Annotated in this window: 33 protein-coding genes and 1 pseudogene; 15 read left to right on the forward strand and 19 right to left on the reverse strand. The window is 45.1% G+C overall.

Annotation, left to right across the window (positions count from 1 at the left end):
* Window positions 1-265: 265 nt before the first annotated feature.
* From FYJ73_RS12600 to FYJ73_RS12630, 8 genes are all read right to left on the reverse strand, one after another.
* Window positions 266-697 carry a biotin/lipoyl-containing protein gene (locus tag FYJ73_RS12600; RefSeq protein WP_154535080.1) on the reverse strand — a complete coding sequence of 144 codons (432 nt, stop codon included), beginning with the start codon at window positions 695-697 and terminating at the stop codon, window positions 266-268.
* 9 nt (window positions 698-706) lie between these two features.
* Window positions 707-856 carry a hypothetical protein gene (locus tag FYJ73_RS15750; RefSeq protein WP_206081775.1) on the reverse strand — a complete coding sequence of 50 codons (150 nt, stop codon included), beginning with the start codon at window positions 854-856 and terminating at the stop codon, window positions 707-709.
* A gap of 23 nt (window positions 857-879) precedes the next feature.
* Window positions 880-2,445, reverse strand: coding sequence for an acyl-CoA carboxylase subunit beta (locus FYJ73_RS12605; protein ID WP_154535081.1), 1,566 nt, complete (start codon window positions 2,443-2,445; stop codon window positions 880-882).
* Window positions 2,446-2,574: 129 nt separating this feature from the next.
* Window positions 2,575-3,450 (reverse strand): carbon-nitrogen hydrolase, encoded by an 876-nt coding sequence (locus FYJ73_RS12610; protein ID WP_154535082.1) that lies wholly within the window; start codon window positions 3,448-3,450, stop codon window positions 2,575-2,577.
* A gap of 63 nt (window positions 3,451-3,513) precedes the next feature.
* On the reverse strand, window positions 3,514-4,560 hold the full coding sequence (locus FYJ73_RS12615) for an agmatine deiminase family protein (protein WP_154535083.1): 1,047 nt from the start codon (window positions 4,558-4,560) through the stop codon (window positions 3,514-3,516).
* Between the two features lie 34 nt (window positions 4,561-4,594).
* Window positions 4,595-6,097: a DUF5687 family protein gene (locus FYJ73_RS12620; RefSeq protein ID WP_154535084.1), complete on the reverse strand. Its 1,503-nt coding sequence runs from the start codon at window positions 6,095-6,097 to the stop codon at window positions 4,595-4,597.
* Window positions 6,098-6,160: 63 nt separating this feature from the next.
* Window positions 6,161-6,769 (reverse strand): outer membrane lipoprotein periplasmic chaperone LolA1, encoded by a 609-nt coding sequence (gene lolA1, locus FYJ73_RS12625; RefSeq protein ID WP_154535085.1) that lies wholly within the window; start codon window positions 6,767-6,769, stop codon window positions 6,161-6,163.
* A gap of 100 nt (window positions 6,770-6,869) precedes the next feature.
* Window positions 6,870-9,362 (reverse strand): FtsK/SpoIIIE family DNA translocase, encoded by a 2,493-nt coding sequence (locus FYJ73_RS12630; RefSeq protein ID WP_154535086.1) that lies wholly within the window; start codon window positions 9,360-9,362, stop codon window positions 6,870-6,872.
* A 174-nt stretch (window positions 9,363-9,536) separates the two neighbouring features.
* On the opposite strand from FYJ73_RS12630, the pseudogene FYJ73_RS12635 reads away from it, so the two are divergent.
* The 5 genes and pseudogenes from FYJ73_RS12635 to pyk form a co-directional block, all read left to right on the forward strand.
* Window positions 9,537-10,157: pseudogene (locus FYJ73_RS12635) on the forward strand (3'-5' exonuclease); the annotation flags it as partial.
* A 193-nt stretch (window positions 10,158-10,350) separates the two neighbouring features.
* Window positions 10,351-11,532, forward strand: a complete 1,182-nt coding sequence (locus FYJ73_RS12640) for a class I SAM-dependent rRNA methyltransferase (RefSeq protein WP_154535088.1) — start codon at window positions 10,351-10,353, stop codon at window positions 11,530-11,532.
* A gap of 12 nt (window positions 11,533-11,544) precedes the next feature.
* Window positions 11,545-12,888, forward strand: a complete 1,344-nt coding sequence (tilS, locus tag FYJ73_RS12645) for a tRNA lysidine(34) synthetase TilS (RefSeq protein WP_154535089.1) — start codon at window positions 11,545-11,547, stop codon at window positions 12,886-12,888.
* A gap of 126 nt (window positions 12,889-13,014) precedes the next feature.
* Window positions 13,015-14,538, forward strand: coding sequence for a DUF4301 family protein (locus FYJ73_RS12650; RefSeq protein WP_154535090.1), 1,524 nt, complete (start codon window positions 13,015-13,017; stop codon window positions 14,536-14,538).
* A gap of 203 nt (window positions 14,539-14,741) precedes the next feature.
* On the forward strand, window positions 14,742-16,193 hold the full coding sequence (gene pyk, locus FYJ73_RS12655) for a pyruvate kinase (protein ID WP_154535091.1): 1,452 nt from the start codon (window positions 14,742-14,744) through the stop codon (window positions 16,191-16,193).
* On the opposite strand, the gene FYJ73_RS12660 is transcribed toward pyk, so the two are convergent.
* The 3 genes from FYJ73_RS12660 to feoB all read right to left on the reverse strand — a co-directional run bounded on the left by FYJ73_RS12660 (window position 16,194) and on the right by feoB (window position 21,679).
* On the reverse strand, window positions 16,194-17,474 hold the full coding sequence (locus tag FYJ73_RS12660; protein WP_154535092.1) for a type IX secretion system plug protein: 1,281 nt from the start codon (window positions 17,472-17,474) through the stop codon (window positions 16,194-16,196).
* 59 nt (window positions 17,475-17,533) lie between these two features.
* The gene (locus FYJ73_RS12665; protein WP_154535093.1) at window positions 17,534-18,784 is read right to left on the reverse strand and encodes a phosphoglycerate kinase; all 1,251 of its coding nucleotides are present in this window, start codon (window positions 18,782-18,784) and stop codon (window positions 17,534-17,536) included.
* 363 nt (window positions 18,785-19,147) lie between these two features.
* Window positions 19,148-21,679 carry a ferrous iron transport protein B gene (gene feoB, locus FYJ73_RS12670; RefSeq protein ID WP_154535094.1) on the reverse strand — a complete coding sequence of 844 codons (2,532 nt, stop codon included), beginning with the start codon at window positions 21,677-21,679 and terminating at the stop codon, window positions 19,148-19,150.
* Between the two features lie 234 nt (window positions 21,680-21,913).
* Here feoB and rlmD point away from each other — a divergent pair, with 234 nt between their 5' ends.
* The 5 genes from rlmD to FYJ73_RS12695 all read left to right on the forward strand — a co-directional run bounded on the left by rlmD (window position 21,914) and on the right by FYJ73_RS12695 (window position 26,335).
* Complete coding sequence (gene rlmD / locus FYJ73_RS12675; protein ID WP_154535095.1) at window positions 21,914-23,365, forward strand: 23S rRNA (uracil(1939)-C(5))-methyltransferase RlmD; 1,452 nt, start codon at window positions 21,914-21,916, stop codon at window positions 23,363-23,365.
* Window positions 23,366-23,439: 74 nt separating this feature from the next.
* Window positions 23,440-23,961 (forward strand): helix-turn-helix domain-containing protein, encoded by a 522-nt coding sequence (locus tag FYJ73_RS12680; protein ID WP_419471155.1) that lies wholly within the window; start codon window positions 23,440-23,442, stop codon window positions 23,959-23,961.
* 10 nt (window positions 23,962-23,971) lie between these two features.
* Window positions 23,972-24,871 (forward strand): DMT family transporter, encoded by a 900-nt coding sequence (locus FYJ73_RS12685; RefSeq protein ID WP_154535097.1) that lies wholly within the window; start codon window positions 23,972-23,974, stop codon window positions 24,869-24,871.
* A 39-nt stretch (window positions 24,872-24,910) separates the two neighbouring features.
* Window positions 24,911-25,558, forward strand: coding sequence for an ATP-binding cassette domain-containing protein (locus tag FYJ73_RS12690; RefSeq protein ID WP_154535098.1), 648 nt, complete (start codon window positions 24,911-24,913; stop codon window positions 25,556-25,558).
* A 3-nt stretch (window positions 25,559-25,561) separates the two neighbouring features.
* The gene (locus FYJ73_RS12695) at window positions 25,562-26,335 is read left to right on the forward strand and encodes an ABC transporter permease (protein ID WP_154535099.1); all 774 of its coding nucleotides are present in this window, start codon (window positions 25,562-25,564) and stop codon (window positions 26,333-26,335) included.
* On the opposite strand, the gene FYJ73_RS12700 is transcribed toward FYJ73_RS12695, so the two are convergent.
* Window positions 26,264-27,220: an esterase-like activity of phytase family protein gene (locus FYJ73_RS12700; protein WP_154535100.1), complete on the reverse strand. Its 957-nt coding sequence runs from the start codon at window positions 27,218-27,220 to the stop codon at window positions 26,264-26,266. The genes FYJ73_RS12695 and FYJ73_RS12700 overlap by 72 nt on opposite strands.
* Window positions 27,221-27,612: 392 nt before the next feature.
* On the opposite strand from FYJ73_RS12700, the gene FYJ73_RS12705 reads away from it, so the two are divergent.
* A complete protein-coding gene (locus FYJ73_RS12705) occupies window positions 27,613-28,215 on the forward strand; it encodes a riboflavin synthase (RefSeq protein WP_154535101.1) in 603 nt (200 codons plus the stop codon).
* 117 nt (window positions 28,216-28,332) lie between these two features.
* On the opposite strand, the gene proS is transcribed toward FYJ73_RS12705, so the two are convergent.
* Window positions 28,333-29,814, reverse strand: a complete 1,482-nt coding sequence (gene proS, locus FYJ73_RS12710; protein WP_154535102.1) for a proline--tRNA ligase — start codon at window positions 29,812-29,814, stop codon at window positions 28,333-28,335.
* A 195-nt stretch (window positions 29,815-30,009) separates the two neighbouring features.
* On the opposite strand from proS, the gene FYJ73_RS12715 reads away from it, so the two are divergent.
* The 3 genes from FYJ73_RS12715 (at window position 30,010) to FYJ73_RS12725 (ending at window position 34,068) form a co-directional block, all read left to right on the forward strand.
* Window positions 30,010-30,678 (forward strand): OmpA family protein, encoded by a 669-nt coding sequence (locus FYJ73_RS12715; RefSeq protein ID WP_154535103.1) that lies wholly within the window; start codon window positions 30,010-30,012, stop codon window positions 30,676-30,678.
* Window positions 30,679-30,773: 95 nt separating this feature from the next.
* Window positions 30,774-31,493: a monofunctional biosynthetic peptidoglycan transglycosylase gene (gene mtgA / locus FYJ73_RS12720; protein WP_154535104.1), complete on the forward strand. Its 720-nt coding sequence runs from the start codon at window positions 30,774-30,776 to the stop codon at window positions 31,491-31,493.
* A gap of 25 nt (window positions 31,494-31,518) precedes the next feature.
* Entirely contained in the window at window positions 31,519-34,068 is a 2,550-nt protein-coding gene (locus FYJ73_RS12725) for an ATP-dependent helicase (RefSeq protein ID WP_154535105.1), read from the forward strand.
* Between the two features lie 89 nt (window positions 34,069-34,157).
* Here the strand turns inward: FYJ73_RS12725 and FYJ73_RS12730 are convergent, their stop codons facing one another.
* The 6 genes from FYJ73_RS12730 to FYJ73_RS12750 all read right to left on the reverse strand — a co-directional run bounded on the left by FYJ73_RS12730 (window position 34,158) and on the right by FYJ73_RS12750 (window position 38,767).
* The gene (locus FYJ73_RS12730; RefSeq protein ID WP_154535106.1) at window positions 34,158-34,976 is read right to left on the reverse strand and encodes a hypothetical protein; all 819 of its coding nucleotides are present in this window, start codon (window positions 34,974-34,976) and stop codon (window positions 34,158-34,160) included.
* Between the two features lie 69 nt (window positions 34,977-35,045).
* Window positions 35,046-35,339, reverse strand: a complete 294-nt coding sequence (locus FYJ73_RS15975) for a hypothetical protein (RefSeq protein ID WP_235899367.1) — start codon at window positions 35,337-35,339, stop codon at window positions 35,046-35,048.
* A 9-nt stretch (window positions 35,340-35,348) separates the two neighbouring features.
* Window positions 35,349-36,464 carry a glycosyltransferase family protein gene (locus FYJ73_RS12735; RefSeq protein ID WP_154535107.1) on the reverse strand — a complete coding sequence of 372 codons (1,116 nt, stop codon included), beginning with the start codon at window positions 36,462-36,464 and terminating at the stop codon, window positions 35,349-35,351.
* 1 nt (window position 36,465) lies between these two features.
* Window positions 36,466-37,413, reverse strand: a complete 948-nt coding sequence (locus tag FYJ73_RS12740; protein ID WP_154535108.1) for a glycosyltransferase family 2 protein — start codon at window positions 37,411-37,413, stop codon at window positions 36,466-36,468.
* Window positions 37,383-38,324 carry a glycosyltransferase family 2 protein gene (locus tag FYJ73_RS12745; protein WP_154535109.1) on the reverse strand — a complete coding sequence of 314 codons (942 nt, stop codon included), beginning with the start codon at window positions 38,322-38,324 and terminating at the stop codon, window positions 37,383-37,385. The genes FYJ73_RS12740 and FYJ73_RS12745 overlap by 31 nt, the downstream gene beginning before the upstream one ends.
* Window positions 38,321-38,767 (reverse strand): hypothetical protein, encoded by a 447-nt coding sequence (locus FYJ73_RS12750; RefSeq protein ID WP_336509612.1) that lies wholly within the window; start codon window positions 38,765-38,767, stop codon window positions 38,321-38,323. The genes FYJ73_RS12745 and FYJ73_RS12750 overlap by 4 nt, the downstream gene beginning before the upstream one ends.
* 284 nt (window positions 38,768-39,051) lie before the next feature.
* On the opposite strand from FYJ73_RS12750, the gene galE reads away from it, so the two are divergent.
* Entirely contained in the window at window positions 39,052-40,089 is a 1,038-nt protein-coding gene (gene galE / locus FYJ73_RS12755; RefSeq protein ID WP_154535111.1) for a UDP-glucose 4-epimerase GalE, read from the forward strand.
* Window positions 40,090-40,602 lie beyond the last annotated feature (513 nt).

Genomic DNA, 40,602 nt, shown 5'->3' on the forward strand with positions numbered 1-40,602 from the left:
GTCTTATATAGGAAGAGCAGCTGTTCAAAATCTGATGTTCTCTCCATAAATTGTATGAATTTAAGTCGAGGACAAAAGTAACAGATTTTAAGGCTTTAAGCAATACGTCATTTTTGGACGCTTACTGATGTTTTTTGTATGTAAGTGAAACAGAAAAAAAGAGAAAAAGAGAGCCGCTCTTCAGCAACTCTCTTTGATGACTGATGGGATGATGGTGATGATAGTTTTACCGATAATCACTTCACCTTCTCAACGACTATATCAATTACTCGACGACAACGAGGGGATCGTCTTCCATGACACTCTGACCTACTTTTACGCAGATAGCCTTCACCGTGCCGCTCTTTTCTGCCTCGATGTTGTTAGCCATCTTCATAGCTTCGAGCACGAGCAGAGCATCGCCAGCGTTCACCTTGTCACCAACTTTAACATTGATGGCTGTGATCGTACCCGGCAGTGGAGCTTTGATTGCGTTGGCTGTGTTGCCAACAGGAGCTGCAGAGGGTTCATCGGCAGCGTCGGCAGCTACGGGCTTGCCCAATTCCACCTTTTTCTTCTCAGGCTCAGCGGGCTTCTCCATGCCAACTTCGAAAGCCTCGCCGTTGACCTTGACTTGTGCCACGCTCTTTTCCTCGTCGACGTTGTCGATCTCTACTTTATAGACCTTACCGTCTATGGTATATTTAAATTCTTTCATGTCTTTGAATTATGGTTTAGCTGTGAACGACAAGAACTTAGCATTCCATAGGGTATGCTTGGGGCGAATGGTGATCACACCGGATTCCTTGTCATGAACATTGTTGCCCTGATACTCATAAAGAGCCATGGCAATGGCAGCATATATATTCTTATCCATCTTCGCTGTATTGAAAAGTTTGATTACATCGGCATGCAGCCATGCTTCTTGGCGGGAAGATTCTGGCGCTTGTGAGCCAACTGAGCCAAGCCACGGCAAATGCGGAAACGGGTGTTGCGTGGCTCGATGACATCATCGATATAGCCAAACTGAGCTGCCTGATAAGGATTGGCAAAGGCTTCTGTGTACTCGTCTTCCTTCTCTGCCAGGAATGCCTTGACATCGCCACCCTCTTCCTTGATCTTCTTGGCTTCCTTGCCACAGAGCACGGCGACGGCACCACTGGCACCCATCACAGCGATCTCGGCAGTAGGCCACGCAAAGTTAAGGTCAGCACGGAGCTGTTTGCATCCCATCACGATGTGTGAACCACCATAGCTCTTGCGCAAGTTGATGGTGATCTTTGGCACTGTAGCCTCGCCATAGGCGAAGAGCAGTTGAGCTCCGTGTAGGATGACGGCATTATATTCCTGACCTGTTCCCGGAAGGAAGCCCGGAACATCCACCAGGCTGACAATAGGAATGTTGAAAGCATCGCAGAAGCGCACGAAGCGGGCACCCTTGCGGCTGGCATTGACATCGAGAACACCGGCGTAGGCTGCGGGCTGATTGGCTACAATACCCACGCTTTGACCATTGAAGCGAGCAAATCCCGTGATGATGTTCTTGGCAAACTTAGGTTGCACCTCAAAGAAATCACCATTATCGGTGATGGCCTTGATGACCTTATACATGTCATAGGCCTTGTTGGGATCGTCGGGCAGAATGTCGTTGAGCAGATCCTCTTTGCGGTCGATAGGATCGGTGCACTCCACACGAGGAGCCTCTTCTGTGTTGTTGGAGGGAATATAGCTCAGCAGGGTACGAATCTGCTGCATTGCATCTTCCTCTGTCTTGGCTGTGAAACTGGTTACACCGCTTTTTCCGGCATGTACGCTCGCACCACCTAAATGCTCAGCGTCGATGTCCTCACCGGTGACTGTCTTCACCACTTTCGGGCCTGTGAGGAACATGTAGCTCGTTCCCTCGGTCATCACGATGAAGTCGGTCAAAGCAGGAGAATAAACGGCACCACCGGCGCAGGGACCCATGATCGCACTGATCTGCGGGATAACACCGGAAGCCAATATGTTGCGTTCGAAGATCTCACCATATCCGGCCAAGGCGGAAATACCCTCCTGAATACGTGCGCCGCCAGAGTCGTTCATGCAGATGACGGGAGCGCCATTGGTCATGGCCATATCCATCACCTTGCAAATCTTCTGAGCCATGGTCTCGGACAAAGAGCCACCGTTGACGGTGAAGTCCTGAGCATAGACATAAACCAAACGGCCATCAATCGTGGCAGAACCAGCGACGACGCCATCGCCGAGGAACTGCTTCTTTTCCATGCCGAAGTTGTGGCAACGATGGAGTTTGAACATATCATACTCCTCAAAGCTGCCTTTGTCTACCAACATGTCGATGCGCTCACGGGCTGTGTATTTGCCACGTGCATGCTGCTTGTCAATTGCCTTCTGGCCACCTCCCAAGCAAGCCTGCTCGCGCTTTTCGACGAGCTCCTTAATTTTCTCTGTTTGTTTGCTCATAGTTATCTTTATTGGATTTTGTGCAAATATGTATTTCTTTTTATCTCAGACTGCAAAGTTACTAAAATAAACCGATATAGCTACCAATGCTATGTAAAATGTTGTGAAACGGTTATGATTACATGTCGATTAGATACCGAAGCGCTTGGTGATATCGTCATAAGCGTCGATGCGCCGGTCTCGGAAAAAAGGCCACCATCGACGCACTTGTTCGCTGTGGTGGAGGTCTACGTCGACGATCTGGTTCTCTTCTTCCTGATTAGAGGCACGATAGAGCAACTCGCCCTGTGGTCCGGCAACGAAGCTCGATCCCCAAAACTGTATGCCATGAGTAAGTCCTGATGGATCAGGCTCATAGCCCACGCGGTTGACAGCCACGACAGGGAGCCCGTTAGCAACGGCATGTCCCCGCTGCACGATAGTCCATGCCTCTCTCTGGCGCTCTTGCTCCTCTTTGGTATCAGAGGATTCGTAACCAATGGCGGTGGGATAGATGAGCAAGTCGGCACCCTGCATGGCCATTAGTCGTGCGGCTTCGGGATACCACTGATCCCAACAAACCAAGACACCCAAGAGACCAACAGAGGTCTGAATAGGGCGGAAGCCAAGGTCACCGGGAGTAAAATAGAATTTCTCGTAGTAAGCGGGATCGTCGGGGATGTGCATCTTGCGATAGGTGCCGGCGATAGTGCCGTCGGCCTCCATCACCACAGCTGTATTGTGGTAGAGTCCCGGTGCACGACGCTCAAAAAGTGAGATGACGATCACCACGCCATTGTCCTTTGCCAATTGACCGAAAAACGCTGTCGATGGTCCGGGAATGGGCTCCGCCAAATCGAAGTTATCGACTTTTTCCTCTTGGCAGAAGTAAAGCGTATTGTGAAGTTCCTGGAGCACTATGAGCTTGGCACCCTTTTGAGCTAAGTCGCTGACTTTCTCTGCGAGTCGCTTCATGTTGTCGCTCTTGTCAGCAGTATTGTGCTGTTGTATGATTCCTATTTTCATCTTCGTATGAATTAGTTCTATGATTTTCAACTCTTCTAAAGCCTCAGCATGTGAGCCTGTTTCTTATTTCAAACTTCCCTTGGGCAACTGCATCGTCAGACAGTGTAATGATCCATGCTGGCGAATAACAGTGCAAGCATCAATGCCAATGACATCATAACCGGGGAATGCTTGACCAATAGCAGACAGGGCTGCTGCGTCACGATCAGGCTGCTGATAAGTGGGAACGATGACAGCCCCGTTGATGATCACGAAGTTGGCGTAAGTAGCCGGGAGTCGGTCTCCGTCGTCATAAATTGGGCACGGAGATGGCAGCGGCATCAGTTGATATGGTTTTCCATCAGCATCTCTCAAAGTCTTCAACTGATTTTCGAGTGCCTTTAAATCTGCGTATTGCTCGTCTTGTGGATCATCACATGCTATATATAATAAGGTGTGGTCAGGAGCCATACGCACAATTGTGTCAATATGTCCGTCAGTATCGTCCCCCTTCAGATTGCCATGATCTACCCACAGGATGCGATCTGCGCACAATCGTTTTTTCAGTTGCGTCTCAATATCTTCCTTTGTGAGTGGCTGATTGCGGTGAGGAGCCAACAAGCACTGGCTGCTGGTGAGGATCGTGCCTTTGCCGTCACTCTCTATAGAGCCGCCCTCCAAGACAAAGTCGGTATTGTCGTCCCAATCACAGTCAAAAACGCCCTGAGCATAGAGCTGACGAGTGATCGTGTTGTCGTCCTCCCAGCGGAATTTCTCACCCCAACCATTGAACTTGAAGTCCAGGATTTTGTTTCTTTTTGCTGCGTCGGAAGCGATTAAGGTAATCGGTCCGTGATCTCGTGCCCATGTATCATTGATTCTGCACTGATAGACACTCACACGTGCTAATGCCGGTTGGCTCAGATGACTTTGAAGCACTGTCCGAGTCCCCACGGCATCAGTGGCAGCGACGACAACGCGCTCGTATTTTGTAATGACCTTGACGAGCTCTATATATGTCGAAACAATATCCTTGAGATAGGGTTCCCAATCGGTGGCAGCATTAGGCCATGTAAGTTGAATGGCATCTTGAGGCTCCCACTCAGCGGGTAATCTGTATTGTGTTTCCATATTTACTTCTTGATTTCTTATTAGTCAAAGGGTATTACGCGTCTGCTACTTCCGTGAGACTGTATTTGTTCTTCATGATTCGGTTATAAATGTTTTTGATCCATAGATGATGAGTGGCGATAAAGCCACAGCCTATGGTCATCATCACGCACCACGAAACTTGCTCTGTCAAGACGCTTTGAAGGATGTTGATGAGAAACATAGGAATAACAAATGCCAAAATCATCAGGAGCATGATCACGTAATTGGTATTGCCGTTGCCGATGAACTTCTCGTTGAGCGGAAGTCGCTGCTTGTTGTAGACAGCTATTTGCATCAAGAGGAAATACTGCATGCCGGCAGTAAATACGGCATAGGACACGACCATCAACAAAGACCATTTGCCGATAATGATCATGGGCATCATCATCACAAACGGTACTGCTATCATCAGACAAGAGAAATAGTATTTGGCCGTCAGCAGACTGAGCAGGCTCTCTTTATGCACCATCAAACATGAAATATAGTTGCGCTCATAAGACATGGTCCGGGTAAGAAGCATACCACCATACACAATGAAATCGTAGATACACCAAAAGTTGGTCATGAATGCATCGTCATAGACGGTAGACAGAGTAATCAGCAGACTGATGAAGACCACGATTACTGTAGCGGAAAAAAACAACTTCCTTGGTCCTTTATTGCGAAGGAGAGATCTGATTTCCAACTTGAGGTATTCTCCCACCAAACCATATTTGTTGAGTGCTGCCAGTCCTGACAGCGTGTGGAAAGACTGACGCCCCTCTTTTGTCAGCTCTGTCCAGACAGCATGATATTGAACTCTACTATTGATGACAATCAGCAGAAGCAGCAGAGCCAAAGCAGCCAGGTGGGGTACGAGGCTGCCTTCATCAAGCAGACTGCCGATGGAAGCGTAAGACTCCATCATGTGATCGATCTTACCACTTAGCAGCCAAGGAAGGGAAAGCAACAACCCAACCGCAACAGGCAGGAGCCACCATAGCATATTTCCGATGACCAATGTCCTGACAATCGCATACCACTGGCTGTCGACCATGATGAGAATCCACCATAACAAGAGAAAAGACAAGGCTGGCGCAAGACCATAGGGAAAGACAACAGCCATCAGACAGTAGGGCAAGAAAAGAAAAAGCCAAATGACACTGGAGGGTGAGAACAGGGACCGGAGGACAAAGCTGTCTATGAGAACGTGTGTGGGGATGGGCAACAACACGTAAGGTTTTACTAAATGAGAAGGGGTGTTCTGCAAAAAGAAACGGCCAAGAAAATCGGCGATCAACACAAAAACCGATATCCCCATGAAGAATTCCAATGCTGTGTGTCCTCGTTCGTCACGTATTGATAGTGCCATGAGCACAGCAATGAAGACAAGATAAGCTGCCAACAATAGTCCCGAAACAGCCATCGTCCACTTGGCAGCGCGGTTGGAAGCAAATAAGGGAGAACGCCGCTCAGCCAACCAACGATGATGACTGAGCAGACGATAATAAAATAGAAATTGACGGGGTGGAATCATCTCTCTAATGATATTAATGATGTGTGGCCTGCAAACTGCTGTCGCTTCTGACCAATACTTGTGCTATCTAAGGTCTATGACTTCTGCCTTGGGGAAATCCTTAGCACGGAATGTGAACATGCTCGTCGGCAAATTCTTTGCCTTGAAGTTGGAAATGGTGATTGTGGACCATGTGCTCCCTTCACGCATCTTCACAATAGTAGGCTGGTAGGTGCGGGCGTTGACGGTCAGATACATTTCACTGACTGAGCGCTTATGGTTGGTAGCTGTGAGATGAATCACGTAATTGGCACCTTTCTTCGTCATTCCCATCTTAAAGCCTTGCTTATACATGGTGATGAAAGCATAAGGGTTCATGCGCATGCGCTGAGCCTCTGTCGGAGTGGTGACGTTCACCTCGTTGGTCTTTTTCATCAGAGTCCACTGGGTCTTGCCATTATTCCATACAATGGCTTTCGGCGTATGAGCATAGAACATGCTGCCTTTGATGGCGATGGAACCGGAGGTCTTCCCAATCTTAGAACTATAAATAGAGAAGTTTGCCGAAGCTCCACCTTTGCGTCCTACCAAGGCAGCCGTACGGTCGAGTACTTTGCGAGCCTGTGCAGCATTCTGAGCGAAAGCACCGAGGCTCAACACCATCATCAACGTAATGAATAATAATTTCTTCATGCCGTATATATTTTTATAATTCAATATCAAAGACTTATTTCCTCTATCAGATGACGGAAAAGATTATACCTGAAAACGCTGTTACCGAATGTCCCGGCGCCTATCCGTTGTGAATCTGTTGCAACCGCTGCGCGAGGCTGTTCTCATCGGCTATGAGCACTTCACGCGGCTTAGAGCCTTGCGCCTCGCCCACGATACCTGCCTTTTGCAACTGATCCATCAGTCGTCCGGCACGGTTATATCCGATGGAGAATCGACGTTGGATCATGCTTGTAGAACCTTGTTGCGTGAGGACAATAGCTTTTGCGGCCTCATCGAAATAAGGATCCAAAGAGCGCACATCGGTACCTCCTACTCCTGGTTCGCCGGAAGCGGCATTAGGATCGTCTGGCTCCGGCAACTCCATAGGATCAAGCGGCCCGGGCTGATCGGCAATGAAATCGTTCACGGCCTCGATCTCAGGAGTGTCAATGAACGCACACTGTACACGTACAGGATCACCGCCAGACAGGAACAGCATATCGCCTTTACCTACTAGCTGGTCGGCACCAGTGCGGTCAAGGATCGTACGGGAGTCAATCTGAGAGGCTACGCGGAAGGCCATACGGCCAGGGAAGTTTGCTTTGATGTTACCGGTGATGATCTTGGTTGTCGGGCGCTGGGTAGCGATGATCATGTGTATGCCAACCGCACGAGCCAACTGCGCAATACGGGCAATAGGCAACTCGATTTCTTTACCTGCTGTCATGATCAAATCGCCAAACTCGTCGATGATGACCACGATATAAGGCATGTATTCGTGGCCGTCGGTGAGTGAGAGCTGGTGATGGATGAACTTGTCGTTGTATTCCGTAATCTTCTTCACCCCAGCCCGCTTCAGCAGGTCGTAGCGATGATCCATAAGTTTACAGAGAGAGTTGAGTGTGCGGACAACTCTTTGGACATCTGTGATGATAGGCTCATCCTCATTCTCTGGCAGTGAGGCCATGTAATGTGGGGCAATCTTGTTATAGATGCTGAATTCCACTTTTTTAGGATCCACCAAGACAAATTTCAACTCGTTGGGGTGCTTCTTATATAATAGAGAAGTAATGATGGCATTGAGACCAACAGACTTACCCTGTCCTGTGGCACCGGCAACGAGCAGGTGGGGCAATTTTGCCAAGTCTACCATGAACACTTCATTGGTAATCGTCTTGCCAAGAGCCATCGGCAGTGCCATTTTTGTCGTTTGGAACTTCTTGGTATTCAATACACTTTCCATCGAGACGATCTGAGGATTTTTGTTTGGTACCTCGATACCGATCGTTCCTTTGCCAGGGATAGGTGCGATGATACGAATGCCGAGGGCTGCCAGACTCAATGCAATGTCGGCTTCAAGGCCACGGATCTTGCTGATTCTCACGCCTTCGGCCGGCGTAATCTCATAGAGCGTGACAGTAGGGCCAACAGTAGCGTTGATCTTGCTGATTTGAACTCCAAAACTATTGAGCACCTCCACGATGCGGGCATTGTTGGCCTTGATCTCCTCCATATCAATGACAGGTCGACTGGAGTATTTCTTCAGCAAGTCGCAAGACGGGAATTTATAGTGGACGAAAGGTTCCCACGGATTGATTGGTGTGCTAAGGTCGTAATGCTCACCAACCTGACCACTACTTGCCTTCTCTTCCTCACTATTCTTGACAACCACGCTGTCGATCTTTTCTTGACTCACTTGCTCTGCATTGGTGACATGGGGTTCAACCGCTATCGGGGCTTGTGCCGGCTTGGGGGTAAACTGAGACATGTCTGTTAGGTCAACAACATTCCCAGAGTTGGTTGGAGTTACATCATCTATATTATCAGTCTCTTTATTAGTGGCAGCACTCACAGTATCGTCTACTTGATACCCGTCATTGCTTGTGTCTTCTTCCTCATTTCTGTCCACATTTCGGTTCGTGACTGTGAATTTCACTTTCTTAGTCACATATTTCAGCGGATTCATCGCTTTTCTGATCACCGTAATCGTCTCCGAAGTGAGGTAGGTTAAGAAACTGACGGCAACTATCAAAAGAACCGCTGTCAGGCCTGGTGCACCGACAACATTCTCTAAGTGTTCCACAACAAAAGCGCCGTGTTGTCCACCGGGGTTGAAGATGCTGTCACCCATGATAGGCGTAAGGAATTTTGAGAAGGTAACAGACAACCAAACCATCACAATGGTCAGACACAGAAACCACTTCCAGAGGTTCACCTCAATGACGTGCATCAACTTTAAGCCTACCAAAATGATAAAGGCAGGAATCAAAAAAGCAGGTAGGCCAAAGTTTACCGAGATGAGATAATAAGACAGAAGAGCACCGGCAGAACCGCATGTATTGGTGAATACATGCGTATTGTTCAGCCATTCTCCCGGTCTCATATTCTCCAAAGTGCTCTGATCGGCTGGTCCCGTTGAAAAGAACGAAACCATGGCAATGATCATGTATATGGATAATGCCAAAAGGATGAACCCTAAAAAGAAATCAGTCGTCTCACTCTCAAATATATGTCGAAAGCCAACCGCTTCACCAAATGTCTTTGGCTTGCGCTCAGATTTTTTTCTTGCCATTTTATTTCTCTATATGATGATAAATGCAAAATTAGTGTTTTTTGCTGGAACCGCAAAACAAAACTGCTCCAAGTTTTTATTTTTGAACGTTCTTTGAAAAAAATATAGAGTTAATGAATGCCGTCTCGCTTCTTTTTTATAATTTTGTACATTATAAGCATTGCTACGTTCACAATGAAGAAAAAGTTATACAGCAAATTCGACAAGACAGAGATTTCAGAGTTACCGCAAGTGACCTTCCCCGGACGCATTATCACCATCATCTCTCCGGGTGAGGCCGACAAGGCTGTGGATTATCTTCTCTCGATGAATATACTTGGAGTCGATACCGAGACTAAACCTGCTTTTCACCGCGGGGAGCATCATCAAGTAGCTTTGCTTCAAGTTTCCACACATGATACCTGTTTCTTGTTTCGCCTCAACCGCATTGGCATCACACCGTCGATTAAGCGCTTGCTGGAGGACAAAACAGTTAAGAAAATCGGACTTTCGTGGCATGATGACATCCATATGCTTCAAGACAGAGAAACTTTTACTCCGGGGCTCTTCATTGATTTGCAAGACTTAGTTCCGCAACTGGGCATTAAGGATTTAAGCCTTCAAAAGCTCTATGCCAATATTTTCCATGAGAAGATCTCCAAACGACAAAGACTCTCTAATTGGGAATCGCCGCAGCTTGATGATAAGCAAAAGCAGTATGCAGCTATTGATGCTTGGACTTGCATCTTGCTTTATGAGGAAATGGAGAGGCTAATCAAAACCAAGGACTATGATCTCATTGTGGTTCCGGAGCCTGAGCCGGTTGTGAATAGCGAAAGTAAAGATTCAACTAAACAAAGTAAAAATATTGATTCTAAAGAAGTTGTGCAAGATAAGGGCATAGCTGACAGTAAGAATCAGAAAGTTAAAAAATCAACTGACGACAAAAGAATGTCTTCTTCAAAGAGGAGAGTTCGTAAACCAAGAAAAACAATTAATAGCGATAGACATGTATAAGAACATATATTTAAAGAAAGGCAAGGAAAGTTCTTTGGAACGTTTCCATCCGTGGATCTTTTCCGGTGCCATCCACCACATGGACGATGATATTGCGGAAGGTGATTTCGTAAGAGTGATCTCTGCTTCCGGCGATTTCATCGCTGTCGGGCACTATCAGATCGGTAGCATCGCTGTCCGTGTGCTGTCGTTTCACGACATAACGATTGACGATGAATTCTGGGAAAAGAGGTTGGCCTCTGCATTGACGATGCGTCAAAGCATAGGCATCGCAGATAATCCCCACAACAATACTTATCGTTTGGTTCATGGTGAGGGTGATAATCTTCCAGGACTTGTAATAGACTGCTATGGTGAGACAGCCGTGATGCAGGCTCATAGTGTGGGAATGCATGTTTGTCGCAAAGAGATCTGCAAAGCATTGGTGAAGGTGATGCAGCATCGTGTGAAGAACGTTTATTATAAAAGCGAGACAACATTGCCTTTCAAAGCCGAATTAGGACAGGAGAACGGATTCATTTATGGACAGACCGATGACAATATTGCCGTAGAAAACGGACTGAAGTTCCATGTCGATTGGCTTCGTGGTCAAAAGACTGGATTCTTTGTGGATCAACGAGAAAACCGCGCGTTGTTGGAGCATTATGCTAAGGGTAAGAGCGTTCTGAACATGTTTTGCTACACCGGTGGATTTTCTGTGTATGCGATGCGTGGTGGTGCAAAGATGGTTCACTCTGTTGACAGTAGTGCTAAAGCCATTGAGTTGACAAACGAGAATATAGAACTTAATTTCCCAGGCGATACCCGGCATGAAGCATACTGTGATGATGCCTTTAAATACCTTGATGAGCATGATGATCAGTACGATCTTATCATCCTTGATCCTCCTGCTTTCGCTAAGCATCGGAGTGCGCTGCATAATGCGCTTAAGGGATATACACGATTGAATGTAAAAGGACTACAACGCATCAAACATGGCGGCATCCTTTTCACCTTCAGCTGTTCCCAGGCTGTAACGAAAGAAAATTTCCGTAATGCCGTTTTCACGGCGGCTGTCCAGTCGGGTCGCAAAGTGCGTATCTTGCACCAGCTTCATCAGCCCGCTGACCATCCTATCAATATCTATCATCCCGAAGGCGAGTATCTGAAGGGATTGGTCTTGTATGTGGAATAGACACGTATTGATATGAGAAAAGATAATCGTTTTACCGATATCATCGAGAATTATATAAGCCGTTATGAGTTACTGTCTCACAACGGCTTTTATCTTGTGGCGCTTTCGGGAGGTCCTGACAGTGTGGCTTTGCTGTTGACTCTCCGAAATTTGGGTTACCATATTGATGCGGTTCATTGCAACTTCCATTTACGAGGAGATGAAAGCGACCGTGATGAGAACTTCTGTGTCGAATTGTGTAAGAAAAATCAGATTCTGCTTCACCGTATTCACTTCGATACGAAGGCTTATGCCGAACTGCATCACCAATCGATAGAAATGGCAGCCCGTGAATTGCGGTATCACTATTTTGAGCAGTTGTGCAAAGACGTTCAAGCCGATGCCATTTGTGTGGCTCATCATCGTGATGATCAGGTGGAAACAGTGTTGCTTCATCTCATTCGTGGAACAGGGTTAAGAGGGCTTACAGGGATGAGACCTAAAAATGGGCGAATCATCAGGCCATTTCTTGGAGTTAGTCACCAAGATATTCTTGATTACCTGCATCTCCGCCATCAGGACTACGTTATCGACAGTACAAACCTTGAAAGGGACGCGCAACGTAACCAGCTAAGATTGGACATCATACCTTTGATGGAGAAAATCAATCCTGAGGTCAAAGACAACATCGCCCGGGCAGCGGACATTCTAACAGAAGTAGAAGAATTCTCTGATCAGCAGATCGACTCGCTTATTCGCTCTTGTCATGAGGGAGACAGCTATAAGTTCTCTGCTATCAAGAACAGTGGACATAGCAAACTGATTCTGTGGCACATATTAAATAATAAAGGCTTCAATCGTCAACAAATAGAGGAAATCAATGTTTGCTCTAAAACGAACAGACATTGGCTGTCTGATAAATATGTGGTTTGCTTGGAGAAAGACAGCCTTTCTGTCGTCGATAGGGACAAATGGCAGATGGAACTTCCGTCTATGCGCATTCCGGAATGTGGTACCTATTGCTACTCAGCTATGGGTAAAGACATTATGAAATTGAGATTAAAGGAAGTCACTGCAGATGCTCTTATCATTGACAAACATCCACAATATGCTTTTGTTGACGCTGCTAAAGCCCATTTTCCGCTTACATTACGCCCCGTTAAGCAAGGAGACCGCTTTGTGCCGTTTGGCATGAAAGGGTCTAAACTAATCAGTGATTTCATGAATGATCTGAAACTGTCCATGATTGATAGAAGACGACAATTAGTAGTTGTAGACAATCAGGGGACACTACTTTGGGTTGTCGGAAGAAGGGTGGATAATCGGGTTGCTGTTGGGCCTGAGACACAGAAAGTTGTTGTTATGGAGCAAATTTAACACGATTTTTATACCAAATCAACCGCCGTATCAATATTTTTGTTTATATTTGTCATCGAATAACTGATGGGCAGTAGTATGGGGCTGTCATATATATAGAATGAATCACCAATAACAATATTATCTATGTTTACCGACACTGACAAACAACAAATTGAGAAGCGGGGGATGACAGTCGCTCAAGTTGAGCATCAGCTTGAGCAGATTAAAAACGGCTTCCCCTATCTACGCCTAAAATCTACGGCGGCAGTTGGTCAAGGTATCTCTGCACTCAGTGATGCTGAGCAGCAAGATGCAGAGAAAGCTTGGGAAGTGTATAAGGACGAAGGGCATACGGTGGTGAAATTTGTTCCTGCATCGGGTGCAGCCAGCCGTATGTTCAAGAACATGTTTGCTTTCCTCAACGCCGATTACGACACGCCTCAGACCGATTTCGAAAAGAAATTCTTTGCAGACATCAAGAAGTTCGCCTTCCGTGAAGCACTGTGCGACGCTTGCAAGAAAAACACTGGGAAAAGCATTATGCAACTGATTCAAGCCGGTGACTATAAAGCTGTAGTCCGGAATCTTCTGATGCCCGAAGGCTTGAATTATGGTCAATTGCCTAAAGGGCTGTTACAGTTCCATGAGGACGAGGAAGGTGTCCGCACTCCTATGGAAGAGCATCTGGTAGAGGCGGCTTTATATGCCAGTTCGAAAGGAAAGGCTTTGGTTCATTTCACTGTCTCGCATGACCACTTGAAACTCTTTGAGCAAAAGGTGGAAGAGAAGAAGGCTTATTATGAGAAGAAGTTCAACGTCAAACTGGAAGTCAGCTTCTCTGAGCAAAAGCCAAGTACAGATACAATTGCAGCCAACCCCGACAACACACCTTTCCGCAACGAAGATGGTTCGCTGCTCTTCCGCCCGGGAGGTCACGGTGCACTGATTGAGAACCTCAATGAAATCAACGCTGATGTCATCTTCATCAAGAACATCGACAATGTCGTCCCAGACCGTCTGAAAGCTGATACTATCAAGTGGAAGAAAATTATTGCCGGCGTACTCGTAAAGACTCAGAAGAAAGCTTTCGATTACTTGAAAGACTTGGAGTCGGGGCGCTACAACCATCAGAAACTTGAGGAGATCATTCATTTCGTTCAGCGTGATCTTTGCTGTCGCCGGGAGGATATCAAGGAGCTTGAAGATGCGGACTTGGTAATCTACTTGAAGAAAAAACTCAATCGGCCAATGCGTGTTTGTGGTGTCGTGAAGAATGTTGGTGAGCCCGGCGGTGGCCCCTTCTTGGCTTTCAATCAGGATGGCACCTACAGTCCTCAGATTCTTGAGAGCAGCCAGATTGACAAGAACAATGCAGAATATATGAAAATGTTCACCTCTGGTACCCACTTCAATCCTGTAGATCTTGTCTGTGCTACTAAGGACTTCCAAGGTCATCCCTTCCATCTGCCTGACTATGTTGACGCCAATACTGGCTTCATCAGCTCCAAGAGTAAGAATGGCCGCGAACTGAAAGCTCTTGAATTGCCTGGATTGTGGAATGGTGCCATGAGCGACTGGAATACAATCTTTGTGGAAGTTCCTTTGGACACGTTCAACCCGGTGAAGACCGTCAATGATCTGCTTAGAGATGCTCACCAAGGGAAATAATATTTGTTCCTTGTAGCTTCTACTATATAATAAGGAGAGTCTACTTGCAGAATAGGCAGTAGACTCTCCTTTTTATTTATTCATTCTCCTTAAGAAATATCGTGATTCTTAGTCTTATTCAATGGAAAATGATTACCTTTGCATAAGATAAGAATACATATAATTTAGATCTTCTTTTAGAAGAAAATCACAACTCAATAGTTATGAAACAGACAAAGATCGTTTGCTCTATCAGCGACCGTCGCTGTGATGTCGACTTCCTGCGCAAACTGTTTTTTGCAGGAATGAATGTAGTCAGGATGAATACGGCCCACGCAACTCCGGAGGGTATCCGCAATATTATCAGTAACGTGCGTAAGGTCTCACCACATATTGGCATTCTTATTGATACCAAGGGGCCGGAAGTTCGTACGACAGACGTTGCCGAGCCCATTCAGTATCGTACAGGTGAGGCTGTGAAGATTTTCGGTCGTCCAGAGATGGATACCACGCACGATATCATCAATCTTTCATACACCGACATTGCTAAGGACGTGAAAGTCGGAGACGACATGCTTTTTGATGATGGTGCCATCGACATGAAAGTGATGGGTATTGAGGGGCCGACAATCTACGCTGAAGTACAAAACGACGGAGTGCTGGGGGCACACAAGAGCGTAAATGTGCCGGGTGAGCATATCGACCTCCCTGCGTTGACCCCCAAGGATAAACGCAACATACTTTTGGCAATTGATGAAGATATCGACTTCATCGCCCATAGCTTTGTGCGTTCTGCTGCTGACGTGAAGGCTGTTCAGGACATTTTGGATGAGCATCATTCCGACATAAAAATCATTTCCAAGATCGAGAATCAGGAAGGTGTAGACAATATCGACGAGATCATTGATGCCAGTTATGGTATCATGATCGCGCGTGGTGATTTGGGTATTGAGGTGCCTATAGAGCGCATTCCCGGCATTCAGCGAATGATCATTCGTAAATGTGTAGAGAAGCGTAAACCTGTGATTGTTGCAACGCAAATGCTCCACACCATGATCAATAATCCTCGACCCACACGTGCAGAGGTGACTGATATTGCCAATGCTATCTATTCCAATACGGATGCCTTGATGCTTAGTGGAGAGACTGCGTCTGGAAAATATCCTTTGGAAGCTGTGCAGACCATGGCTACTGTAGCTGAGCAGGCAGAGAAAGACCGTATCTCATTTGGCGAATTAAATAATGTGCCATTGAGAGAGCATTGTACACAGAAGGAGTTCTTGGCACACTCTGCCATTGAGTCTACCCGTTTGTTGGGAGTTGCGGGTATTATCACAGACTCCGAAACCGGTGAGACAGCCCGCAACTTGGCTGCATTCCGCGGTCCGAAGCCAATCTTGGCGATCTGCTATAAAGAGAAGACACAGCGTTGGCTCAATCTTTCCTACGGAGTGACTGCTATCTACCAGAAAGATCACGTGAGCCCAGAGTTTATGTTTATGGCTGCTATCCGTATGCTTCGTCAGAAATGCTATATCAGCAACGATGACAAGATTGCTTACCTCTCTGGTTCATTTGGTGAAGGCGGTGGCACAACTTTCCTGGAAATCAACCAGGTCAAGAAGGTGTTTGACCGCGAATATCAGTTCCATCTACCTCAGGGAGCAAAGCAATAATCAATTGCCATTTTCAAGGCAATTGTAGCCAACTAATTCATCTGTTCTGCCTCCTATAGGTCTGAAATAGACGAGCATTTGGTAGGAATTCTCTGTTTGATAATAATTTCCTTGCGAAGGGACGGGGTGAAAGGCTCCGTCCCTTTCTTTTTGCACATACTGATAATTGTAGTATCCCTGTTTAAGCAAAAGATTACGCTCGTAGCACTGAATGGAATCGTTCCACAGCATTTCATATTGGGGAAGAAAACGATCTTGTGTCCAATTGCCATTCAAATAGATGGAGTAGGGTGACCGTGGAGCTTTCAATAGAAAATGAACACAGATGTATTCTGTAGTATAGTCATTTTCGTAATTATCGTTATTCCTTATATAATAAGCGCCATCTGCGTCTTTGTCAAAAACATAATTCGGTCGAGGCTCGTCGGGCCAAAGCCATGCATGATAAGCTCTTCCATCCCAATCAACACGCTCTACACCCATAGAGGGACGGTCTACATCCAGTATTTCAAACTTATGATACTCGTTGCCACCGTCAAAGATCAGATTTCGACAATGGCTCCAACGCATAGAATTAGACTGCATATATTGTGGAGCAGGTGCAACAACGGCTTGATCCCATCGCTGGTTTTGCAGGACAACAACATAGAATTGTTGAAGAGGATTTGATACGACAAGCGAGGGATAATCAACCTCTGCCTCTAATTGCTGATGATTATTATTGATGTCAATATCAGTATTTGTGGTCAACGACATTCTCACTGTCACTTTCTGGTTCAAGACCATGAAACAGGCACGGATCAGATCTTCATTGTTGTCTTCGTCGTAGATCGTTACGCGATAGTTGCCGCTCAATTTCAGCAGACAGCGGTCATTGGGAATTGTCAGACGATAATGAGTATAGAGTTGATTGGTATTAATTGACTGCTGATAATTATCTATAGTATTTCCTTCTGTAAAGCCTTCGCAAAAATCACTTTCAAAGATTTGAGACGAAGCAGACCAGTCCTTTTCACAATGTTCAATACGATAACATAGTCGACGATGCTCATGCGTGAGATCGTCAAATGAGATATTGACGTTTTCTCCATTATTCAAATTAATAATCGGCAAATTACGCCATTGATCTCCTGCTGTTACCTGAAGTGTGGCGATCTCATTGCTGAGCAATTCATTTCGTTGCGCTTGGGTATGCAGTCCTCCTAGGAAGAAGAGTAAAAGAAAAAGCAGAAAAATATTGAATTCTAAATCTCCTAAAACAAAAGCCTTGGGATGTTCCATAGCTTATTCAGATTTTGAGTTTTCAATATTTCTCTGCTTATTAAGTATATAGGGATGGATTATCCCTTGATAGCTGCTACACCAGGAAGTACTTTGCCCTCGATAGCTTCGAGCATAGCACCACCACCGGTAGATACGTAGCTTACCTTGTCAGCAAGACCAAATTTGTTGATGGCAGCGACAGAGTCACCACCTCCTACGAGAGAGTAAGCACCATTCTTCTGAGTAGCTTCTGCTACAGCCTTAGCGATTTCGCCAGTACCGTGAGCGAAGTTAGGCAACTCGAAGACACCGACAGGACCGTTCCACAGAATAGTCTTGGAGCTCATGATGATCTTCTTCCAGTTTTCGATGCTCTCTTCGCTTGCGTCCATGCCTTCCCACTCGTCAGGAATCTGATCGATGGGGAATGTCTTACGTGGAGTGTCGTTAGAGAAGTCCTGACCGCAAACCGTAGCAACAGAGAGGCTGAGGTTCACGCCCTTCTCTTTGGCAGTCTTGATGACATTCAGAGCCTCGGGGATCAGATCGTCCTCATGGAGGGATTTACCGATGTGTCCACCCTGTGCCTTGATGAAGGTATAACCCATACCGCCACCGATAATCAAGTTATCAACTTTGTCGAGCAAGTTCTTGATAACACCGAGTTTAGAGCTAACCTTAGAACCACCAATAATAGCTGTGAAAGGATGCTGAGCATTCTTCATCACATTGTCGATAGCCTTGACCTCTTTCTCCATCAGGTAGCCAAGCATCTTGCTGTCCTTGTCAAAGTAGTCGGCGATAACTGCTGTAGAAGCGTGCTTACGGTGAGCAGTACCGAAGGCGTCGTTGACATAGACATCAGCATAAGAAGCGAGCTTCTTAGCGAAATTCTTCTGACGGTCCTTCATCTCTGCTTTGGCAGCATCGTACTCAGGAGTACCCTTCTCAACGCCGACAGGCTTTCCTTCCTCCTCTGGATAGAAGCGGAGGTTCTCCAGCAGCAGGGCCTCACCCGGCTTGAGGGCAGCAGCCTCAGCGTCAGCATTTGCACAGTCAGGAGCGAACTTTACTTCAACACCAAGCTTCTCCGACACCTTGCCTACGATCTGCTTCAGACTCAGCTTAGGATTGACTTTGCCCTTAGGTTTACCCATGTGGCTCATCATGATGACTGCACCACCATCATTGAGGATTTTTTTCAATGTGGGCAGTGCGCCACGGATACGAGTGTCATCAGTAACATTGCCATTCTCATCCAATGGCACGTTAAAGTCTACACGAACAATTGCCTTCTTACCAGCAAAGTTGAATTCATCGATTGTCATTTTTCTAAGTGTTTTTATTATTAGAAATGTGAATGTTCTTCTGCTGTTGCAAAGATAACAATTATTCTTGAATTACAGATAATTGAGTAGCACTTTTTAGTAATTCTCTTTGCTTTTGAGATGAAACAGTTTCAATCAGGATCTACTAACGAATATTGTCTCATGGGGGCGAAACCATGTTCTCATGGGATCGAAACCATGTTCTTGTGGGGGCGAAACTATGTTTTCAATGTTGTAATGCTATAGAAAAAGATCTTTCGCTAAGCAGGGAATGATTAAAACCTGCGTAGCGAAAGATCTTTTGTTAGCTAGAAAAATCCAATCAGAATTTTATGGTGATAGCGTGAATACAGAACCGTGGCATCACAGAAAAAGCCTGCCAACCTGATAGACAATAGCAGAAACTATCCAAGCCAATGCGGTGGTATAGCAAGCGGTAAACAGTGCCCATTTCCAGCTTCCGGTTTCTCCTTTGATAGCAGCAAGGGTAGCCACACAAGGAAAGTAAAGAAGGACAAACAGCAGGAAACAGAATGCTGTTAGTGTTGCTACGGGGCGAGCTTGGTCTGTCGTCATTCCGTGCATCTTTGCGATATCTGCGGTGATAGCTTTATTCAAGTGCTCATACTTGCCTCCGTCGTCATTGTATTCCTTGTCTTCAGAATAACTGTCATCGTTGGTATATAGCACCCCCATTGTAGAAGCAACGATTTCCTTAGCACCTACACCGGCGACAATACCCACATCAAACTTCCAGTTGAATCCCTGTGGATAGAAAATAGGCTCTATGGTCTTACCTATCCGACCAATGTAGCTTTGCTCCTGCTGTTGTTGAACAGAGAGTTGATCGTTATGAGGGAAATAGCCTAATGCCCAAACAATTATGGTAGCTACAAGGATGATACCGCCCATTTTCTTGAGATATTGCCGACCTTTCTCCCATGTATGACGGAAGACAGCCTTGGCCGTAGGGAAGCGATAAGGAGGAAGCTCCATCACGAAAGGAGTGTCTTCACCCTTGACGATATATTTTGTCATCAGTTTGCTGATGATGACTGCCATGAAGATACCTATGAGATAGAGTGACATCATCACCAACCATTGCGTGTTGCGTGAGAAGAATGTGCAGATGATCATAATATAAATAGGTATTCGTGCCTCACAACTCATCAGAGGAAGAATCATCATCGTCACCAAGCGTGAGCGGCGGCTCTCTATCGTGCGAGTGGCCATCACGGCAGGAACATTGCAGCCAAAGCCCATGATGAGTGGAATAAACGATTTGCCATGAAGTCCCATCTTGTGCATGAGCTTATCCATGATGAACGCAGCGCGTGCCATATAGCCAGAGTCCTCCATGATCGAAATGAAGAAATAGAGGATCAGAATCTGTGGAAGAAACACAATGACAGAACCAACGCCACCGATGATACCGTCTACAAGCATTGCCTTGACGGGGCCTTCCGGCATCAAATGCCCAATGGCATCCCCCAACATGCCAACAAGTGAATCGATCCAGTCCATAGGGTATGAGCCTAGACTGAAAGTCACAAAGAACATGATGGCAATCAGCAGCAGGAAGATCGGGAAGCCTACGATCTTATTGGTCAGTATTCGGTCGAGCACATGCGTGATCTGGTAAGTGTCCTCTTTATGTCCTTCTTCGTATGCGGCCTCATTCAATGCGCCATGGATGAAACCATATTTTGCATCCATGATCGCGGTTTCAGCATCTTCCTTAGTTTCTTCTTTGACGCGATTTTCCGCTTTGTCGCGATGATAGAAGATCTCCTTTGCATCCGGCAAGGCACTGACGAACTTCTCAACATCCTGGTCGTGCTCCAGCAATTTGATAGCCAAATAACGGGTTGAGTAGAGTTCACGCACATTCTCTTCTTTCTTGAGATGCTCTTGTATCTCGCTGATACCATGCTCTATCTCGTGGCCATGGTTGATATGGATATGACGATAATGCGATTGTGCGTCTTCTGTACCCTCATATACTTCGATGATTTGATGGAAAAGCTCGCTGACACCTTTGCCGGATTTAAACACTGTCGGAACCATAGGTACGCCAAACAACTCCGACAACTTGTCGTAATTGACATGGTCGCCACGTTTCTGTGTCTCATCAAACATGTTTAGCGCAACCACCATACGGATGTGCATGTCAATGAGTTGTGTCGTAAGATAAAGGTTACGCTCCAGATTAGAGGTGTCAATCACATTGATGACAACATCCGGAGTCTTTTCGATCAACTGTTTTCTGACATATAACTCTTCGGGAGAATAAGCAGAGAGAGAGTAAGTGCCAGGAAGGTCGACAATGTTGAACTGGTAGCCTTCAAAATTGGCATGCCCTTCTTTTGCGTCAACAGTAACACCGGAGTAGTTACCTACCCGTTCGTGAGCGCCTGAGGCAAAATTAAAGAAGGAAGTCTTGCCGCAGTTGGGGTTTCCAACCAAAGCGACGTTGATCACCTTGCGCTCCTGGAGAGCAACCTTCTCCATTAAATCGGTAGAGTCTTCGTAAGACTTGTCGTTTGGGCGAAGAGCCACATCAAGATCAACACAGCTGTCATCGTTGAATGACAAATCTTCGACGGGCTGTTCTTTTGCAGCCTGTTGCTGTCTTTCTCTCCGTTCTTTCTCTTCTATTTTCTTAGCTTCCTCAGCAGTCACCACCTCTATCATGTTAGCCTCGCTATGGCGCAGGCTCACCTCGTATCCCATGATACGATATTTCACGGGATCTTTAAGAGGAGCATTGAGCAGTACATCCACTTTCTTGCCTTTGATGAACCCCATCTCTACAATGCGTTTCCGGAAGCCACCATGACCATTGACCTTAACGATAACACCACTTTCTCCTGTATGCAGCTCAGACAATCTCATAATTTATAAATCTCCTGTCTTTGTTTTCAAATGCAAAGTTACTAATTTAATCTTGGAATATTCTCTCTAATAATATGTTTCTCTGTAAAATACCTAAAAATGATTAGCGCTGGTCGTGTGACATGGTAGAGCAGGCCTACATAAATATGATGAATTATATGAAGTAATATTTTGCTCTGCAGAGATTTTTGTATAACTTTGCAAACAAAAATATCATAGACAATATCATAGACAATGGGCAGAAAACGTCAATCATTACCAATCATAGAGAATGTCACTATCGAGTCGATAGCAGCCGAAGGCATGAGTTTGTTTCATCACAACGACAAAGTGGTGTTTGTGCCGTTTGGTGTGCCCGGCGATGTTGTTGATGTCCAAATCGTAAAGAAGAAACATAAGTACAATGAGGGGCGCATCATCAATATGATTAAGAAAAGCGCCAAACGGATCGTGCCTTTCTGCGAGCACTTTGGTATTTGTGGCGGATGTAAGTGGCAAATGCTGCCTTATCAAGAACAGCTGAAAGCCAAGCAACAGCAAGTACACGACCAACTGACACGAATTGGCAAAGTAGAATTGCCTGACTTCATGCCTATCCTTGGCTCTGTAAAGACCAAGGAATATCGCAACAAGCTGGAGTTTGGCTGCTGCGACAGGCGATGGTTTACACATGAAGAGCTACAGGACCCCACTTTAGATTTGGACAACGGCAATCACTCTGCAATTGGCTTTCATATACCAGGTGCTTTTGACAAAATATACCCTATTCATAAGTGTTGGTTGATGGAAGACCTTCACAACTCGATCCGCAACGACATTGAAGCCTATGCAAAAAGCATTGGTATGACCTTCTACGATGTACGTCAGCAAAAAGGATTGCTGCGCAATTTGATGTTCCGCAACTCCAATACGGGCGAATGGATGCTCTTGATACAGTTTCATTACGATGAGGAAGGCGATGAGGCCAAGGCTATGCAACTCTTACAACACGTAGCAGAGCAATATCCGCAAATCACCTCTTTAATGTATACAGACAACCAGAAGGGAAACGACTCGCTGGCTGATTTAGAGTTGAAGACTTTCAAGGGAAATAGTTTCATCTATGAGGCTATGGAGGATTTGAAGTTTAAGGTAGGCCCCAAAAGCTTCTACCAAACAAACACAGAGCAGGCGTATCAGCTATATAAAGTGGTACGCGAGTTCTGTTTCATGCCACTTAATGACCAAGAAGCTTGTACGGAAGCCCCTCTGCTTTACGATCTTTATACGGGTACGGGCACGATTGCTAACTTTGTCGCGCGCAAGGCCAAGCATGTCATTGGCATCGAATATGTCGAGGAGGCTATCGAAGACGCAAAGGTAAATAGTCAGATCAACAAGATTGAGAACACTACATTCTTTGCGGGAGATATGAAAGACATCCTCACGGATGACTTCATCCAAGATCACGGACGGCCGGACATTATTGTGACGGATCCTCCACGTGCAGGAATGCACCCAGATGTAGTAAATGTCATTCTTAATGCACGTCCTAAGCGCTTGGTTTATGTAAGCTGTAATCCTGCAACACAGGCGCGTGACCTGCAACTGCTCGACGCCGGGTTCATCGTCAAGGCTGTGCAGCCTGTGGATATGTTCCCCCACACTTCCCACGTGGAAAATGTAGTTTTGCTCGTCAGAAAATAGATTCTTTGTAGATAGTGTAGTGGATTATGTCTCAGACATTATATATTAAAAACATGGTTTGCGACCGTTGCAAAATGGCAGTCAAACAGATTCTGGAACAAGTAGAGCTACATCCGGTTGCTGTCGAGTTGGGTGTTGTTACTATTGAAGAAAACAACCTCAGTGACGAAAAACGTTTGCAGTTGGCTCAGACACTCAAGTCCATTGGATTTGAGTTGCTTGAGGATCAGCGACAACAGCTGATGAATCAGATTAAGATTGCTATCATCGACTTGGTGCATTATAAAGCCTCAAGACAAACGCTCACGCTGAGTGCCTATCTATCGGATAAATTTCATTTAGATTATAGCCGGCTCAGTAAGCTCTTCAGTGAGTGTACTGGCATGACTATTGAGCGATACTATATGCTGCAGCAGGTGGAGAGGGTGAAAGAACTCTTGAAATATGACGAGTTGACTCTCACGCAAATTGCACAGCAGATGCATTATTCAAGTGTAGCTTATCTGAGCAGCCAATTCAAAAATGTCACAGGGATGACACCTTCTAAATTCAAGTCGCTGAACACCAATCCTCGCATAGCCTTGGATAAAATATAATTAGTGTTTTATGGAAAACGTGGAATTAAAGAGATCATGGCCATATCATCTTCTTGGCATCATGGTAGTGCTGATTTGGGGAGTGACCTTTGTCAACTCTAAAGTCTTGCTGAATCACGGATTGATGGCACATGAGATTTTTACACTCCGCTTTCTTTTCGCATGGCTCTGTATATGGCTGATCTCTCCAAAAAAATTATGGTGTGACAATCTGCATGATGAATTGTTGATGGTGTTATTGGGTATTACGGGCGGCTCTCTCTACTTTGTTACCGAGAACATTGCTGTGAAGGTTGGCTATGTCAATAACGTCTCTTTCATCGTCTGTACAGCTCCTTTGTTAACAACGATATTAGCACTTCTCTTTCTTAAGGATATCCATGCTAACCGTAAACTAATCGTCGGTTCACTGTTAGCTACCATTGGCGTGGGGCTTGTGGTCTTTAATGGACAGTTTATCTTGAAGATAAACCCTTTGGGTGATTTTCTGGCACTTGCTGCATCTCTGTGCTGGGCAATCTATAGCATTCTGATGAGATATGTGAAGCACTATAGCAGTGTGTTTGTTACGCGCAAGGTTTTCTTCTACGGACTTGTTACCGTATTACCAGTCTATTTGGTACGTCCTTGGAATTTCCCGTTCCATGATTTCCTGCAACCGTTGGTGTGGGGCAATTTACTTTTCCTTGGCGTTGTAGCCAGCTTTGCCTGTTTTGCACTGTGGAGTTTTGTGATCAAGAAAATAGGGGCTATCTCAGCCAGTAACTATATCTATCTCAATCCTATCAGTACTGTTGTAGCAAGTGCGTTTGTCTTGCATGAGCGTATGACGACTTTAGCATTTATGGGTGCGGGCAGCATTCTTTTGGGCGTATACATCGTCAGCAAGGCACTGCCACAAAAGGCTTAAGCAACGATTGGATAGAAAAATAGAGGCGAAAGGAGTAAAATGATGAACATGTTGATAAAAAACTTTGATTTCACGGCATACAAAGATCCTGGAATATTGGAATTTAAAGACGTAGTGTTAGGAGAAAAAACGCTTCCTCTGTCTATGGTGGCATGCCCAGGCAAAGTATCATCCATCATCATTGACCCGACGGCAGGTCATCAGCTCGTCATGGCCATTCTTGGACTTGATAAGGTGAAAGAGGGATATATAACGGTAGACGGTGAAATGGTGACCTATGGATCCGGGGCTTTCTTCCGGCAAATGATGTGCTATGTTCCTCATTTCTTGCCGCAAGCAGATATGACCGTAGCAGAACTTTGCAGGCAGGTTATCAGTAAATATAATGGTAAGCATCTGCGATTAGAAGCTTTGACTGAGACATGGCAGCGTTTAAGCATTAATCCTTCGATATGGAAAGAAAAGATACGAAATATACCCCAGTCTTCACTCTGGCTCGTACTCTTGTCATTGGTTCCCATGCGCAAAGTGCCCATTGTGCTGATAGAAGCACCTGTTATCAAGAATGAAACTGTTGATTCTTTTATCAGTCAACTGGCACAACAGGGAAGGGAGGTGATCTGTACGACACAGAATCAACCTCTCAGCTCTTTTCAAGTATTGAATTTAACATCAAAAAGCGAATAAACCATGAGTCTACAATTCTTTGGCGAACTTCTGTTCTGTATCTTGTTGCTTGTTATTCCATTTGTATTGGACAATATACTGAAGTTAAATCTTAGTGACAGACTGTTAAGGGGAAGCATCAGTCTGCTGGTGCTGATTGGTATTTGTGGTGCCATCTTAGACTTCGTCATGTGGCAAAATCATCTTTGGCTCACCATATTGGCAGCATTCATCGTAGTTGCGGTAACATGTATATGGGCTTTGCTACATTTCTGCCTCAAATTGAGACGGTTGCTGATCCCTTCTCTCACAGGCTTATTGGTTGTTATGCTGTTCTTAGCTCCTTTATCTGCCATTTTAGTTACGCCCTTACCACAGTCATTCTCGCCTCAGAATTTTCTTCCTATTGTTTGCCTGCTGTCTGGCTCTATATCGTTTAACATGATTCGTGGCATTCGCCAATATTATGTTGGACTGAAGAATCATGCCGCTCTTTACAACTATTTGTTGGGTAATGGCTGCACGCATCGTCAGGCTGTAGCATTTTTTTTCCACCGTTCTTTGCAAAGTACATCGTTGTGGGTGCTTCGACGTATATCGACCACCATGCTCACAGCATCCCCTTTACTTCTGCTGGCTTTGATCTGGGCTGGAGTGCCGGTCATGAAAGCAGCAGTACTGAACTTCATGTTTTTCTTTGCAGTCCTTTCGGGATCCATGTCCTCTTTATTTATTTCTTTGTGGTTTGCCCGTCGCTATACCTTTGACGAGTACAGCCGTCTTCAGCCAGTCTCGTAACACGCCGGCATATTGGTTTTGAGAATCTGCGACCAACACCACAACACGTTTTCCCCCAGTCAGCTTTGGGCCAAGGCACATGCCTTCGTAGTTGGCGAAACCGTGGTCGAAGATCTTCATGTTTGTCTGCCACTGTGTGAGCAATGTCTTTTTTGATGTTAGAATGTTGTAGCAAAACAACTTACATTTGACAAACGCTCCCAACTTCATTTTGGGAACGTAGGCTTCACGCTCAAGTACCAAAAGACTGTCAGCATTTAAAGCGCACAACGCCGGTACACCAAATGTGTAGAAAGCACCTTCATGCGGTGATATGCTTGCTGTATCCATCTTATAAGGAATGACATGGCAGACATTCATGACACTGTCGATCTCGAGGAGTCTTATTGGTGCCGTTTCGTTGCATGTCCAAAGATGGTGGCTTTCCTTGCAATATGTCAGAGCTTCCAACCCTTCGTTTTCAGGCAATTTTCCTAAAGAGTCCGGCCATGCTGTCGCACGTCCTGTATAGCGTCCTTGTTGATCAAATTCAATGATATGGTTGTCAGTTTCACCACTTATCATCAAAGTACAGCGATCAGGTAAGTAGGCTATGTCTTCATCGTCTCTCCCATGTCTCTCAGAACCATAGAATCCTAAGTTCTTAGCAGATAGTATGGCACCCGTTATAGTATCAAGTTGAATGTCGAAAACGTAATAACCGTCATGCTCGCTTTTATCACTAACTACAGCATATCGTGTGCCTCCCAACCAAGCAATGCCACTGTAATTACCGGCAGGGATCGTTTCTTTGAATTGTTGCTGAGGATTGAGCGTAATGGAGATTTGCGATAGTGCGGATGCAAGCCTCAGCAACAGTAGGATTAATATCAGTGTGCGTCTCATAATCGTATTCTTTCATTAATAAACGCAAATTTCATCAGAATATTTGGTGATATGAAATGAATCTTGTAAATTTGCAGATGAAATGGAGAAACCCATAAGGGGTTGTTTCGGTTCGATCGGGATACTCATCAAATTACAATGAAAACCGGGATATCTTCTCTTGTTGATGGCGGGCCACAATGTTGCGAAAGCAACAGCTGTAAAGCCGGTGGATTACAAAGACAGGGAGGGCCCACAACTTTTATAGCTGGAGTTTTCATCACATCATCGTTGCAACCCCTTTCCATACGGAGAATGGCGCGTAGGCAATGGTCTCGCGTATTCTCCTTTTTTATTCTTATCAATAAACTTAGGACAAGTAACATTCATAAATAACATATAGGAGACAAATTATGTTTAGTGGTATAGTAGAAGAGATGGCTACTGTCAAAGCTATCACGCAAGATCAAGGAAATATAAATCTCACACTAAGCTGCTCTTTCACGCATGAACTGAAAATAGACCAGAGTGTGTCACATAATGGCGTTTGTCTGACGGTGGTAGACTTAAAGAATGACTGCTACACAGTGACTGCCATGAAAGAGACATTGGAACGATCCAATTTGGGACTGTTAAAAGTTGGTGATGCTGTCAATGTTGAGCGCTCAATGATGATGAACGGACGGCTTGATGGGCACATCGTCCAAGGTCATGTCGATGAGACGGCTGTCTGTACGAATATAGAAGATGCTGACGGGTCGGCTTATTTCACCTTTAAGTATCGCAACAATCCGGACATGGCGCGGCGCGGCTACTTTACTGTCGACAAAGGCTCTGTTACTGTCAATGGTGTTTCTCTTACTGTGTGTGATCCTACAGACGACAGCTTCCGCGTGGCGATTATCCCTTATACTCGGCAAAACACCAACTTCCGGGATATAAAGGTTGGTAGTGTTGTTAATCTTGAATTTGATATCTTAGGGAAATATATAGCCCGATTAAGACATTTCGAATAACTTTCATCGATTCTGCCTTGATGGATCCTAAGACATCATTACGTTCTAAAAAGATAAAAGCCTCATCCGGCACCAGAATGTTGGATGAGGCTTAATTGTGTTATAGCGCACTAGGAATTAGTATGCTCTTGCAATAATGACACGATATTTGGCTGGCTTACCACTCACCATGTCAACACCCGGTGTCTGCTCATAAGCGAAGGGGACGCAACGGATAGTAGCCTGTGTGTCCTCCTTAATCTTGGCTTCTGTCTCTGCTGTGCCGTCCCAGTGACAAAGGAAGAAACCGCCATCTTTGATACGCTCCTTAAATTCTTCGTAGTTATCACATTCATAGACGTGTGCGTCGCGATATTTACGGGCCTTTTCAAAGACATTCTTCTGAATGTCATCGAGCAGATTCTTCACACGCTCTACGATACCGTCAAAGCTGACGTTCTCCTTTTCCAAAGTGTCACGTCGCATCACCTCTATGGTGTTGTTTTCCAGATCGCGTCCACCCATTACCAGTCTCACTGGCACGCCTTTGAGTTCATAGTCGGCGAACTTAAATCCTGGGCGTTTGTTGTCGGCGTCATCATACTTCACGCTGATGCCTAACTCTTCGAACTTATCGATGACGGGCTGAAGCTTCTCTGTGATGGCTGCAAGTTGCTCTTTATTCTTCGTAATAGGTACAATGACAACCTGAATAGGAGCCAACTTCGGGGGCAACACCAGTCCATTGTCATCTGAGTGAACCATAATTAGTGCACCCATCAGACGAGTAGAAACACCCCAAGAAGTAGCCCATACATACTCAGGTTTATTTTCCTTGTTCAGGAAGGTAACATCAAAACTCTTTGCGAAGTTTTGGCCCAGGAAGTGACTGGTACCACTTTGCAGAGCCTTGCCGTCTTGCATCATTGCCTCAATAGTATAGGTTTCCAATGCTCCAGCGAAGCGCTCTGTCTCACTCTTTACGCCTTGGATAACAGGTACGCCCATCCAATTCTCAACAAAGTCTGCATATACTTTGAGCATCTTCTGAGCCTCAGCTTGTGCTTCCTCAGACGTAGCGTGGGCTGTATGACCTTCTTGCCACAAGAATTCGGAAGTACGCAGGAAAGGACGCGTACGCATTTCCCAGCGCATCACGTTGCACCATTGGTTACACATGATTGGCAGATCACGCCAAGAGTGAATCCAATTTTTATAGGTATGCCAGATCATTGTCTCTGAAGTAGGACGGATGATCAGCTCCTCATCGAGCTTTGCGGCTGGATCCACAATGATATCCTTACCATCGTCACTGGTCTTCAGTCGATAATGGGTAACCACGGCACTTTCTTTGGCGAAGCCCTTTACGTGCTCAGCCTCACGAGCAAAGAAACTCTTCGGGATAAGCAATGGGAAATAGGCATTCTGTACTCCTTGCTTTTTAAACATCTTATCGAGCACAGCTTGCATCTTTTCCCAGATTGCATAGCCATAAGGCTTGATAATCATACAGCCACGCACCGGCGCAGTCTCAGCCAGGTCTGCCTTCATCACCAAGTCGTTGTACCACTGACTATAGTTGTCAGCCCGCTTGGTCAATTCTTTCAGTTCTTTAGCCATTTTAATAGTTGATCTGAGCAGAATAGGGAATTGCCTATAGCAAGATAGGCATTTTCCTCCCTGCAAAATTTATTATTTACTTAATTTTGCCACAAAGTTACGAAAAAAATATCGGATAGCTCTCGCACAAAGCGAAAAAAGAGTTACCTTTGCAATAGAAAAAGATCAACCAACAAAATTTAAAACACAATTGATATGAAGAAGATTACATTAGCAACAATGGGATTGTGCATGCTGACCATCACCAGCTGTGGCACAAGTCAGGGCAATGGCGCATTGATTGGTACCGGCGCAGGTGCCGCTTTAGGCGCAATTGTCGGTAAGATTGCAGGCAACACAGCTGTAGGTGCCGCCATTGGTGGTGCTGTTGGCGCTGGTACCGGTGCTATCATTGGCCGTCATATGGACAAAGTAAAGGCAGAAGCTGCAGCTAAAGTGCAGAACGCTAAAGTCGAGGAAGTTACAGATGCCAATGGACTGAAAGCTGTAAAGCTTACTTTTGACAGTGGCCTTCAGTTCGACCTGAGCAAGTCTACACTGCGTGCTGCAGCAAAGAAGGATTTGGCCAACTTTGCTACTGTCTTGAAGAACAACACCGACTGTCTTGTAGACATTCAAGGCTACACAGATGCTACAGGTGGTGACAAGATCAATGTGCCATTGAGTCAGTCTCGTGCACAGGCTGTGAGCAGCTACTTGGTTTCTCAGGGAGTCTCTTCCAACCAGTTCAAGAATGTTGCCGGCTACGGCAGTCAGAATCCAGTTGTCGACAAGACCGTCGCACCTGAGAACCGCCGTGTAGAAGTTTATCTCTATGCCAGCCCTGAAATGGTGCAGAAGGCCGAGAACGGAACGCTGAAATAAGTTAATAACAAAGAATATTGTTTTTTGCAATATCATTTGCAGAATAAATAAATAGGGGATGCAGGCTCATCAAGGGTCGGCATCCCCCTTTTGGCATGAATAGATTCAAGAAAATCCTTCGTTGGGGTGTCAGCCTTTTCTTTGCATCCTCAATATTGGCTGTCATTGCCTATCGTTTCATTCCGGTCTACATCACACCGCTGATGGTTATCCGCTGTTTTCAAAATGGCAGTCTGACGATGCATCATCAATGGATACCTCTTGAAGAGATGTCTCCTCATATGCCAGTGGCAGTGATGTCAAGTGAGGATAGTCGTTTCCTCTTGCATCATGGCTTTGACTTCAATGCCATTGGTAATGCTGCCGAGCGCAACCTCAAGCACAAGCATGGAAAAAAGTTCGGTGCCAGTACTATCTCACAACAGACTGCCAAGAACGTGTTTCTCTGGCCGGGGCGGTCGTGGGTTAGAAAGGGATTTGAAGTTTACTTCACTGCGCTCATCGAGCTCTTTTGGAGTAAGCAGCGTATCATGGAAGTCTATCTCAACAGCATTGAGATGGGCAACGGCATATATGGGGTAGAAGCATGCGCCAACTACAATTTTGGAAAAGACGCAAAAGACCTGTCGCGTGCGGACTGTGCCCTGATAGCTGCAACTCTCCCTAATCCCCGCAAATTCTCTTCGAAATATCCAAGTGGATATATGCGTCTGCGTCAACGGCAAATCATGGCTAATATGCGCTATATACCGTCTTTCCCTAAGGAGGGTGAAGACTACGATCCAAGGACTGCGGTAGGATCCACTTATCGTTGAATATTCATCACACTTGTCCAAACATATGACTATGACCCAAGAAGAACAGAATATCCTTTCCCAACTCAATGATGTCCAGCGTCAGGCTGTTGTATATGATGATGGACCTGAGCTGGTCGTTGCGGGAGCCGGATCGGGAAAGACCCGTGTACTCACTTATAAAATAGCGTGGTTATTGGAACACGAGCAACTCAAGCCGTGGACGATTTTAGCTCTTACTTTTACCAATAAAGCTGCCAACGAGATGAAGTCTCGTATCGCTCAACTGGTGGGAGATGAACGGGCGCGTTATCTTCAGATGGGGACTTTTCACTCTGTCTTCTCTCATATTTTGCGAGTGGAAGCTCAATACATTGGTTTTCAATCAGGATTTACTATCTATGACGAGACCGACTCCAGATCCTTAATAAAAAATATCGTCAAGCAGATGGAACTTGATGATAAAAAATACAAGCCTGCTGAGGTACACAAAGCTATCTCCCGAGCTAAGAACGACTTGTGTACTGCTGAACAATATAGTAATGATGGCAGTCGCATAGAGCAAGACAGACAAAAAAACATGCCGGAAGTCTGCAAGATCTATCTTGCCTATCAACAGCGCCTTCATCAGGCCAACGCCATGGATTTTGATGATCTGCTGATGCTGACCCATGAACTGTTTCAGAATCACGATGACATTCGACAGAAATATGCCACTCGTTTTGAATATGTATTGGTCGATGAGTATCAAGACACAAACTTTGTCCAGCAGCAAATCCTTTGGCAATTGACAAAGGAGCGGCAGCGCGTATGTGTTGTCGGTGATGACTATCAGAGTATCTATGCCTTCCGTGGTGCCAAAATCGATAATATACTTAACTTCTCCTCCCGATATGAGCATGCTAAGGTGTTCAAATTGGAACGCAACTATCGTTCCTCACGTCTGATAGTAGCAGCTGCTAACTCGCTGATGAAACACAATCAGCGGCAAATTGAGAAAAACGTCTATAGCGAGAATGAGGAAGGAGACAAACTGACTATTCTCGAGACTCAGTCAGACAAACGGGAGGCGGCATTGGTCTGTCGGGAAATCAAGCGCATCAAGGCTCAAGAACATTGCCACTGGAGCGATTTTGCCATTCTTTACCGGACCAATGCTCAAAGTCGTCTTTTCGAGGAACAAATGCATAGCCCAGAAATGGGGATGGCCAATTGCTATCGTGTGTTCGGAGGGGTTAGCTTCTATCAGCGCAAGGAGATAAAAGACGCATTGGCATATTTCCGACTTGTTGTCAACTCCGATGACGAAGAGGCTTTTCGCCGAATCATCAATTATCCAACACGTGGAATTGGTAATACCACAGTGCAGAAGATTGTCGCAACGGCACAGCAAAACGGTATAAGTCTTTGGGAGACAATTTGTCATCCGGGGCAATATGGATTGTCCGTCAATCGTGGTGCACTTTCGAAACTCGATGCTTTCAGGCAATTGATACAGTCGTTTATTGACAAACGGGGGGCGAGTGACGCATTAGCGCTGAGTAAAGAAATTCTGGAGCGCAGTGGTATGAAAGCTGACCTTGATGCCGACAAGACACCCGAAGGCGAAAGTAAACGCGAGAACATAGACAGCCTCACTTCCGGCATTGCCGACTTTGTGCAATCGCAGCAAGAGCAAGGACTTGATGACCACGAATTGTTGAGCGACTATCTTTCTACAGTATCTCTGTTGACCGACATGGATAACGACGACTCGTCCAGTGACAAGATGACATTGATGACCATCCATTCTGCGAAAGGCTTGGAGTTTGGAACGGTTTTCATCGTCGGCATGGAAGAAAACATTTTCCCAAGTCTGATGTCAGCAGACAGTCAGCGAGGATTAGAGGAAGAGCGTCGCTTACTCTACGTGGCTATTACGCGCGCTGAGCACCACTGTTATCTTTCTTGGGCACACACCCGTTGGCTCTTTGGTAAAATGGATCCTTGCGTCAGAAAGAGTCGCTTTCTTGATGATATTGATCCAAAATATCTGACTATACGTGCGGAAGATGGCGGAGCAACAATACGCAATCATGGCGGATGGAACAGAAAGCCATGGGATGACGACGACTACGAAATCAATAAGCCTTATACTGGAAGTCATCCTTGGGGCGACGAGTATCCCCGTTACAGTAGCCGTATGCAGAATTCACGCCCCGTAGCAGGGCAGTTTATGGCTGACCCGCAGCCAAAGATCACTAAGCCTCATAGAGCAGAACGGGCTATAAATCCGTTCTCGGCTTCTTTTGAACAGCAACTTCGGCAAAAAGGAAATTTCAAAAGAGTGGCAAAGGCAATGACTAACGGAGGCTGCGCCATTAGTTCTTCTGACGAGGGCAACGCGAATTGCATACATGCTAAATCCAGCAATAATGACGCGAGCAATTATGGTATCAAAGTTGGCTCTGTCATCCTTCATTCTCGTTTTGGCAAAGGGCAAGTGACGAAAATAGAAGGTAGTGGAGAAAACTGTAAGGCTACTATCGACTTTGAAGAAACCTCGACGAAGGTGTTGCTTCTGAGATTCGCAAAGTTCAAAGTGCTTTCTATATAAACAAAAATTGTCCTCCTTCCCGACATTGGAAAGGAGGACAAATGATATTAAGCTACTCTCGGAATACAATGCTTCCTACACAGTAACATTTAATAATCTTCATCTTCGCTGATATCCTCAGCTTCGAGGTTGAGTTCATCGGGACTTGTCTCGTACGTAGTGCGATAGCTCTCTTCTGTGAGTTTTTCATCATCGAAAGTATCGTCGTCGTCATCATCCTGCTTGAAGTTGTCGTCATCAATATCCTCTTCCTCGCCGTCTGTATTTTCCAAGTCCTTATTAGCCTCTTCGTCTTTTTCACTATCTTCTTCAGCAAGGAAGCTCGGAGCAGCTACGGCCTCAGGCTTTTCTTTGGCGAAGATAGCCTCAATCCAAAGGCCTTTAGGGATTTCCAAAACCTCAAATCCGTCATTGACTTTCTTTTCATAGAGACCGCCCGGCTTATGCAAGCGATCCTTGGGTAGCGTCGTAGTGGAGATGTCAAATCCGCTCTCGATGACGTCCTGGATACTTTGGGACAGAGACTCCCAACCTCCACCGAAGTTGCGCTCCAAGACTTCGATGAGCTTGGAGGCGGAGATATGGCGGATGTTTTCGTAGGTCAAGTCTGTCACTCTCAAGATCGGACGTTTCTTGATAGCGAGTTTGGGATGATTGTCTTCTGGCTTGCCGATTTGGGAAACCTTAAAGCCGCGGTCCTCATACTTCTTGATGATCTCGGGCTTATCCACTTTTATTTCCTCAATATCAAAGGCAGTCTTGATAATGTCGGTATAATGGCGCATATTTTCTTTGAGATCTGCGTCTTTTTCGACAGCCTCCAAAAGTCGGAAGATATCATTCTCTTGCAAATCCCAAACATTACTCTTGGATAATGTCTTAACAGTAATTGCTTTTTTGTCTTTCATGGTCATTGATGTTATACGGTGCAAAAGTAACATTAAATTCCTAATAAGCAAACAAAATCAATAAATAATTTATGTCCAAAACTTAATGTTATCTGTCGGATGCATTGTTTTTCCACATTTGGGGCATGTTTGCTTGTTCCAAGGCTTGATATGACTGCTTCCGCAATTGAGACAGAGCCTGCCCGCCAAGGACGTGAAGGAGGGGGCTGAGTCAGCGATGACACCCCCCACAACCAAAGGTTGAATCGTTTTGCAATCCGGACAAGTGATCATTTCTATATGTTGTCCCATGAATCCGCGGCCTTCGTAGACATCAGCCTCGTAACCGCAGGATTCACATTTATATTTGATGATATGTGCCATAGGCTATGACTATTCTTTTGGATTTTCTATCAATTCTTGATAAAGATTCTCATATCTCTTGGCTACTTGTAGATAGTCGTGATGTTTCCTTATGTATAGGATACTCTGCTCTTTGAGGGCTGTTATCATTTCGGGATGACTAATGAGTTGCTCCAGAGCATTGTAGACACTGTTTTCGTTTGGCTCTGTATTGATAATTGGTCGCAGACGCTTTTCGCCGAGAATATCGTAGTTTTCCGGTTCGCCGCCTCCTACACAGATAATTCCCCGTAACATCGCCTCAAGCCCGTTCATTGCGGGAGTATAGCTATAGAGCTGATCGAGGATCACGTCAGCATCGTTCATCATCTGAGTATATTTCTGGAAAGGTACTCCACAGACAACCGAGAGCGAAACTTTCTTAGGGTAATTCCGTTTGAGCCTTTTGGCTGCTTCCAGCATGATATCAGTCCCCTTATATGCACTTCTTTGTTTGCTAATACCGATGAATATCTTTAAGGGCAGATGAGCTTGGTAGTCTGCTTTATCCTTGGGACTCTTCTGCTTGATAGGGAACGGAATAAAAAATGTCTTGTCGGGAAACAAGGGCTGGTAACAAGCCCAATACTCATAGAGTCCCGCTACGATAGCATCACAGTCGTGGGCGATATATTGATTTAGATGCCCTTTGGGGGTGTCAAGCCAGTCTGCCCGTTCCTTCATAGCGTCATCATCAGTGCGCAGGTGATCACCAATGTTGAAGTCGCTGTATCTCAACGGCATTTTGGTGACATTTTCATGCACCCAATAGTAATCCATTCCATAAGCACCCATCACAACTTTCCCGTTGTTTCGCCGCAGATAACGGTAGATGGGTAATATTTTCTCAGCCTTGAGCTCCAGGAACATTGGATTGATGATTTGCACCACATCATACCCTCTCATATGAGGCAGCGCGTTAATAAGTCTGGCAGCAAAACTCAAAGTACCAGCAAATCCAGGGTTACGACTGAAGTCTATGTCTCTCGGATAGTTCTTCCAAAAGTCGCCGTTGCTGGCTACTACCACTTTATGACCGAGCATCCTCAGCCCCTCTGCCAATGTGTTATGGACATTGCTGTATTCACCTATCAGAAGAATCTTCATCTTATCGTTTTACTTTTAAGCCTCTCACAAGTAACTGTCTTCCCCAATGAGAACTTATCAGCTTTCGAAACAAAGTGTATTTGCGAGTGTATTGACGGTCGGGTAGGGGGTAGAGCTCCATTTCCTGCAAGATGTCGATGGCAGCGTCCAGTCTCTGTCTGCTTTGCGTTTGCACGATGATTTGATAGAGATAGTCCATCGTAAGCTGAGCCACGCGACGTTCCAAGGCTTTTTTGCTTTTTGCCGGCAATTGACTTGATATGCGTTTGAGGTGCACAATTACTTGAAGGATGTCTTCTAATCTTTTGTCGATGATCTTTGTATCTGTACTGTGGGTAATGGATCCTGTTCGCTGACGATAGTAATAAGCCGGCGCATTGGTGTCGAAAACGCGTTTGCTGCGTAGTAACAGTTGTGGAGTAAACTCTTCGTCTTCATGATAAATGCCAGATGTAAACTTCAAGTCTCCCAATACGTCTTTTCGGAAAATGTATCCCCACGCGGCCGCTCTTATATTCTTTTCCGTCATATATTCACATCCACTCACTGGCTGTGGCGCAGAAAAAGCAGTATCAGCACAGTTGCTGGATGTCATGTGGAAAAACACCATGTCAGGCCGTTCGTAACGCACAAAGTCAAGACAATGTTCGTATGGAGCAGTTACCAAATAGTCATCACCATCGACAAACTGAATATATTCTCCATTCGCCCATTGCAGTCCATGATTCCGGGCTACCGAAAGACCCTGATTGGCTTGTCGTATATACATAAGTGCATTTTTCTTCGACAGAAAGTCAATCGGCGATCTGTCCGATCCGTCATCAATGAGTATAATCTCTCTTTCATCCTCACTGAGTGATAAGGATAATATACTGTGCAGACATTCCTCCAAAAGTGTCACCGGAAGATTATACGTGGTTATAATGAAGCTGACGAGTGGTTTCGGCATACTAATTTATGTATCTTGCAGAGTGTTTTAAGCCCCAACAAGTGGAGAACTTTCAATTTTATAGTATTATGATAGGGAAGGATCGGAAAATCTTGGCGAATTTTACCCGTTGAGCGGAAGACATCCAACTGAATGTTCAGCACATCAGCATAGTAGTCGGCCATCAGCCGATCATACTCTTTTACTTTTTGTTTTGCTCTTTTGTCGGCTGCCATTCGACGAAGCATGATCAGATTGCCGTCAAGAAGACTGTTGAGATCCTTGGCTCCCGCCCTTTGCGTGATGCCATTGGGATTGAAGGTGTAGTAATATAATCCTATGTCTGTGGTTGCTACTCGGTTACAGTGACGCAGTACTTGAGGTAACGTAAAAGTGTCCTCAAATGTTCTGCCTTCCGGAAATCTCACATTTTGCCACACTTCTCGCTTGTAGACTTTGTTACATGCATAAGTGTGCTGCCATGCTTTTGTCTCCAGCCAGTAGACAGCATTGAAAGTGTATTCACGCCGGGGGAAGGTGACCCGTCTCTGCCGTGGTGAGCCGAAGTGGCGATAAAGGGGAAATTCCAGCATGTCGTAATCCGGATGGATGGAAAGTTGCTCCATCAGCTCCTTTAATGTGTCAGATGCTAAATAGTCATCACTGTCCACAAACATGATATAGTCACCCTTCGCTTTCGAAAGACCGGCGTTGCGTGCAGCACTCAACCCACTGTTTCGTTTCAGCCTGATGTGCTGAATACGGCCTTCTCTCTTCGCATAGTTCTCACATGTCTTTGCGCTTCCGTCTGTTGAAGCATCATCTACAAGGATCATCTGCCAGTCACGAAAATCTTGTGTCAAAATGCTGTCCACACATCTTTTCAGCGTGCTTTGTGTCTGATAAACGGGTATGATGATGCTCAGTTTCATTTTGTGTCTTTCATTAATTCCTTGAAGAAAGCGTTTAAATCTTCATCCAGGCCTTTCATGATATCTCCACCGACAATCACAGTGTCGTCATCAGCTACAAAAAGCTCAGCAATATGCTCCTTGTCCTCATTTTCCAACACGATGCTGTAAGGCTTCAGTATACCCATTGACTCCACATTGCAATGATTCTTCTTCAGATAGCGTCTGAGGATGAGCGTGACACCGTCATAAAAGTCCTCGTCTTTCTGGTTGATCCATTGTTCTACCACACACCTTGTTATCTCTTGATCGTCATCGTCAAAAGCAGTAAGCTCACCTGTCTCCTGATTGGTCCGCACGTGAATGTCGGTCATAATAGCATTGTCACATTGCGATGGAAACTTTTCTGCCACCTTGCGGAAGAATCGGTCAAGTTGTTGTGTCGTTTGTTCTGTTGCCTTTATCATTGCTGTTATCTTTACATGTTTTGTTTCTGCAAACTTACACAAAAAAAATGGTATTTGAGCGAAGATTACTAAAAACTTTCTGAATCTGTACAGAATATATGTAGAAACATCCATCTGTACAATAATCACTATGTGCCGTAATACCTTATTATTTTTCCACTTTGTGAAGAAATATATGGAAATACAATAGACTTTTGAAATATTTTAGAAAACAATTGAGATTATTCCAAATAAAAATATTATCTTTGCAAAAAATATCTGAGCACATAATATCTATGGACATGAAGCAAACGATTTTAGTGACTGGTGGCATGGGATTTATTGGATCTCATACTACAGTTGAATTAATAGAGGCAGGATATAAAGTTGTTATTGTTGACGACCTCTCTAATTCAAATATCAAAGTACTGGATGGTATCGAAAAGATTACAGGCGTGCGTCCAGATTTCGAAAAGGTAGACTTGCGTGATAAGCAGGCTACTGAAGAAGTGTTTAAGAAACATCCTGATATTGAGGGAATTATCCATTTCGCAGCAAGTAAAGCAGTAGGGGAGAGTGTCCATAAGCCTTTACTGTATTATCGCAACAATATAGTATCTCTCATCAACCTTTTGGAGCTCATGCCCAAATATGATGTCAAAGGTATCATCTTCTCTTCAAGTTGTACCGTTTATGGTCAACCAAAGCCGGAGAACTTGCCCGTTACAGAAAATGCGCCTCATCAAAAGGCAACTTCTCCATACGGCAACACCAAGGAGATCAACGAGCAAATTATTTATGATTATATACATAGTGGTGCCAACATCAAAAGCATCATCCTGAGATATTTCAATCCTATCGGTGCTCATCCTTCTGCGCTGATTGGAGAATTGCCTAATGGCGTGCCCGCCAATCTGATCCCTTATGTCACTCAAACAGCCATAGGCATCCGGGAGCAGTTGACCATCTTCGGGAATGACTACAATACTCCCGACGGCACTTGTATCCGTGACTATATCTATGTTGTTGATCTGGCTAAAGCCCATGTCGCAGCAATGGCTCGTGTGCTGGATCAGAATGCCGAGCCTATCGATTACTTCAATATCGGCACTGGACATGGTAATTCGACATTGGAGATCGTTGAAACCTTTGAAAAGGCAACCGGTGTGAAGCTCAATTGGAAATACGGCCCGCGGCGTGAAGGTGACATTGAAAAGATTTGGGGCGACTGCACCAAAGCCAACAATGTTTTGGGGTGGAAAGCGGAAACACCGCTCGATGATGTCTTGCGCTCTGCTTGGAAATGGCAGCTGAAGTTGCGAGAAGACGGTGTCATGTAAGACACTTTTGAGTAGAAGATCATTTTAATCTCTCTTATCATATTTCGATTTATAGCGGTGACTTAGATCCCGCAATTTTGTGTTTGTGTTGTTGTGAGGTTCCGGCGTGAGTCGGGGCCTCATCTTTTTTATAGTGACTGTATTCGTTTTATGAGGGTTAATCATGCCGCATTTTTGTCTGATGAAGAAAAATGTTATCTGCATGAGAATAATTTCGCTAATCTGTGATGTTAGAATGTAATGGTGGTATGAAGAATACTTTTACCTCAATGCCGTTATCAGCCGAAGAAGTTTTGACCTATAGTTAGGACACCAATTAATATATTTCTACGGAAAAAAGCCCCTGTTAAGCCAAAAGCGGCAAAACAAGGGCCAAGTTGTATAGTCCTGTTTTCCACGTTAATAGCCGTTAACGGCCGTAAATCATTAAAAATCAATAAAGTGACACTTTGTATTTGAATTTTTGGGTGGCGCAAGCTATCTTTGCATCATGTTCGTACACAAGAAACGCCA

It is taken from the genome of Hallella mizrahii (assembly GCF_009695775.1).
GTDB lineage: Bacteria > Bacteroidota > Bacteroidia > Bacteroidales > Bacteroidaceae > Prevotella > Prevotella mizrahii.

Bases quoted from the DNA above. Each gene is read 5' to 3' on its own strand.
- FYJ73_RS12600 (WP_154535080.1), bottom strand. From the start codon at position 697: ATGAAAGAATTTAAATATACCATAGACGGTAAGGTCTATAAAGTAGAG.
- FYJ73_RS15750 (WP_206081775.1), bottom strand. From the start codon at position 856: ATGGATAAGAATATATATGCTGCCATTGCCATGGCTCTTTATGAGTAT.
- FYJ73_RS12605 (WP_154535081.1), bottom strand. From the start codon at position 2,445: ATGAGCAAACAAACAGAGAAAATTAAGGAGCTCGTCGAAAAGCGCGAG.
- FYJ73_RS12610 (WP_154535082.1), bottom strand. From the start codon at position 3,450: ATGAAAATAGGAATCATACAACAGCACAATACTGCTGACAAGAGCGAC.
- FYJ73_RS12615 (WP_154535083.1), bottom strand. From the start codon at position 4,560: ATGGAAACACAATACAGATTACCCGCTGAGTGGGAGCCTCAAGATGCC.
- FYJ73_RS12620 (WP_154535084.1), bottom strand. From the start codon at position 6,097: ATGATTCCACCCCGTCAATTTCTATTTTATTATCGTCTGCTCAGTCAT.
- lolA1 (WP_154535085.1), bottom strand. From the start codon at position 6,769: ATGAAGAAATTATTATTCATTACGTTGATGATGGTGTTGAGCCTCGGT.
- FYJ73_RS12630 (WP_154535086.1), bottom strand. From the start codon at position 9,362: ATGGCAAGAAAAAAATCTGAGCGCAAGCCAAAGACATTTGGTGAAGCG.
- FYJ73_RS12640 (WP_154535088.1), top strand. From the start codon at position 10,351: ATGTATAAGAACATATATTTAAAGAAAGGCAAGGAAAGTTCTTTGGAA.
- tilS (WP_154535089.1), top strand. From the start codon at position 11,545: ATGAGAAAAGATAATCGTTTTACCGATATCATCGAGAATTATATAAGC.
- FYJ73_RS12650 (WP_154535090.1), top strand. From the start codon at position 13,015: ATGTTTACCGACACTGACAAACAACAAATTGAGAAGCGGGGGATGACA.
- pyk (WP_154535091.1), top strand. From the start codon at position 14,742: ATGAAACAGACAAAGATCGTTTGCTCTATCAGCGACCGTCGCTGTGAT.
- FYJ73_RS12660 (WP_154535092.1), bottom strand. From the start codon at position 17,474: ATGGAACATCCCAAGGCTTTTGTTTTAGGAGATTTAGAATTCAATATT.
- FYJ73_RS12665 (WP_154535093.1), bottom strand. From the start codon at position 18,784: ATGACAATCGATGAATTCAACTTTGCTGGTAAGAAGGCAATTGTTCGT.
- feoB (WP_154535094.1), bottom strand. From the start codon at position 21,679: ATGAGATTGTCTGAGCTGCATACAGGAGAAAGTGGTGTTATCGTTAAG.
- rlmD (WP_154535095.1), top strand. From the start codon at position 21,914: ATGGGCAGAAAACGTCAATCATTACCAATCATAGAGAATGTCACTATC.
- FYJ73_RS12680 (WP_419471155.1), top strand. From the start codon at position 23,440: ATGGCAGTCAAACAGATTCTGGAACAAGTAGAGCTACATCCGGTTGCT.
- FYJ73_RS12685 (WP_154535097.1), top strand. From the start codon at position 23,972: ATGGAAAACGTGGAATTAAAGAGATCATGGCCATATCATCTTCTTGGC.
- FYJ73_RS12690 (WP_154535098.1), top strand. From the start codon at position 24,911: ATGATGAACATGTTGATAAAAAACTTTGATTTCACGGCATACAAAGAT.
- FYJ73_RS12695 (WP_154535099.1), top strand. From the start codon at position 25,562: ATGAGTCTACAATTCTTTGGCGAACTTCTGTTCTGTATCTTGTTGCTT.
- FYJ73_RS12700 (WP_154535100.1), bottom strand. From the start codon at position 27,220: ATGAGACGCACACTGATATTAATCCTACTGTTGCTGAGGCTTGCATCC.
- FYJ73_RS12705 (WP_154535101.1), top strand. From the start codon at position 27,613: ATGTTTAGTGGTATAGTAGAAGAGATGGCTACTGTCAAAGCTATCACG.
- proS (WP_154535102.1), bottom strand. From the start codon at position 29,814: ATGGCTAAAGAACTGAAAGAATTGACCAAGCGGGCTGACAACTATAGT.
- FYJ73_RS12715 (WP_154535103.1), top strand. From the start codon at position 30,010: ATGAAGAAGATTACATTAGCAACAATGGGATTGTGCATGCTGACCATC.
- mtgA (WP_154535104.1), top strand. From the start codon at position 30,774: ATGAATAGATTCAAGAAAATCCTTCGTTGGGGTGTCAGCCTTTTCTTT.
- FYJ73_RS12725 (WP_154535105.1), top strand. From the start codon at position 31,519: ATGACTATGACCCAAGAAGAACAGAATATCCTTTCCCAACTCAATGAT.
- FYJ73_RS12730 (WP_154535106.1), bottom strand. From the start codon at position 34,976: ATGAAAGACAAAAAAGCAATTACTGTTAAGACATTATCCAAGAGTAAT.
- FYJ73_RS15975 (WP_235899367.1), bottom strand. From the start codon at position 35,339: ATGGCACATATCATCAAATATAAATGTGAATCCTGCGGTTACGAGGCT.
- FYJ73_RS12735 (WP_154535107.1), bottom strand. From the start codon at position 36,464: ATGAAGATTCTTCTGATAGGTGAATACAGCAATGTCCATAACACATTG.
- FYJ73_RS12740 (WP_154535108.1), bottom strand. From the start codon at position 37,413: ATGCCGAAACCACTCGTCAGCTTCATTATAACCACGTATAATCTTCCG.
- FYJ73_RS12745 (WP_154535109.1), bottom strand. From the start codon at position 38,324: ATGAAACTGAGCATCATCATACCCGTTTATCAGACACAAAGCACGCTG.
- galE (WP_154535111.1), top strand. From the start codon at position 39,052: ATGAAGCAAACGATTTTAGTGACTGGTGGCATGGGATTTATTGGATCT.